Source organism: Pantoea sp. RIT-PI-b, from assembly GCF_001187905.1.
Classification (GTDB): domain Bacteria; phylum Pseudomonadota; class Gammaproteobacteria; order Enterobacterales; family Enterobacteriaceae; genus Pantoea; species Pantoea nemavictus.
The window spans coordinates 519045-576715 of record NZ_LGIS01000012.1 but is presented as its reverse complement, the minus strand read 5'-3'; the positions used below and the strand labels follow the sequence as shown (position 1 = coordinate 576715).

The following is a 57671-nucleotide window of genomic DNA, read 5'->3' as shown; positions in this document are numbered from 1 at the left end:
GCCCAGTGCCGACATCAGCTTATAACGACGCTCCATTTCACCCACACTCCAGCGCAGCGCATTCGCCGCATCTTTCATGTCGGTAACCACTTCGGTCAGCAGGTGCGGAATGCCTTCGTACACTGACAGCTCGAGCATTTTCGGGTCAATCATAATAAAGCGCACTTCTTCCGGTGTGGCTTTATACAGCATGCTGATGATCATGGTGTTAACGCCGACCGACTTACCGGAACCGGTGGTACCGGCAACCAGCAAGTGAGGCATCTTCGCTAAATCAGCGACAACCGGTTGGCCTGCGATGTCTTTACCCAACACTACGGCAAGCGGAGAAGGATTCTCGCGGAATTTAGGACAATCCAGCACTTCGCGTAGATAAACGGTTTGACGGCGTTTATTTGGCAGCTCAAGGCCTACATATGGCTTGCCTGGAATGACTTCCACCACACGTACCGCAACAGCTGACAAGGAACGCGCCAGGTCACGTGACAAGTTAGAGATACGTGAAGCTTTCACGCCTGGAGCCAGATCAAGTTCAAAACGGGTAATCACCGGGCCAGGTGAAATCCCAACAACTTCCGCCTTCACACGGTAATCCGCCAGTCGCGCTTCAACCAGTCGCGCTGTTTGCTCAAGAGCAAACATATCGACGGGTTCTTCTTCTGCCGGTGGTGACGTCAGAAGATCCAGCGTTGGCAGTGGCGTAGAAGGTTTTTCCAGCGGCTGTTCATGACGAACCAGGAACGGGTGGAACAGGCTGTCCTGGACTGGCGCAGCGGGCTTCACTGGTGCCGGCGGCACCGAATAGGCCTCCTGCTCCGGTGACGACCACGGACTGGACTCTGCACTCAACGACGGCAGCGGCGAAGGCTGTGGAACAGCCGGCTCCTGCCACTGTTCAGGCTCTTCGGGCTCTGGCGTTGCTGAAAGCGTAAACAGCGGTTCGCTTGGGCTATCATCGACCAAATCTTTCATTGGTGAGAAGTCAAAAGCAGAGGTCGTATCCAGATTGAATACCGGCGCCTCCTTAACTACAGGTTCGTTATAGCGCTGTTGCTGCTGATCGGCGAACTGACGCGCAAGTTGCGCCTGCTGCAGTGCGTCCTCATCTTCGGGCTCGCGAACATCTTGCCAGCTTTCACCGTAGCGATTCTGCTGCTGTGACGCGAAAGCATCACGCAACTGCGCTTCCTGCAGCTCTACATCATCCTCATGCGAAGGAGCACTAAAGGATGCCGTCATTTCCGGCTGCTGTTGCTCCGCATCTTTAGCTTGCTCTTCGGCCATACGCTGCGAAGGCAGCTTAATGCCGTATGAGGCCAACTCGCGTCGCGTTGGTAATTTGACTTTATTTGGCCGCGGTAACTCTGGGCCAATGCCCTGTTTTACCTGCGGGTTGTAATCACGTTCAGGCACAATATCGAAAGCAGGCGAGTAAGCAGCAGGTGAAGCAGCGGCTTTTACTGCCCCGGTTGCCAGAGATGCAGCGGCTACGCTATTGAATGATGCCGAAGAGGAATCGGCATCTTGCCAATTCCCCATACTCGGACCTTCATCATCATCGACAGGCGAAAACGGTGAAGGCGCGGGTTGATTCGGCACTTCAAAGCGATAAAGCGGAGTCGCGGATTGTGGAATCGATTCTGGCGCCGCAGCGACAGGCTGAGGAGCGGGAATCGATTCCGGCGCTGGTTCCACAGAACGAGGCATAGCGACAGGTTCTGCGGGTGCGTTGGCGACGGGTGCCGCTACAGCTGGTGCTTGTTGTGCAGCTTGAGTAGTAACAGCAATCGCAGCGGCGGTTGCTGCACTGGCTTTTGCCAACAGCGGGTCATCACCCAACTCTTCAGTAACCGATTCACTTACCTTGCGTGGTTTCGCCAACAGTACGTCATCGTCTTCATTTACAGACTGCGCAGCATGAATCGGAGGCGGAACATCATCAGTGTGTTCCTCATCGTCATATTCTTCATCTTCCTGCCACGGCTCATCATGACGTGAACGATTACTGGCGAAAGTTAGAACGCCCATCACCACGCCACCAATTTTCTCGGCAATGGTTAACCAGGACCAACCGGTATACAACGTGATTCCTGCCGCCCAGACGCAAAGCAGCGTCAGCGTACCGCCAGCAGAACTAAACCATGGTGCCATCGCATTGCTTACCAGGCTGCCAATGACGCCGCCGGAAGCAAAATACCAGATATCATCAACATTAAGCGCCGCAAGGCCGCAGGTGGTCACGACTAATGCTAATACGCCAATCAGGCGCAAGCCCACGGCAAAGTAGTCAATGTAGTCCTGACGATCGCGCTGGCGGAAGGTGATCCAACACAGACCAATGATCACGGGAGGAATGGCGTAGGCCATCACGCCAAAAATGAACAATAGCGTATCTGCCAGCCATGCACCTACGCTACCACCCAGATTATGGATAGGCTCGTGCCAGGCGGTTTGCGACCAGCTTGGGTCTGAAGGGTTAAAACTAACCAGCGACACCATCAAATAGACGGCGAACAAGGCCACAAGGATCAGCAACGCTTCCAATAGACGACGTCCACTGCTCAGCGGTTGTAACGAAACTTCTTTATCTTCTGTATATTCCTGGCTCAAGAGAACTCTCCAGGTGCCTGTAAATTAAGAAGGCAACAACGTCGGGCATGCCCGACGCTGGTCCTGTATGAATTCACAGGAGTGTACCGAAATCCTGCAAGCTTTGCACCTGCCCTGCACTACCGGGTTTTGATCACCAGACGATTGCTCTGTTTGACCTCTTCCATCACCACGTAAGTACGGGTGTCGTTTACGCCCGGCAGGCGCAGCAAGGTTTCACCCAGCAGCTTACGATAGGCGGACATATCCGGTACGCGGGTTTTCAACAGGTAGTCAAAGTCACCGGAAACGAGGTGACATTCTTGAGTTTCCTCAAGTTTTTGCACAGCGGCGTTAAATTGCTCAAACACATCTGGTGCACCACGATTCAGAGTAATCTCAACGAATACCAGCAGCGAAGCATCCAGATAATGCGGGTTGAGTTGCGCGGTGTAACCCAGAATGAAACCTTGACGCTCAAGGCGACGTACGCGCTCAAGACAAGGTGTTGGCGATAATCCAACACGTTTGGAAAGCTCGACATTGGAAATTCGACCGTCTTTCTGCAGTTCATTCAGAATATTTCTGTCGATACGATCTAAATCTTTTCCGGGGCGTTTCTTATTGTCTACCATTATTATTGTCTCTCTTAATTCCTTCCCTTTACCTGCCACACCCTGAAAACGCTCATTGTTCAGGGCCTTACTGAAGTGAAGACGATAAGCCTGTGCAGAAATGCGACCATCCGTATGACGCATGTTGTCTGTCCACATCATGCGTCATTACCAATGTCAGGCTGAGTTTATTCGGCTAAAAAGCCCAAAACGGAAATGAAATTCTGTTTTGAATCGCTAAATATTCTCTGCTTCTCCCAATGTTTTCGCAAAAGCGCAGGCGATTGTCAAAGTAAAACATCCAAATTCAGTACAAGATGCCAGATAGAGATCTGGGTTGCTGTTTTTAAATGAGAATTTTTATGCTGCTGCACCACTATTTGCCGAGCATTGCCCCCTTTTGGCGCAGCGCACGTGCAGAATCTGTACTCATCGTCTACGCCGCTTACAGCGATTGTTAACAAAATTGCTGAAGCCTTTTTTTGCGGCGTTAATTTCCCTACAATCAAAAACTATGTTGTCAGAAAAAATTGAGGAACGCATGAGTACTGCCAAACACAGTAAGCTGCTCATTCTGGGCTCCGGTCCAGCCGGTTATACTGCTGCGGTGTATGCAGCGCGCGCTAACCTGAATCCGGTCTTAATTACCGGGCTGGAAAAAGGCGGTCAGCTCACCACCACGACTGAAGTGGAAAACTGGCCAGGCGATCCAAACGATCTGACCGGTCCAGCGCTGATGGAGCGCATGCAAGAGCACGCCGAGAAGTTCAATACCGAGATCATTTTTGACCACATTCATACGGTTGATTTGCAGAACCGCCCGTTCCGTTTGGTTGGTGACAGCGGCGAATACACTGCGGATGCGTTGATCATCGCAACTGGCGCCTCCGCGCGTTATCTTGGCTTGCCATCGGAAGAGGCCTTCAAGGGCAAAGGCGTGTCCGCCTGCGCGACCTGCGATGGTTTCTTCTATCGCAATCAGAAGGTTGCGGTGATTGGCGGCGGTAACACCGCGGTTGAAGAAGCCCTTTATCTGGCAAACATTGCCGCTGAAGTGCATCTGATTCACCGCCGAGACAGTTTCCGTGCCGAAAAAATCCTCATCGATCGTCTGATGGAGAAAGTGCGCAGTGGCAACATCGTGCTTCATACTCATCGCACGCTGGATGAAGTGGTTGGCGATCAAATGGGTGTAACTGGCCTAAAACTGCTTTCTACCAATGGCGAAGCACCAGAATCACTGGACATTGCAGGTTTATTCGTTGCGATCGGTCACAGCCCGAATACCGCGATCTTTGATGGTCAGCTTGAATTAGAAAACGGCTACATCAAAGTGCAGTCTGGCTTGCACGGCAATGCCACGCAGACCAGCATTCCGGGCGTATTCGCTGCCGGTGACGTCATGGACCATATCTATCGCCAGGCAATCACCTCTGCCGGTACCGGTTGTATGGCCGCGTTGGATGCTGAACGCTTCCTCGACGGACTGGTTAAAAACGATAAGTAAGTTGTTAATAACCTGATCATAATCGCCTCAAGGCGGCCAGTTTTGGTCGCCTTTTTTATTACCTGCGTGCTACAGTTCAGGCGCCCTACACTGCTGGGTTTTCATCCGGGATTGACATCTCTTTTGAGTTACCAAACGGCATCGCATGAACAAATCACGGCAACAAGAACTTCTTCGCTGGCTCCGTCAGCAACGTCATCATGGCGCAAGCAGCTTGCGTGCAGCTTCACTGTTGGGTTTTGCTGGTGCTTTGGTGATCATAGCCCAGGCATGGTTGCTGGCTTCGCTGCTGCAAAATTTGATTGTGGCTCAACAACCGCGCTCGGCGCTTCTTAACGATTTCCTCTTACTACTGCTGTGCTTCGTGCTGCGCGCCGGGCTGCATTATGCCCGTGAAATGGCAGGCCATCGCGCTGGCGTGGCTATTCGGCGGGCGTTGCGTCAACAGGTATTGGACCGGCTCAATGAATTAGGCCCGGCCTGGATTCAGGGAAAGCCCGCTGGTAGTTGGGCGACGCTACTGCTCGAACAAATCGAAGAGATGCAGGAATACTACGCGCGCTATCTGCCCCAGATGACGTTGGCGGCATTTATTCCCCTGGCTATTTTGCTGGCGATTTTCCCGGTTAACTGGGCGGCGGGGTTGATTTTGTTGGTGACCGCACCGCTGATTCCATTATTCATGGCGATGGTTGGTATGGGTGCTGCGGATGCTAACCGGCGCAATTTTCTTGCTCTTGCCCGGCTTAGCGGCGATTTCTATGATCGTCTGCGTGGCCGCGAGACGTTGCGCCTGTTCCACCGCGCCGCTGCAGAGCAACAAGCGATCGCCGCTAGCACCACTGATTTTCGTCAGCGCACCATGGAAGTTTTACGCCTGGCGTTTCTCTCATCCGCCGTACTGGAGTTTTTTGCTTCACTGGCGATCGCCGTTGTCGCGGTCTATTTTGGTTTCTCTTATCTGGGCGAACTGAACTTTGGACATTACGGCACCGGCGTAACGCTCTTTGCCGGATTCCTGGCATTAATTCTGGCGCCGGAATTTTTCCAGCCATTACGCGACTTAGGCACCTTCTATCATGCTAAAGCGCAGGCGATTGGCGGAGCTGATGCACTGGATCAATTTCTTCGTGAAAGCCCCAATCTGGCAGCCGACCGATCTTCGGCTGCACTTACCGTAACCCCAACACTGACCATTCAGGCGAAAGATCTGGTGGTGACAACCGCCAGCGGTGAGACGCTATCGCAGCCGCTGAATTTCACCCTCGAAGCGGGTAAACGTGTGGCATTGGTTGGGCAAAGTGGCGCAGGAAAAACTGCGCTGATGAATGTGCTGCTCGGCTTCCTGCCTTATCAAGGTTCGTTACTGATAAACGCGACTGAATTACGGGATATCCATCGCGATAGCTGGCAACAACATCTCGCCTGGGTTGGACAAAATCCGCATCTGCCTGCAACGACGCTGCGTGAAAACTTATTGATGAACAACCATGTTGATGACGCTACGCTCGCGATAGTGTTGCAAAGCGCGGGCGTTGATGAATTTTTAGACCGCTTGCCGCAAGGATTAGATACCGTTTTAGGCGATGGCGGCGTTGGCCTTTCTGTCGGACAGGCGCAGCGTGTTGCCGTCGCACGCGCACTGCTTAAACCGGCACAATTACTGTTGCTGGATGAACCGGGATCCGGTCTTGATAGCCAAAGCGAGCAAAACGTCATTAGCGCCCTGCAGCAAGCGGCTAACCAACAAACCACGCTGATGATCACCCATCAACTCCACGATCTCGCGAACTGGGATGAAGTGTGGGTTATGCAAGCTGGGCAGTTGGTGCAGCAAGGCCATTGGCAGCAACTGATTCTGCAAGATGGACCGCTGCGTGATATGGCACAGCATCGTCAGAAGGAGATCGCATGATGAAAGATTTATTGCCTTTCCTGCAGCTGTTTCGTCGTCATCCGTGGCGCCTTGGCCTTGGCATTGTGCTGGCGATTGTCACCTTGCTTGCCAGTATTGGCCTGCTAACGTTATCCGGCTGGTTTCTCGCGGCCTCTTCGCTGGCGGGTGTCGCAGGGCTCTTTACCTTTAACTACATGTTGCCCGCTGCAGGTGTACGAGGCGCAGCGATAACCCGCACCGCCGCGCGCTATTTTGAACGTTTAGTCAGTCACGATGCCACTTTCCGCGTGCTGCAACATTTGCGTGTATTCACTTTCAGCAAACTTATCGCGTTGGCTCCTGAGCAACTGGCCCGTTTTCGTCAGGGCGAATTACTTAACCGCTTCGTCAGTGATGTCGATACGCTCGATCATCTTTACCTGCGTGTCATTTCACCTTTGATCGGCGCTGCGGTAGTGATTGTGGTGGTTACCTGCGGTTTAGCCTTGCTGGATGTGCCGCTAGCGCTGCTGCTCGGCGGCATCATGCTGCTTACGCTGATGCTGATGCCGCCGCTGTTCTGGCGACTGGGTGCTTCAGCCGGACAGCAGATCGCACAGCATCAAGCCCATTGGCGTCTGCAATTAACACTTTGGCTCACCGGTTTATCTGAGCTGAAAATTTATGGCGCAGCGCCTTCGTGGCGCAGTCAGTTGGATACGGAAGAGTTCAACTGGCAGCAGGCACAACGCAAACAACACCGTTTACAGGCGCTGGCACAAAGCCTGCTGCTGCTGATCAGCGGAGTGACCGTGACGCTCCTATTATGGATTTCTGCTCAGGGTGTGGGTGAAAACAGCGCCCCAGGCGCTTTCATCGCGTTGTTTGTGTTCTGCGGACTGGCTGCATTCGAATCGCTGGCCCCCGTGGCTGGCGCGTTTTTACCTCTTGCTCAAGTCACTAGCGCGGCTCAGCGCGTGCAAGAGATCATCGACCAACCCGCCGCAATTCATTTTCCCGGCATGAAAATCGAGAGCGTTGCAGGTCTTAGTCTAAAACTGGAAAACATTAGTTTTAGCTACCCACAACGTCCGGAACCCGTGCTGCAGCATTTTTCGTTATCATTGCGCGCAGGCGAACATCTGGCGCTGCTCGGCCCAACCGGCTGCGGTAAATCCAGTCTGTTAACGCTGATTACCCGTGGCTGGGAAGCGCAGCAAGGTTCGATTGCCCTGAATGAAATCGACCTCGCCAGTTGGGATGAAGCTTCGCTGCGCAGCCGCATTAGCGTCGTGACGCAGCGTGTACATTTGTTTAGCCAAACGCTGCGTGACAACCTGTTGCTCGCCCAACCCAGCGCCAGCGACGAGCAGTTGATCGCCGCGTTAGACCAGGTGGGCCTGGCGCATCTTACCGAAAATGATGAGGGCCTCAATGCGTGGATGGGCGACGGCGGTCGACCCCTGTCTGGCGGCGAACTGCGTCGTCTGGCGATAGCGCGCGCGCTGCTGCACGATGGCGATTTATGGCTGCTGGACGAACCCACCGAAGGCCTGGACGCCAGCACCGAACAGCAGATTCTTTCGCTATTGCAGCAAGTGAGCCGTGGCAAGACGTTGATTATGGTGACGCATCGCTTAAGCGGCTTAGAAGCCATGGACCGCATTTGTGTTATGGATGGCGGGCAAATTATTGAATCCGGCACGCACGCCGAATTAATCTCAAAAGCAGGCCGCTACTGGCGTTTCCATCAGCGCTTTACGCTATAGTCTTAGCCAACAGCCCTGAGTGTGATTAACGCAATGAGACTGATACAGCTTTCACGGGATTCATTAAATTTTCCACCACCGGAGATGGCGCTGCGCGAGCCCAATGGATTATTGGCGATGGGCGGCGATCTCTCCCCTGCCCGCCTGATGAATGCTTACCAGCGCGGGATTTTCCCGTGGTTCTCACCCGGTGACCCCATTCTTTGGTGGTCGCCGGATCCTCGCGCGGTGATGCTGCCGGAATCCTTCCATCTTAGCCGCAGCATGGCGCGCTTCCATAAGCGTTCACCTTTTCGTGTCACAATGAATCATGCCTTTCCACAAGTGCTGGAAGGATGTGCCAGCGGCCGCCAGGAAGGTACATGGATTACCTTTGAAGTTAAACGCGCTTGGTTGCGCCTTTATGAATTGGGCCATGCGCATTCGATAGAAGTGTGGTGCGGTCAGCAACTGGTGGGCGGCATGTATGGATTGGCGCTGGGACAAATCTTTTGCGGCGAATCGATGTTTAGCCGGCAGGAAAACGCCTCCAAAACCGCGCTCTGGGTCTTTTCACAACACTTTCTTGCCCATCAAGGCCGACTGATTGATTGCCAGGTACTAAACCCGCATACCGCCTCGCTCGGGGCGGTTGAAATTCCTCGCGTCGACTATTTACAGTATGTGCAAACACTGGCCTGGCAGCCGGTTTCAGAGAGTTGTTGGCAAACGCAGACCCTTTTTTGACATTGCTCTCAGATGTTTTGCACACAATTCCCGACAAAAGTGATACAATAAGCGAGTTTGGTATGTCGTCCGCGCTTCGCTGTGGCGAGCCGGAATTGCCAGGTTGGGAATCTCACACATTTCCCGAAGCTGTTTTGATTGTGCACCTGATGCCGATTGCTACAGATTCTTAGCCCGCTAATCCCCCGCAGACGTCAAAAAACACCCTAATTTATCCGTACTGCACGCGCAACGGCGCGACGCACGGCGAAGCGTTGGCAAAATCATCAACGGTTCTTTACATAAATCATGGAATTCGGCATTATCTTGCCGGTTCAACAGTTTGGTAGTACACCCAGAGGATTCGATGGCCAAAGAAGACAATATTGAAATGCAAGGTACCGTATTGGATACGTTACCGAACACCATGTTCCGCGTAGAGCTTGAAAACGGGCACGTGGTTACCGCTCATATCTCCGGTAAAATGCGCAAAAACTACATCCGCATCCTGACGGGCGACAAAGTGACTGTCGAGTTGACCCCGTACGACCTGAGCAAAGGCCGCATTGTCTTCCGTAGTCGCTAAGTAACTGTTCATCCCTCGCGTTGGTTACACTTATTTAGCGCGAAAAAAAGGCCGGATTTGCATCCGGCCTTTTTCATATCTGCAACACGCTTAGTGCACAGTACCTTCGGTTTTACGTTTTTCCGCGCTCAGGAAGTGGTAAGTAAGCTGGTTTTTATCTTTATCCAGCGCTACTGATACCGATCCACCATCAACCAGCGAACCAAACAGCAGTTCATTCGCCAACGGTTTCTTCAGGTTTTCCTGTACCGCACGTGCCATCGGACGCGCACCCATCGCTTTGTCATAACCTTTATCAGCCAGCCAATCGCGCGCATCATCGCTCACTTCCAGCGACACGCCCTTAGCATCTAACTGTGCCTGCAACTCCACGATAAATTTATCCACCACCTGATGAATCACCTCCTGAGACAGGTGACGGAACCAGATAATGTTGTCCAGACGGTTACGGAACTCTGGAGTAAAGATCTTTTTGATCTCTTCCATCGCATCAGTGCTGTTGTCCTGATGAATCAGGCCAATCGACTTACGTTCAGTTTCACGTACGCCGGCATTGGTGGTCATTACCAGCACCACGTTGCGGAAGTCGGCTTTACGGCCGTTGTTATCGGTCAGCATACCGTTATCCATCACCTGCAGCAGCAGGTTGAAGACATCCGGGTGCGCTTTCTCGATCTCATCCAGCAACACCACAGCATGTGGATGCTTGATCACCGCATCTGTCAGCAAACCGCCCTGATCAAAGCCGACGTAACCCGGAGGCGCACCAATCAAACGGCTGACCGTGTGACGCTCCATATATTCGGACATATCAAAACGCAGTAACTCGATGCCCAGCGCTTTAGCTAACTGAACCGTTACTTCCGTTTTACCCACACCCGTTGGGCCGGCAAACAGGAAGGAACCGACCGGTTTGCGATCCTGACCCAAACCAGCGCGGCTCATTTTAATCGCTTCAGTCAGAGCTTCAATCGCATTGTCCTGACCAAACACCAGCATCTTCAGACGATCGCCGAGATTTTTCAGCGTATCGCGATCGGTTTGTGACACGCTCTGCTCTGGAATACGCGCAATACGTGCAACCACCGTTTCGATATCGGACACATTAACCGTTTTCTTACGCTTGCTGACGGGGACAAGACGCGCGCGCGCGCCAGCTTCATCAATCACGTCAATTGCCTTGTCAGGCAGGTGGCGATCGTTGATGTATTTCACCGCCAGCTCCACCGCCGCACGCACCGCTTTCGCGGTATAACGCACGTCATGGTGCGCTTCGTACTTCGGCTTCAGACCATTGAGAATTTGCACGGTTTCTTCCACAGAAGGTTCGGTAATATCGATCTTCTGGAAACGACGCGCCAGCGCACGATCCTTCTCAAAGATGTTGCTGAACTCCTGATAGGTGGTTGAACCCATCACGCGGATTTTCCCGCTGGAGAGCAACGGCTTAATCAGGTTTGCCGCATCCACCTGGCCGCCCGATGCCGCACCGGCACCAATGATGGTGTGGATTTCATCAATAAACAGGATGCTGTTGCTGTCCTGTTCCAGCTGTTTCAGCAGCGCTTTGAAACGTTTCTCAAAATCACCGCGGTACTTGGTACCCGCGAGCAGCGAACCGATGTCGAGAGAGTAAATGGTGCACTCTTTCATCACCTCAGGTACGTCGCCCTGCACAATGCGCCAGGCAAGTCCTTCAGCAATCGCAGTTTTACCGACGCCTGATTCCCCCACCAACAGCGGGTTGTTTTTGCGACGACGGCACAACACCTGAACGGCACGTTCCAGCTCTTTATCGCGGCCGATCAGCGGATCAATTCCGCCGACGCGAGCAAGCTGATTAAGATTGGTGGTGAAGTTTTCCATACGATCCTCCCCGCCTGCTTGCTCTTCGTTAACCGGATTCTCCGCATTGTTCTGCGGCTGGCCGGGTTCGTCTTTACGCGTACCATGGGAGATGAAGTTCACCACATCGAGACGGCTCACTTCGTGCTTGCGTAACAGGTAAGCCGCTTGCGACTCCTGCTCGCTGAAGATAGCGACCAGCACGTTCGCACCTGCAACTTCGCTGCGACCGGATGACTGGACGTGGAACACCGCACGTTGCAACACGCGCTGGAAGCTGAGCGTAGGTTGGGTATCGCGCTCCTCTTCACTGGCCGGCAACACCGGTGTGGTTTGTTCGATGAAGGCTTCGAGTTCCTGACGCAGAGCCACGATATCTACCGAGCAGGCTTCCAGCGCCTCTCTGGCCGACGGGTTACTGAGCAATGCCAGCAACAGATGCTCGACGGTCATAAACTCATGACGGTGCTCGCGCGCTCTGGCGAAAGCCATGTTTAAACTGAGTTCCAGTTCTTGATTGAGCATTTGGCACCTCCCCCAATTATCGCTCTGACAACCTATCTCCTATATGGAGATGGCTTCAGGCTTTTTCTAGCGTACACAGCAACGGATGTTCATTATCGCGTGCATAATTGTTCACCTGGGCTACCTTGGTTTCCGCGACTTCTGCAGTGAATACACCACAGATTGCTTTGCCATGGTAGTGGACTTTCAACATCAGCTGCGTTGCACGTTCAATATCATAAGAAAAGAACTTTTGCAGAACGTCAATAACAAATTCCATAGGTGTATAATCGTCATTGTTCAGAATGACTTTATACATTGAAGGCGGCTTTAACCCTTCGCGTACTTTATCTTCGGCTAGATGTTCAAAATTAAGCCAGTCGTTTGTGTTTGCCATAATGTTCCATCGAAATTCTGCGTTACGGTTGTGCACATTTCTGCGCCCATTCTTAAAGTTTAACATGCCTGTCAAGCCGGTTTTCACTTGATAAAAACTGGCCCTAAAAGCACATGCGCGACCTGTATCACAAAATTTGCAATAGCGTTAACTGCCTCAAATTTTGATGAATTTATCCCCGTCCGCCAGGGCCGTTTGCTTGACGATAAGGTCCGTTTCTCTACATTCTACTAACACAAGCTGATTGAGTTTTAAACAAGCTCGACTCACAGCTTCAATGACCTCACCTACTTATCAAAATGTCTTGCGAGGGAAGTAAAAGCATGGAGACGGGTACAGTAAAATGGTTCAACAACGCCAAAGGCTTCGGGTTTATCTGTCCGATTAGCGGCGGCGACGATATCTTCGCACACTACTCCACGATCCAGATGGAGGGATACAGAACGCTGAAAGCTGGCCAGCAGGTTCAGTTTGATGTCCATGAGGGACCAAAAGGCAATCATGCCAGCCTGATCGTGCCCTGTGAAGCCACGCAAGCTGCGGTCGCGTGACGCGCAGACTACTTCACTCATTCTGACCACTCCCGAAAAAAATGCCAGCCGCAGACGCTGGCATTTTTATTTGGCGACGTTCCTCTTTCCTCAATCCGCCCGACCGCGTGCCAGCCACATCACGCGCGCAAATAGCTGATCTAACAGCGGCGGAATCGCCTGTGGCCCGCGTTCAGCCGCAGCCATCGCGATGGCAATCGCCAGCTCAGGTTTCGAGCTATGCTGTATGGCTTTACTAATAATACGCCGCGTATTCATCGGCGCGTTTAACGGCAGGTGCGCCGTATGATGATAAACATCGCTAAAACCCTGCTTATACAGAAAATGTTCAATATCTGGCGCAGGAAATTGAGTGAGATGGTCCGCTTCCACACCGTGCGACGGCAGTTGGCTGCGTGCGGTAGCCGCATATTTACTGCCGGCCTGGTCGCCATCAGTGAGCACATGCCAGGCAATCCCCATGCGCTGGGCATACTTCAGCAGCGGCTTAAGACCGGACTGCGCAAACTCGATCACTTTTACCCCCTCCGCCGCAAAGTGATAGCCACGCTGTCGCGCCAGTTCATTGATAATCCACACTTCGGTTTCACCCTCTACCAGCAGCCAGCAGCGGGCAAACAGCGCTGAGGGGCGATTAACGCGGATGTGAAAACCGATGCGGCGACTCTCTTCGGCACTCAACCCTTCCGGGCCAATACGCCAGGCCGCCACGCGCGCCGGTTCACGCACCAGACGACAAATATTCTCCAGCGGTACCTGCGACAGCAGTTCGCCCGAATTGGTGGTGGCGATTTTTTGCAGCGGCATCAGCTCCAGTAGATTCCAGGCCACGGAGAGCATAATGGGATGCAAACGCGTTTCCGGATCCTCCACCAGCAGCAACGGATGTGCGCCTGCGGGCAACGCTTCATTGCCGTGTGCCTGAATTAACAACGAGAACATCCGCAACAGAATCACCTGACGACTGCGTGATTCGGTTCCGGCTATCAGATGGTTGAGCTTATCCAGCGAGCGCCAGCCCTGGCTGCCATCACGCAGTTCCGGCGCAACCCGCGCGGCACTGCTGCCCGACTGTTGCACCAAAAAATAGTGTTCCAGCAGTTGCTGCATGGTATGCAAACCCTGCCGCAGCAGATCATCACTCAAGGTTTGTGGACGCACCACCAAATCACGCGTCAGCTTTTCCACTTCCTGTGCTAATGCCGTCAAGGTTGTGGCGCGCCGTTCCGTATCGTTGTCTGCGTGCCGGGCGCGACGACCAAAACGGGCATCGCGTAAACGCAACACCGGATAGTAAGCGCGCAAATGTGCCAGTGCCGCGTCGGTGCCCGCCATCGGTAACACATCGCCGCGTTGATCGATAAACCGCCAGGTGGTTTTTACCCCTTGCTCGTGACGTTTTGCCCGCGTGCTGAAACGGACAAAGCGTCCCTTTTCATCGTGCTGCCAAAAAGGCGCGAACAGCGCGTTGTCATCGTCTTTCTGGCTGCGGAAACGGAATACCAGTTGCAGCTGACGCATGCGGGCATCGAGATCGCCGGGAGGAAAGTGAAAATCGTGTTCCGTGAATTGATAGGGTTCCGCTGCGGGCGCCAGCGACAGCGTCAATGCATCCAGCAGGCTCGATTTACCCCAGGCATTTTCGCCAATCAACAGATTGGTATCAGTCAGCGGCAATGACAGCCGATTAATGCCGCGAAAACCATGAATATCGATATGTTCCAGAATCATCATACAATCCATCTGCTACTTTGCCTGAGCATGGTCTGCCACGCTGCGTTGGTCAAGTCAGCCACGGGAGAAAAGGTTTACACTTCAAACGTTTTTCGCTAGCGTTGCAGCCCTTCAAACATGGATAGAAACCCAACATGTACGGATTGATCATCATCCTGTTGCCGCTGATTCTCGGCTATCTGCTGCCGCTGCGACACACCACCCTTTTGCACGCTGTAGGCCGCACGCTGAGCGCGCTGGTTTATATCATTCTGTTCTTTATGGGCACCAGCCTGGCATTTCTCGATAACCTAAGCAGTAATCTGCTCGCCATTTTCCACATTGCGTTGGTGAGCATGCTGAGCATTCTGGCCTGCTCGCTGCTGGCATTTTGGCTGCTCGAGCGGCGTTGGCCGTGGCGACATCAGCACAAACCCCAAGCGCTACCGTCACGTCTGCACATGGCGCTGGAGTCGCTCAAGCTGTGCGGATCGGTGCTGGCGGGTTTTCTGCTGGGACTGAGCCAATGGGCGCCGCTGCGCCATGCATCGACCATTAGCGAATACGCTTTAATGCTGATGCTATTGCTGGTCGGCATTCAGCTGCGCAGCAGCGGCATGACACTGCGTCAGATCACCATTAATCGGCGCGGCATGGTGGTGGCGCTGGTCTCCCTGTGTAGCGCGCTGGTCGGCGGCATGATTGCAGCGCTGCTGCTGGATCTGCCGATCAAAACCGGTCTGGCGTTAGCCAGCGGTTTCGGCTGGTATTCACTTTCCGGCATCCTGATGAGTGAATCGTTCGGCCCGGTGATTGGCAGCGCCGCCTTCTTCAACGATCTGCTGCGCGAACTGATCACCATCATGTTGATCCCGCTGTTAATTACCCGTCAGCGCAGTATGACGCTGGGCTTAAGCGGCGCTACCTCAATGGATTTCACCCTGCCCATCCTGCAACGCACCGGCGGCATGGAAATAGTGCCTGCCGCTATTGTGCACGGTTTTATTATGAGCTTGCTGGCGCCGATCCTTATTGCGCTGTTCTCGGCCTGACTTTATCAAATGCGCGGATTAGCCGCGCAATGTAAGCCTTCCACTATGACAAACTAAAAAAACCTGCATCTTAAATAAGATTTTTTAACCAAAAATGTCATTCTTAAAGTTTTAAATTTCACAGAAAATTTACAGTAAAAACAGACCAGGCTGATATCAACAGCAAAAAAACCATTACTAACCCAACCTGGATCTCATATTTTCCTTTTTTATAAATAACTCTCAGAAACATTCAGAATTTTCACTTGCAATGCTTTCAGTAACCGTTTTAAAAAAGCAGTGAGCACCAGTGAAACCTCATTGATTTCATTATTAAATAAATCTATTTTTCGCAAAAAGGAAACTCAATGCTGTAGCACGTAATGGAAAAAATCATATGGAAAAGGTAATCAATTACTTATCACCTTCTCATCTTTTCGAAACCGACTATGAAATTATAAGCCACTTCTACGGCCGCGATTTAGGCGGAAAAGATTTTTTCATCTGGAAACACCTCATTGATATTGACCGCTTCAAAAAACCAACAAAACGCACCTTTCGTCATCAGGACAATCTTGTTACACAAGGTATTATTGTTTCCACGCTTTATTCATTCTCTTATAACAACCAGTATCGCACAGCCAATATAATTGGTGATTTAGGCATTGATGACACAGTCAAATCCCCAAAGCTTTTGAAAGATTTACTCCTGGCTGGGCATCAGCAAAATACGGATATGGTTATCTGTTATTCGGATGACCGTAAAATAGCCATCTATAAAAAAATATTTGATAAATACACTCTCACCAGTAATTACATCATTCCCTTTATTGATACTCTTTTGCAGCCTAATAATTTATCAACTCATTTCGATGAAATTAACCCCGAGGAATTAGGGAAAGTATTTTTTTCAAATAACCTTGGCCGCCTAAAAGATCAGGATTATTTTGCGTATCTGCAGAAAAACCCACTGTATAGACGTTTTTACTTCCTCCAACATGACGACTTTTACTGTGTGTTGGGATTAACGGATGACTATGTAGAGATACTGGAACTCTCGCACACCAGTAATGAAATCTTTCAATGGGCGATACAAGCCAGTCGTGCTTTCCATTGCTATTGTAAAGTGTTACTCCCTAAGTCCCGCTTTACACAATTAACGGTACATATTCCACACCTCATCAATCTTAAGCCGCTCAATTTATTACTCTCATTCCATCATGGAAAAGAGCTGGATATTAACCCTGACCATATATGGATAAGTCGTTTAGAGCGCCGGTAAATTATCACACCAATTTCGTAAGGAAAAAACCATGCATTCAATCCCTTTAAGCCCTTACTCTTTGCTTTTTTGGCATGACCACCAGTTAAATCCTGACAGCAGCGAATACAATATTTCATTCACTCAACACATTCAGGGTGACTTCAATTTAAATCAGTTTCAGTCAGGCATGCGCCGTTTTTTTAGCGAGCATAATATCTTTAATAGCCAAATTCAGATCAATGATGGGGAGCCTTGTTGGGAAACATTATCTCCTGAAATTAACATCATTCACTATACTGACAGTGAGCAATTAAACAGTTTAATTCAAACGCCTTTCACCTTAACTTCCGGCCCGCTTTATCGTATTCTTTTGCAAGAAACAGACACCAGCAACACCTCATTGACATTGGTGTTTCACCATATTCTTTTGGATGGTAATCAGTTTAAAAACATCATTAACAAAATCAGTCAATACTACAATGATCCTGATTATCGCTGCGAAGAAAAATATCAAAGCATCGCTAAAACAAATAGCTATCTTCACGATCATGTAAAAAACTTAGACGACCTGTCAACCCAACAATTTTGGCAGCAAATGGCCTCGGGCGAAGCTGAAAACTACACTTTGCCATTTGTTAATGAGCAGCAAAATCAATCCTCCGATCGCCAGGCCATTTCCGAATTACGCTTCAATCTCGAAAAACAAAACTGGTCTGAAATTACACAATACTCTTATCGCCCTTTTATTCTATTTTCTCAGGTTTGGGGAACTCTGCTGGCACGCTGTGCCGGACAGAGTGATTTGACGTTATTTTATCCCGTATCAATCCGTCAGGCCGCCGACTTGCAACTGGGTGCTCAAATCAATACCAGCCTGATGCCAGTCAGCCTGCAAGCGACTACAACACTAAATGATCTCTGCCAGCGTGCCAAAACACTTTTGCGAAAACAACATCCGACAAACGGCAGCTACCTTAATGAACTACCCACTCATAAAATTTTGCAATATAGCGGCTGCCGTAATCTGCAAGTTGCCTTTGCACAAACGGACTTACGCACCACTTCCTTCACTTTTAACTCATGCGTGAGTACACCTCTCCATGACTATTATTGTGATTTAGGCGGCATTAATTTATCGCTAGAGTATGAAGAGACGGCCGATGCTTGGCAATTCCGCCTACGTTTCCGCAGTGCGTTTTTTGTCGCTTCGCAAATTAGTCGCTGTACAGATTATTTCCAACAGCTACTGAGAAATGCGCTCGCCGCTCCTGATGTTCCATTACTGTCATTGCCACTGCTGACGCATCAGGAGATTGCCCAATTATTACCTGCCGCCGCAAATCAAACCGAGCAAAGTCCTTTAAGTCTGGCGACCCATTTTGAACAAATCGCCCATCAGCATCCGGAAAACATTGCCTTAAGCTATTCCGGCTCCACCATGACTTATCGTCAACTGGATCGCTATGCCTGCCAACTCGCACAAAATATCAGCATCGCAATGCATACAATGCCTCACCTGGTTGAACCTCAACCTATTGCAGTTTATTGCGACAAAAGTGCGGAGTTTATTATTGCGCTGCTGGCGATTCTGAAGGCTGGGCATATTTATATGCCCATCTCTGTCGAAGCGGCAAACGAAAGGACGCATTATCAGCTCGAGCATAGCGCAAGCCCATTAATGCTGGTTGCGCCAGGCCTGCAGAAACACGCCACTGCGCTCGTGACGTCAATGCAATCAGCACCCACCATTATCAGCATCGATCTTTCAGCACTGCAAAATCAGCCGCAAGGCTCCCCGCTGGCAACGTCATGTCACTCCGAAGCCGCGGTTATTTTTACCTCAGGCACCACCGGCAATCCCAAAGGGGTATTGATTGAGCAATCCGCCATAATCGAACTGGTTACCCAAACCAATTATCTGCAACTGACATCTCAGGATGTCTGCCTGTTTCTCGCTAGCCCCATATTCGATGTCGCCACGCTGGAAATTTGGGGTGCACTACTTAATGGCGGGAAACTGGTAATTCCACAAAGCACTCAAGCCTTAGCCAGCGATAGTATTGCCTTTCGCCAGCTTATTCATGATGAAGGTATCACCTTCGTCTGCATTACCCGCACGCTATTCGATACCCTGTTTTTACTGGATAAACACCTGTTCGATTCCATCAAATATTTGATGGTTGGGGGGGAAGGTTTAACGGTAGCCGTTATGCGCGAGTTAAGTGCTGCTCCTCAGCGCCCTGAAAAAATCATCAACGGCTACGGCCCAACTGAATGCACCACAATGAGTTCGTGGTATGAAATCCCGCCAAACCTTAGCCTTAATAGCGTGCCGATTGGCAAGGCGACGACCGGACGAGAACTCTATGTGCTCAATGAGCAGTTGCAGGTGCAACCGGAAGGCGCAACGGGAGAGCTATATATTGGTGGCCGGGGCCTGGCGAAGGGCTATATCAATAATCCGCTGCAAACGGCTAATAGCTTCTTAACCAATCCGTTCAGACACGGCCGCCTCTACAAAACAGGCGATCAGGTGAAACAGCTGCCGGACGGTAATTTACTGTTTTGTGGTCGCAAAGATGGCCAGGTAAAAATTCGTGGGCACCGCATTGAGCTCAGCGAAATTGAGAGCGTCCTCAATGGCTGTTCGGCAATCCAGCAATCTGCGGTCGTCGCCTTACCCCAGTCTGAGGGTGGGCAGCTCGCCGCCTGGTATGTGGTTAAAGTCGGAGAAAACACCACGTCGCAGCAGATTAAGCGTGAATTATCCGCCAAACTTCCTGGCTATATGATCCCACGTTTCTTCACGCCCATTGCGGCAATTCCCCTCACCTTAAACGGTAAACTGGACTCACGCGCACTGGGTCAACCAGAACGGGAACTGAGCAATGAGCAATCAGTCGCCCATTCCCCCAGCGCAGTTGACGTGCTGCATCTTGCCAGCACCTTACTTCATGATCCCACCTTGTCGTTGCAGGATCATTTTTATGCTGCGGGTGGTGACTCTATCCAGGCAATCCAGTTTATTGCGGGCCTGCGTAAAATGGGATACAACGCGACCTTAAGCGATTTAGACCATTATGCCTCGCTGGATGAGTTTGCCCAGCATCTTACGCAAACGATTCATTGTCTTGATGCCAAAACGCTTCCTCTCGAAAATTACCCTTATCCTGTTACGCCCTTACAAGCCGGTTTGCTCACCTGGAGTCTGATGCATCCCGATGATGATGCCTATTTCATTCAGCAAGTAATGACTTACCAATGCGAAGTGCACTTGCCACACTATTACGCGGCCTGGGATTTAGTGCGTAAACGTTATCCCTCACTGCGTACAGAATTTGACTGGCAGCATGGCATCTTTCGTCAGCAGATTCTTCCCTGGCAGCCACTGGGGGCTCAGGGAGTCCAACTCATCGATATTACGCATTGCAACGAAGATGATAAGCAACAGCAATTAGACCATTTCTTGCAGCAACAGCGCTCACAACCGATTGATCTCAAAATCCCGGGCACCCTGAGCCTGACTCTTTTTAAGCTGGCCGACGATCGTTATCAACTGATTAAAAGCGAACATCATGCAATTTCTGATGGCTGGAGCTGCAACAATATTTGGCAGCAGCTGCATGCCTATTATGACGACCTGATGATGGGCAATCAGCCTGAAGTCGAACCTGAAACCGCCTGGCTGGCATCATTGGTCTGGCAGCAAGAGAACAGAACACAGGCCAACGCCTTCTGGCAACAACAAGCGCAAACCTTTAACTCACCGAATAACATTGGCTGGCTGCTGGATAAGCCTCATCAGTCAGCTGATTTGCGGCAGGTCAAAGAGGCTCAGGCGTTCGAGCTAACGCTGGAGAGCGAGGTGGTAGAGGCACTAAAACAGGGCTGTCAGCGCGCGGGCACCACACTGAATGTGTTACTGCAATTTGCCTGGCACAAGCTGATGCAGATCTACACTAACGATCCGCAAACGCTGGTTGGCACCGTGCTGTCTGGAAGAAATCTGCCGATTGACGATATTACTGAAAGTGCCGGTCTGTTTATCAATACCTTGCCGCTGGCGGTCAACTGGCAGTCAGACGATAGCGTACTACAACAGTTGAAGCAGATTCACCACAGCATCGTCGCGATGAACCAGCATCACGCTTATGCTTTATCCGATTTGCAATCCGGTCAACAGCGACTGTTCCAAAGTTTGGTGGTGTTTGAAAACTTCCCTGAGCAGCGCAGTAGCGATGGAATCGATGCCCATACCCATTTACACATCATGGGTGAAATACTCGAATATCCGCTGGTAATGGTCGCATTTCTGCGCAATGACCAATTAACACTTTCATTGAAGTACGATGGCGCTCTGATGAGCGCAGCACGCGCCGCGAGATTAGTTCAGCAGGTAGCGACCCTGATGTCGATGGCAAATGCAAACTTCGATCAGCCGCACGAGATGCTGTCGCTAGGTTCCGTGTTGACAGCGATTGACGCCCCTTCAATTGACCATTCAGAGACTTTACTGTCACGTTTTGCGGCGATAGTTGAACGTTATCCGGAAAAACCGGCGCTTATCTGGCAACAACATTCCATCACCTATCAGCAACTTAACATGGCGGCCAACGCGCTGGCGCGCCAGTTGTCACCCCGACTTGAAGCAGAAGAGCCGGTCATTATTCTGATGGAAAAACAGCCTCAGTGGCTGGTTGCTATGTTGGCGATCCTTAAAGCTGGTGGTTGCTATTTACCGATGGCTATTGATACACCTGCAGCACGTGTGCGCCTGATTGCACAGGATGCTAACGTGCGACAAGTGATCACTAGCGAACATCATGCAGCTCATGTCGCTGCCTTATTTGAATCTGAAGCAGGCATCACTATCACCTGCTTAGCCGAGTCATTCGGAGTTGATGCATCGAACGAGATAGCAACGTTAACAAAAGCCACTCTGGCGGGTGCCATTCTTTATACCTCCGGCACCAGTGGTAAACCTAAAGGCGTAATCATTGAGCAAGCAGCACTCCTGGCGCTGGTGGTCGACACTAACTACATCCATATCCAGGCGGATGACTGCGTTGCTTTTCTCGCCAATCCCGCATTTGATGCCGCCAGCTTTGAAATTTGGGGGGCATTACTTAACGGAGCGAGTCTGGTTATTCCTGATGATACTTTGGCGCTGGTCAGTGATGCGGCGCGGATGCAAGCATGGTTACAGCAGCATCCCATCACCATTATGTGGCTGACCCGTTCCTTATTTGATGCGCTGTATCTGGCGGATAATAATTTATTTAACGCATTAAGTTATCTATTGGTAGGTGGTGAAGCCCTCACGCCAGCCATCATGAAACAATTGGCAGCGCAACCTTCACGTCCTTCATACATCCTGAATGGCTACGGGCCAACAGAGTGCACAACGTTCACCACTACCTATGCCATTCCTGCCAACGAACAGCACACGACGATTCCACTCGGTAAAGCCATCAGCGGCCGCAGCTTGTGGATTCTGGATAGTCGCGGTCAACCCGTGCCTGAAGGAGCACCGGGTGAACTCTATGTCGGGGGTATCGGCCTTGCCCGAAGTTATCTCAATCAACCTGAGCAAAGTGAACGTAGCTTTATCCACCACCCCCAGCTGAATTGCCGCTTGTATCGCACCGGCGATCGCGTGCGGCAGCTGGCTGATGGCAATCTTGAATATCTGGGGCGCATGGATAAGCAAGTCAAGATTCGCGGATTCCGCATTGAACCTGACGAAGTCGCAATGGCTCTGCTTAAACTGCCCAACGTGCAACAGTCGGCCGTTACGGTTTGGCAAGCAGGGACAAACAAACAGCTCGCGGCCTGGCTGGTGCCGGTAAAAAATAGCGAGATTGATACTGCCTTGCTGCGCCGAATGCTGGAAGAGTGTTTACCGGAATATATGATTCCATCCAGTTTTACTGTACTGAAGCAGTTACCGCTGACAACTAATGGCAAACTGGATGAGAAATCGTTACCCACTCCCACGATGACGCTCAGCGATGATTTTTGCGCGCCACGCAACGAGCTCGAAGAGCGCTTGTGCAACGCCTGGCAAAAGGTGCTCAATCTTGATGGCATCGGCATACATGATAACTTTTTCCGTATGGGTGGCGATTCCATTCAAAGCATTTTGCTCGTTACTGAACTGCGTAAAGCCGGTTACAGCCTTGATGCTGGCGAGATAAACCGTTCGCCTACCGTGGCGAAAATGGCGCAGGTTCTGCAACATCAAGCGGAACAGATCGTGCAGGAACAAGAAGCCATTAGCGGCGAGTGTCCGCTCCTACCGATCCAGCAATGGTTCTTCGAACAAAACTTTGCCCAACCGCATCACTGGAATCAGGCATTCATGCTGCGTTTACCCGATGGGCTCAGGGTGGAACAGCTGCAGTCAGCACTCCATCAGCTTTCCCGCCAGCATGATATGTTGCGTGCTTACTATCGCGTTTCCTCAAATGCTGTGGAGCAATGGATCGCGGAAACTGAGCATTTTGTCACGCCGATATTGATTGAGATTGACGCTGCGGCGTTATCACCAGAAGCGCTAGAGCAGCAGCTCTCTGCTCTGCAGGCGAACTTTGACTACACGCAAGCACCATTGTGGCAGGCAGCAGTTATTCGCCATCATCCTGATGGAAACGATCGTCTGTGGTTCGCTTTCCATCACTTAATCATTGATGCCGTTTCATGGCGCATCATCGGCCTGGATCTCCAACAGCAGATCGAACAAGGTCAGCTGCACAGTAAATCAACCAGCTACCGTCGTTGGGCGTTAACACAACAGGAGTATTTGCAGCAGCACCCGGATGATCTTCTGTGGTGGCAACAGGTGGCGATAACATCGGATTCCAGCCCAATTTTTACCCCCCAAGCTGCGCCGCATAATCTGACTATCCGATTTACAGCGGAACAAACCCAGCAGTTATTACGCGAAGCGGGTCAGGCATGGAATACCACTATCAACGATTTACTGCTGGCCGCATTGGCGCTGGCGCTACCGCAGGTGAGCCGTCGCACTCAGCACCGCATTATCCTGGAAGGGCATGGCCGCGAGCCCTGGGATGAACAAATCGACCTGGCACAAACCGTTGGCTGGTTCACTACGCTGTTCCCGGTAAATTTACAGGCGCAGGATGATATTGCCGCGACCATTGTGGCAACCAAAGAGATGTTGCGTCAGATCCCGGCGAAGGGAATTGGCTATGGCATTGCGCGCCAGCAGGGAATGCTGAGTGAAACCGTACATCCTGCTATCGCATTTAACTATCTTGGGGTGCTCTCCAGTACTCAGGATGCCTGGTCATTAGTCACCGAACACTGTGGCAATACCATCAGTCATGCGAATAAGAGCGTTTATGCACTAACGCTGGATGGCGCGGTACTTGATCAGCAACTGATATTCTTTATTAATAGCCAACTGCCTGACCGACAAACTCAGCATTTTGCCGCCGCGTTTCAGCATGCGCTCATTGATATTATTGCGCTGTGTTGTGATAAGGCGCGGCAACAACCACAGCTGACTGCCAGCGACTACGGACCGATTATCCTTTCTGAGGGCAGACTGGCCCGCCTGCAGCAACAGTATCCAACCCTGTCCGCCATTCTTCCGGCAACACCGCTGCAACAAGGGATGATTTCCCATACGCTCGCGCATCCAGAGGATGATGCTTATCGCGTGCAGCAGCTTATGCATTACGACTGCACACTCAACACTGCACATTATCAGCAAGCCTGGCAGTTGGCCGTACAGCGTTTCCCAATCATGCGCACCGCATTTGATTGGGAAGATGGCACTATGCTGCAGATAGTGATTGCGGATGCCGCCATTTCGAGCACCAATCTGCGGGTGATCGATCTTAGTGCATTACCCACACACCAACAGCAACAACGGTTAGTGCAATTACAGCAGCAAGATCGTCAGCAGGTATTCTCTCTACAACACCCTGCAGAGATTCGCTTGCTGTTGGTTAAACATCATGAAAACGCCTGGAGTGTACTGAAAAGTCAGCATCACGCCATTTGCGATGGCTGGAGCGAACCTTGTGTGTTCAATACCGTTCATCTTTATTACGAAGCTCTGCAGCGTGGCGAGCATCCGCTCGTGGAAGAGCAAACCAGCTGGCTGGAGGCTCAGCGCTACCTGCAACGTAATAAGCTGAAATATGCCCGCTACTGGCAGCTGGAAAAAGCTCGCCTATCCAGTACCAATGATTTGCGTTGCCTTGCGCCGGAATGCAGTTCGGATACTGCATCAGAAGAGTTTAGTGCAGCCTCACGACGCCTGATTCTAAGCAAAACCGAAACCCATTTAATGCGCAGCTGTGCGGCGCAGTTAGGCATCACGCTCAATGCTCTGGTGCAATTTGCCTGGCATAAGTTGATACAGATCTATAGTCAGGATGAGACGACACAAGTCGGCACCGTCGTAGCCGGACGCGATCTGCCGGTAGCCGGCATCAATGAGAGTGTCGGTCCTTATATCAATACGCTGCCTTTAGCGATTGCATGGCATCAGGATCAGAGTTGCGCCGAGGTGCTGTTGGCGATTCAGCAAAAAATTGCCGAACTAAACAGCCACAGCAACATCGGTTTGGTCGAGCTTCAAACCGATGGCGAGGCGCTATTTAACAGCCTGGTAGTGTTTGAAAACTATCCGATTGCGGCGCACAGCAGCGGTATTGCCAATGCCTGGCGAATGGATGCGGCTTACGAGAAACTTGATTATCCGCTGGCGTTACTGGCGTGGGAATCACAAGAAACGCTTACCCTGCAGCTCAACTTCTTCACTCATTGGTTGAGTGACATGCAGGCCGATGAACGTCTGCGCCAGCTGAATATGATTATGCAGCAGTGTGCACAAGATCCCCATCGTCTGCATGAGACCATTGAACTGCCCTGCGCTATGCTGCCGTTGACACCACCAAAACTCAGTGGCTGCGGTCAATCGCTGCTGAAGCGTTTCCAACATATGGCAAAGGGTTATCCAGAAAGCATCGCACTCTCCAGCCACCAGGGAGATCTCAGCTACAGAGAATTGGATAGCCGCAGTAATCAACTGGCTCGCCATATTTTGACCCGTTATCAGTTAATGAGCGGCGGAGCACTGCCGCGTGAAACGCCCATTGCCCTGCTAATGGATAAAAGCACCGATTTTATTATCGGTATGCTAGCGATACTGAAAGCGGGTGGTTGCTATGTGCCAATCTCTATCGACTATCCCACAGAGCGCATCAACTATATGCTGGCAGAAACTGCTGCGCCGCTGCTGCTGACGCATCAGCAGCATCGCCATCATCTCGCGGATAATCCTCTTCCCTGTTTACTGCTCGACGAGGCTATCCCTACCTTAAGCCCCGCCGCACTGCCAATTCATTCCGAATTAGCAGCAATCGGCGCGATCATTTTTACCTCGGGGACTACAGGCCAACCCAAAGGCGTGCCGATTACTCAGCAGGCAATGGTCGATTTGGTGGTGGACAATTCGTATGTTGCATTGCGTGACGACGATGCACTGCTGTTCCTTTCCAGTCCAGTGTTTGATGCCGCCACGTTTGAGATCTGGGGAGCACTGTTGAACGGGGCGAAATTAGTGATACCGCCCTCAACACAGGATCTGGCAAGTGATACCGTGCGATTCAAAACGTTAATACTAACGGAAGGGATTAGCGTGATGTGGGTAACACGGTCGCTGTTTGACATGCTTTATTTGCGCCAGCGCGATCTGTTTAACTCACTGCGCTACTTACTGGTGGGCGGTGAAGCATTATCTGCCGATATTATGCGCCAGCTGGCTGCTCAGCCTGAGCGACCACGCCATATTCTTAACGGTTACGGCCCAACCGAATGCACTACCTTTGCCACCACCTATGAAATCACCACAGCTGAAAACGGCACTTCTATTCCGATTGGCAAAGCCATTGCTGGTCGTCAGCTCTACGTGCTCAACCGACTGATGAAACCTGTGCCGCAGGGGGCGCCGGGGGAGCTGTATATCGGTGGCAGTGCGGTGTCACGCGGCTATCTTAATCGCCCTGATCTGACGGCCCGCCATTTTATCGGCAATCCATTTGGTGAAGGCACCCTGTACAAAACCGGTGACTGGGTACGTTATCGCGCCGATGGTCAGCTGGAGTATCTCGGACGCAGAGATCAACAGGTAAAAATTCGCGGTTTCCGTGTGGAATTGGAAGAGATCGCTACCGCGCTCAAACAGCAGCCAGGCGTCGAGCATGCCGTGGTGCAGTTGCGCGAGCTGGACGGTCAGAAAAAACTCTGCGCATGGTGCGTCATGCGAGCTGAACAGCCGTTCTCCGCTGACGATCTGTTAAGTAGGCTGGAACGCACCTTGCCTGATTACATGCTGCCAGCTGCAATAACGCGCATAGATAATCTGCCGGTTACGGTAAACGGCAAACTGGACAGCGCCCGTTTACCGACTCCCACACTACAACGCAGCGAACAACAATACTGTGCTCCTCGCTCCGGGCTGGAAGTAACTATTGCGGCAGTGTGGCAACAGGTGTTGAACAGCGATTCCGTGAGCATTAATGCCAACTTCTTCCGTATCGGCGGTGATTCTATCCAGAGTATTCTGGTAACTACCGAACTGCGCAAACGCGGCATTGCATGCTCTACGCGCGACATCTTTGCTGCAAAGACTATCGAAAGGCTGGCGCAGTTGATTGAGCAACGTCCGCAGCAGCAGGATGTGATAAATGAACAAGGCGGCCTGAGTGGTGAGTTTGCGTTGCTGCCGGTGCAGCACTGGTTTAATAGCCTCAAATTGGCTAATCCGCACTGGTTTAACCAAGCCTTCATATTGACTTTACCCGCTGATTTGCAAGTGGACGATCTACGTCATCATTTGCAGCAGTTAGTGGCGCATCACGACATGCTGCGCGCGCGCTTTACCTTTGAAGATGCGCAGATCAGTTGTCAGCGCTATCTTGCCGAGCAAGAACCTCTGGCATTTACCCGATTTGATCGCGCAACGCTGACGCATCCACAGCAACTTGAGGAGAAGTGCAGCGAGTGGCAGCGCTATTTCAATCTGAATCAGGGAGCGCTCTATCACTTTGTTTATTTATACGACAGTTGCGGTAGTGAGCCGCCAGCGCTGTTCTGCGCGTTCCATCATCTGATCATTGATGCCGTTTCATGGCGAATCGTTGCCAGTGATTTGCAGACCCTGTATCAGGGTAATGCCCTGCAGAAAAAAGCCACCAGCTATCGCCAGTGGCAGCAATGCATTGGCGATTATGCCACGCGCAACCTGCCGCAGATGGATTACTGGCAGGAACAAATAGCCGGACAATATGACTATTGGCAGCTTATCGAGCGCCGAACTGAGCGACAGTTTATTACGCAGCGCCTGTCAGCCACATTAACCGATCAGCTGCTGCATCATGTGCATCACGTCTACCACACGGAGGTAAGCGACTTCTTGCTTACTGCACTCAGTCATGCGCTTCAAAGTTGGCACGGACAGCCGGCGTCTTACATTACGCTGGAGGGACATGGCCGTGAGGATATTGCAGAATTGGCCGATGTTAGCCGCACTCTGGGCTGGTTTACCACCCTGTTCCCGCTACGCCTGGCGATCCACGAGAATGAAGCACAAAATCTACGCGTTATCAAAGATCAGTTACGCGCCATTCCTGACAAAGGCTTTGGTTATAGCGCGCTGAAGTTCGCCAGTACCGGCACAGCACCTATGCTGCAAAGTCACCTGTTGCCGGTGATCAGCTTCAACTATCTTGGTCAGATTAGTACAGCGCAGCAGCATCAGCCGTGGGTTATCTTGCCGTATGGTTGCGGAGAACAAAGCGCCCCCGAAAACAACGCCCATAACGTGCTGGATTTCACTGTTAGCGTGGTAAATGACGAACTGATTCTTAATGTTGCTTCGGCACTGCCATCGACCGTCACCGCGCAGCTGATTGCGCAATTTACCGGGACGCTGGAAAGATTGGTCACACATTGCCTTGAACATCATCGGGCCGGGAAAAGTTGGTTTAGCCCGTCAGATTTTCCGATGTGTAATATCACCATAGAGGCGCTTGATGGTCTGCAGCAACAGATTGAGTTAGAGAATCTTTACCCTGCAACCGGCACGCAGCGCGAGTTACTTTATTTCAATCGCATCAATCCGGATTTCCAGATCGATCAAAATATCCTACGCATCGACGGTGAATTTAATGCACAGGTGATGGCCGAAGCCTGGCAATATGCGGCACAACGCTACGATGTGTTACGCACGGGTTATATCGACAAGCACTGTCCCGGCAATCCGTTAGCCTATGTCTGTAAGCAGGTTAATTTTCCTGTAACAGTTGAAGATTGGTCTGGGATGGAGGCCGAGCAGTTGCATGCGGCATTACAGGCGCGCATGTTGGCCGAACGTAACCGTCCGATGGACATCGAGCAGCCAGGTTTGATGAAAGTGATGGTGGTGCGTGCCAGTGCAACGTGTCACTACATGATGCAAACCTTTAACCATGTGCTGTTTGATGGATGGTCGCTGAATAACATTCTGACCAGTCTGCTGGATGATTATCAACATCGACTGCGCGGTGAGCCAATTAACTTTACGCCACTCAGCTTTGCGGCCTTCCCACAGTGGCTGCAAAAGTGTGACATTGCCGCAGCCGAGCACTTTTGGTCAGACTATTTGTGTGATGCGCCGATGAACCAGCGTTTGGCCTTAGACAAGGTGTCGCCCATCGATCTGGCGTGCGAAAAACGCATGCGTAAGTTCGCACACAAGCTAAGTTGCGCGCAAAGCACAGCCTTGCACAGCTATGCGACCCGCACTGGCTTCACCCCCAACCAGATCACGCAACTGGCGTGGATGCAGGCGTTAGCGCAGTTGCTGGACACTGATGATGTGGTCATCGGCACCACCATGAGTGAGCGCCCGGCGGATATTGATAACGTTGCGCAACTTGTGGGGCTGTTTGTCGCCAGCCCGGTATTGCGTCTGCAGGAGATACGACAGCAGTCGGCGAATGTGCTGTTAGCGCAGATCGCCACTAGCCAGCCCGATCGGCAACAGTATGCTTTCCACGAGCTCAATCATTACGACAGTGAGTGGCAACCTACATCGCCGTTTGGCAGCCTGTTTGTCTTTGAAAGCATGCCCCAGGCACAGCTTAACGAGCTGCCGTTTACGTTAACGCCGTTGGATAACGTCAGCGGCAGTAATCATCAGACGGTATTGTGTTTAATCCCGGAAGACGATCAGCTGTTCCTGTCGCTGTTCTACGATGCCAGTGAGCTGAGTGAACAGACGATACGCACCCTGTGTGAAACCTTCATTCAAGCCATCGACGCTATCGTGCAGTAATCCTTCTCAAGCCCCGCAAGGGGCTTGTTTCTTTTTCAGTTTGCTACAGCGCATTTTTTCACGGCTACGCGCCAGCTTCATCGTCTACGCTTTCTGACTGACACGTTTTCGCCATCGGCATGGATGGCTCAACACCAGAAAGGAGCAAACGATGAAGCAAACTGTGGCGGCACTGCTGGCAAAAACCCTCGAAAACGCCGGTGTGAAGCGCATTTGGGGCGTCACCGGCGACTCACTCAACGGGCTGAGCGATAGCCTAAATCGTATGGGCACTATCGAATGGATGCCCACGCGCCATGAAGAAGTCGCGGCCTTCGCGGCTGGAGCCGAAGCACAAATCAGCGGCGAACTGGCAGTCTGCGCAGGATCCTGTGGTCCAGGAAACTTGCACTTAATCAATGGCTTGTTTGATTGTCACCGGAACCATGTTCCGGTATTAGCCATCGCGGCCCACATTCCTTCCAGCGAAATCGGCAGTGGCTACTTCCAGGAAACCCATCCGCAGGAGCTGTTCCGTGAGTGCAGCCATTACTGTGAGCTGGTTTCCAATCCCGAACAGTTGCCGCAAGTGCTGGGCATCGCGATGCGCAAAGCGATTCTTAATCGCGGCGTCTCGGTGATTGTGATTCCCGGCGATGTGGCACTGCAGCCCGCCCCGGAAAGCGCGCGTAGCGAATGGTATCCACCGCAGCTGCCGCATGTGGTGCCATCCGCCAGCGAAGTGGCTCGGTTAGCCGAGACGTTGAACGGCGCGAAAAATATCACGCTGCTGTGCGGCAGCGGTTGCGCTGGCGCGCATGCAGAAGTGGTCAAACTGGCGGAAACGCTGAAAGCGCCGGTGGTACACGCCATGCGCGGGAAGGAGCACATCGAATACGATAATCCTTACGACGTCGGTATGACCGGGTTAATTGGTTTCTCATCGGGTTTCCACGCGATGATGAACGCCGACACCCTGGTGCTGCTCGGCACGCAATTCCCCTATCGCGCTTTCTATCCGGCAGATGCCAAAATCATTCAGATCGATATCAATCCCGGCAGTCTCGGCTCACATAGCCATGTCGATATGGCGCTGGTCGGTGATATCAAAACCACCTTGCATGCGCTGCAGCCGCAGCTCACCAGTAAAACCGATCGCCAGCATCTGGACAAGGCGTTGGAACATTATGTCGATGCGCGGAAAGGCCTTGATGAACTGGCAACGGCCAATGACAAGCTGCCGATTCATCCGCAATATCTCGCCCAGCAAATCAGTGAATACGCCGATGACGACGCCATCTTTACCTGCGACGTGGGCACACCAACGGTATGGGCGGCACGCTACCTGAAGATGAACGGCAAACGTCGACTCATCGGCTCGTTTAATCACGGGTCGATGGCCAACGCCATGCCACAGGCGCTGGGCGCACAGTCGCTGAATAAACAGCGTCAGGTGGTGGCGCTGTGCGGTGATGGCGGCTTTAGCATGTTGATGGGCGATTTCATTTCGGTGGCGCAGCTGAAGTTGCCGGTGAAACTGGTGATCTTCAACAACAGCGTGCTGGGCTTCGTCGCGATGGAGATGAAAGCCGGCGGTTATCTGACCGATGGTACCGATCTCGAGAACCCGGATTTCGCCGCGATTGCCGCCGCCTGCGGCATCAAAGGTATGCGCGTGGAGAAAGCCTCCGAGCTGAACGGCGTGCTGCAGGAAGCCTTCGCGCACGATGGTCCGGTACTGATTGATGCGATTACCGCCAAAGAAGAGTTGTCGATGCCGCCGCAGATCAAAGCGGAGCAGGCCAAAGGTTTCAGCCTGTATATGATGCGCGCCATTCTGAATGGACGCGGTGATGAGATCGTGGAACTGGCGAAAACCAACTGGCTGAGGTAAAACAATTCAGGCCAGACATGATGATAACGCGGGCACTTTGCCCGCTTTTTTATTTCAGGAGAGCGACGTGATCGATTTACGCAGTGATACCGTAACCCGCCCCAGTGCTGCCATGCTCAATGCCATGATGGCGGCGGAAACTGGCGATGATGTCTACCGCGATGACCCCACCGTACAGGCACTGGAAGTTGAAGCGGCCCGCTTGAGTGGCAAGGCCGCTGCGCTGTTTTTCCCCACCGGCACCCAGGCAAATCTGGTGGCGCTGCTGTGTCACTGCCAGCGCGGTGATGAATATATCGTTGGTCAACAGGCGCACAACTACAAATACGAAGCCGGTGGCGCAGCGGTGCTGGGCAGTATTCAGCCACAGCCGATTCTGCACGCCGAAGATGGTTCTCTGCCGCTGGCCGACGTTGCTGCCGCTATCAAACCCGATGATTTCCACTTCGCTCGCACGCGTTTGCTAAGCCTGGAAAACACCCATCACGGTAAGGTGCTGCCGTTGAGCTACCTCGAACAAGCGTGGAAATTTACCCGTGAACGTAAGCTGGCGCTGCATATTGATGGCGCGCGTATATTTAATGCCGTGGTGGCACAGAATGTCGAATTGGAAGCCATTGCGCGTTATTGCGATACGCTGACGATCTGCTTATCCAAAGGCCTCGGTACGCCGGTCGGTTCGCTGCTGTGTGGCGATGAGGCGTATATTGAGCAGGCACGTCGCTGGCGCAAAATGACCGGCGGCGGCATGCGTCAGGCGGGCATTCTGGCAGCGGCTGGCTTGTATGCATTGCAACACAATGTGGCACGCCTTAAAGAGGATCACGACAACGCGGCGTGGTTAGGCGAGCAGCTGAGCGCCATCGGCGTTGAGGTGCTGAATCAGCACACCAATATGTTGTTTGTAAAAGTAGCGCCAGAGAAAGTTGAAGCGCTGAAAAGCTGGATGCAATCGGGCGACGTGCTAGTCAGCGTCGGGCCGGTAACGCGTATCGTGACGCATCTGGATGTCAGCCGTCAGGATTTGCAACGGCTGGTGGCGCACTGGCAGGCATTCCTGCAGCAGTAAATCCTGGTACGCGCAATGCTTCGTCGGGTCGCCAATAATGGCGACTCATACGCTACATCACTGCGCCGCACCGTATTTCGCCAGCAGCGCGCGGGCAATTGCCAGGGTTTCCGCATCGGCGATCCCGCGATAATCTGCTGGACGGAAGTGCATCTGAAACGCCGCAATCAGCTTGCGCTGCATCTGTGGTGTGGTTGCTGCGGCGACGTCATAACCGTAGCGCTGCAACGCCTCCAGCAACACCTCTTGATCCACCGCTTCATCCGCAGCGCGTCCGTTGAGATAGCGCTGCACCGTAGCCTGCTCAGGCCATGCACCTACACCTTGCGCAGCCAGTTGCTGCCAGGGGAACAGCGGACCCGGATCTTGCTTGCGCTGCGGCGCGATATCGCTGTGCCCCACCACATTTTCCGGCGAAATGCCGTAGCGCTGCGTAATGTCTTCTACCAGCGCCTTCAGCGCATCGATCTGTGCTGGAGTAAAGGGCTGCCACTGTACGCCCGTCAATGTTCGACGGTAACCACTATTAACCATCTCAATGCCAATCGAGGTGTCATTGATGCGCGTTGCACCGCGCCAGAAGCTGGGGCCAGCATGCCACGCTAGCTGGCTTTCCGGCACCAGCTGCCAAATGATGCTCTGCGCGTTTTTCTGCGGCGGATGACGGGGAATTAAATAATGCGCGCTCACTTCACGATCGGTCAGCGTTGCCAGGGAACTGGAAAAATCCTCGGCGGTATAGTGAATCACCACCACTTTGATGCGTGGCCGCGCGCCCTGCGCCGGATGCGCGGTATCCACCCAATAGCCGTGACGCGCTTCAATCGATGACTGACAGGCGCTCAGCAGCAACGCCATCGCCAGCAGGAAAACCACGCGCATTAGCGAATAATCACCGCGGTGCCGGTGACGCTCACCATCAACATGCTGCCCTCTTTGCCCACGGTTTCGTAATCGATATCGATCCCCACCACCGCATTGGCACCCAGTGCTTTGGCCTGCTCTTCCAGCTCTTTAAAGGCGATCTGCCGCGCTTTGCGTAACTCTTTTTCGTACGCACCAGAACGGCCACCAACGATATCGCGGATACCGGCGAAGAAGTCGCGGAAGATGTTAGCGCCCAGAATCGCTTCGCCCGCAACCACACCGCAATATTCACTGATGCTGTGTCCTTCCAGCGTAGGCGTAGTGGAAAATTTCATACTTTCTCCTTTTCTGAATCAGCGAGTTATAGCTCTTACGGCGTAAAAGCAAGGCTATACTCTATGCTAAAAATGGCGCTTTGCCAGTGAACAATAAGGAAATCGAGATGAGAAACCATGCCTTTGCGCTGCTTATTCCCGCTGCGTTACTGCTGAGTGCTTGTACCACCGTTGAGCCAGTGATTAAGGATAATGGCCCGCGCACCGCTGCCTGCGTTGAGGGTGGTCCGGACAGCGTGGCGCAACAGTTCTATGATTTACGCGTCAGCCAGCCCACTCAGGGCTTGCCGGATAGCACCCAGCTGGCGAAATATCGCCCTTACCTGAGCGATCGTTTGTATCAGAAACTGCTGAGCGCCAGCAGCCAGAATCCGAAACCGGCGGCGTGGACCCGCGGCGATCTGTTCTCAAGCCTGGCGCAAGGACCGACTTCGGCGGATGTCGCCAGTGCTTCGACCATCCCTAACCGTGATGCGCGCAACATCCCGCTGCGCGTGGATTTGAGCCGCGATGATAAAACGTGGCACGACGAAGTGCTCATGATCCACGAAGGCACCTGCTGGGTCGTGGATGATGTGCGTTATGTCAGCGATGTGCCGCACGTTAACGGTGGTTCATTGACGCAGCTGCTGGAAGCGAAAAAGTAGTCGTTCACTTTTCCAGCACTCCGTTCTATTGATTAGCGCGCCGCATCCTTGCGGCGCTTTTTGTTTATAATTTGTGAACTAAATTCGCCTCGTCAGCCCTTACCCGCCGTGAGTGGCGCGATATTGTGCTACGCTTTGGATGTTTCACTGCTCTTTAATAAATATTAACCCACCACAATTGCATAACTATTCTGGTGACGTTAAAATCCGCGACACTAATTACTATTCATTTTTAGCGCATGAGTATTCAACTAAACGCCATAAACTGTTTTTACGGTGCCCATCAGGCACTGTTCGATATCAACCTGGCTTGTCCGCAGGGAGAAACGCTGGTGTTGCTCGGCCCGAGTGGCGCGGGTAAAAGTTCGCTCCTGCGCGTGCTCAATTTGCTGGAGCAACCGCGCTCCGGCAGCCTGCAGATTGCCGGCAACCAGTTTGATTTCACCAAAGCCCCCTCTGACAGCGCGATTCGCGAGCTGCGTCAGAACGTCGGCATGGTGTTTCAGCAATACAATCTGTGGCCGCACCTCACCGTGGTGCAAAACCTGATTGAAGCCCCGTGCCGGGTGCTCGGTCTCAGCAAAGACGCTGCGCGTGCACGCGCCGAAAAGCTGCTGGATCGCCTGCGCCTGACGCCGTATGCCGATCGTTTCCCGCTGCACCTTTCCGGCGGTCAGCAGCAGCGCGTTGCCATTGCACGTGCGCTGATGATGGAACCGCAGGTGTTGCTGTTTGACGAACCGACCGCCGCACTCGATCCCGAAATTACCGCCCAGATCGTTAGCATTATTCGTGAGCTGGCACAGACCAACATCACGCAAGTGATCGTGACACATGAAGTGGAAGTGGCGCGTAAAACCGCCAGCCGCGTGGTGTACATGGAAAACGGTCACATTGTGGAGCAAGGTGATGCCAGCCACTTTACACAGCCGCAAACCGACGCGTTTGCTAATTATCTTTCGCATTAAGTCAGGAAGCTTCTAATGAAAAAAGTTGTAATTGCTGCCCTCCTTGCCGGCCTGAGCCTGAGCGCTTCTGCGGCACAGACATTGCGTTTCGCCACCGAGGCTTCCTATCCTCCGTTTGAATTCGTCGACTCTGACAATAAAATTCAGGGCTTTGATGTCGATCTGGCTAACGCACTGTGTAAAGAGATGGATGCGACCTGCACCTTCACTAATCAGGCGTTCGATAGTCTGATTCCAAGCCTGAAGTTCCGCCGTTTCGATGCGGTAATGGCCGGCATGGACATCACCCCGGATCGTGAGAAACAAGTGCTGTTCTCCAAGCCGTATTACGACAACTCCGCCATCTTCATCGCGCAGAAAGATAAAGTCGCTGACGTCGCTGCATTGAAAGGTAAACGTGTCGGCGTGCAGAACGGCACCACGCACCAGAAATACCTGTCTGACAAGCATAGCGATATCACCGTTGTGCCTTACGACAGCTATCAAAATGCGGTGCTTGATCTGAAAAATGGCCGTATCGATGCGGTGTTCGGTGACACTGCGGTGGTGAATGAGTGGCTGAAGCAGAACGCCAACCTCGCACCGCTGGGCGAGAAAGTGACCGACAAAGATTACTTCGGTACCGGCTTAGGTATTGCGGTGCGCCAGGGCAACACTGAGCTGCAGGGCAAATTCAATGCCGCCCTGGAGAAGATCAAAGCCGACGGCACCTACAAAACCATCTACAGCAAATGGTTCCAGCAGTAATTTCTGATGAATGAAATGATTCCACTCGCAAGCGCCGCCGGGATGACCGTCGGCCTTGCCGTTTGTGCACTGATCGCCGGCCTTGTGCTGGCGATGATTTTTGCTGGCTGGGAATCGGTGCGCTGGAAACCGCTGGCATGGATCGGCACCGGTCTGGTGACGCTGATTCGTGGCCTGCCGGAAATTCTGGTGGTGCTGTTTATCTACTTCGGCGCCTCACAGCTGCTGTTGACGCTCTCCGATGGCTTCCACATCAATCTAGGTCTGTTCAACATTCCGGTGCAGGTGCAGATTGAGAACTTTGACGTCAGCCCCTTCCTGTGCGGCGTGATTGCGCTGGCGATGCTCTATTCCGCCTATGCGTCACAGACCCTACGTGGTGCGCTCAAAGCGGTGCCGGTCGGTCAATGGGAATCGGGTCAGGCGCTCGGCATGAAAAAGTCGGCGATTTTCCTGCGCCTGATTATGCCGCAGATGTGGCGTCATGCGCTGCCAGGCCTCGGAAACCAGTGGCTGGTGCTGCTGAAGGATACCGCGCTGGTATCGTTAATCAGCGTGAATGATCTGATGCTACAGACCAAAAGCATTGCTACGCGCACGCAAGAACCCTTTACCTGGTATCTGGTGGCGGCGGCGATCTATCTGATCATCACGCTGTTCAGTCAGGCCGTGCTGCGCCGCATTGAATTGCGCACCACGCGTTTCGAGCGAGGGGCTTAAGCATGCTGGATTACATACCTGAGCTGCTCAAAGGGCTGCATACCAGCCTGACGCTAACCGTGGCATCGTTGATTGCCGCGCTGGTGCTGTCGCTGCTGTGCACCATTGTACTGGCGCTCAAAGTGCCGGTACTAAACTGGATAGTCAAAGGCTATATCACGCTGTTTACCGGCACCCCGCTGCTGGTGCAGATCTTCCTGATTTATTACGGTCCCGGCCAGTTCCCCAGCATCCAGAACATTCCGTGGCTGTGGCATCTGCTGTCGCAGCCCTGGCTGTGTGCGCTGCTGGCGCTGTCACTGAACAGCGCCGCTTACACTACGCAGCTGTTTTACGGTGCGGTGCGCGCCATTCCTTCCGGTCAGTGGCAATCCTGCGCCGCACTGGGTATGAATCGCAAAGACACGCTGCGCATTCTGCTGCCGTACGCCTTCAAGCGCGCCCTTTCGTCTTATTCCAACGAAGTGGTGCTGGTATTTAAAAGTACCTCGCTGGCTTACACCATTACGTTGATGGAAGTGATGGGCCACGGACAGCTGCTGTATGGCCGCACTTACGACATTTCGGTCTACGCCGCCGCTGGCCTGATCTATTTGGTGGTTAACGGTTTGCTGACGCTCATGATGCGCCTGGTGGAAAAACGTGCGCTGGCGTTTGAGCGCCGCAACTGATGTCAACAGAGCGGGCGCCGATTAAGGCGCTCGCCCTTTCATATTATTAAGCAAAAATATTGCATATAAATTCATTAACTGGCATCGTGTAACCCGTTCCGTCTCTGGCAAGGTTTACAGGAGTTATATAATGAAAAAATGGATCGTTGCTGCTGCGCTGGCAACTCTGGCAATGAATGCTTATGCGGCGGAAAAAATCCGCTTCGCCTCTTCCGCAACTTATCCCCCTTTCGAATCGCTCGATCACGACAATCAAATCGTCGGCTTCGATATCGATCTGGCAAAAGCACTGTGTCAGCAAATGAAAGCGGAGTGCAGCTTCACCAATAATGCTTTCGATAGCCTGATTCCCTCGCTGAAATTCCGTCGCTACGACGCAGTGATTTCAGGTATGGATATCACCGCCGATCGTAGCAAGCAGGTGGATTTCACCCAGCCTTATTACGCCAACTCCGCCATCGTGATTGCGCACAAAGGCCAGTTCAGCGACTTCAGCCAGCTGAAAGGCAAACGTGTCGGCGTTGAGAATGGCACCACGCATCAGAAATACCTGCTGGAGAAGCATCCGGAGGTGGTGGCGGTAGCCTATGACAGCTATCAAAACGCGATTCTTGATTTGAAAAACGGTCGCCTGAACGGCGTGTTTGGTGACACGGCGGTGGTCAATCAGTGGCTGAAGGCCAATGAGGATCTCAGTGCAGTCGGCGAGCATATCACCGATACCGATTTCTTCGGCACCGGCTTAGGCATTGCGGTACGTAAAGGCAATGAGCCGCTGCTAAACGAGCTAAATAGCGCGTTAGTGGCATTGAAAGCCAACGGCACCTGGCAGCAGATTAATCAGAAGTGGTTCCCGGAATAAGCCTGATGGGATGGCGTGGCGCCGCCTGACAGATTCTGTATGGCAGGCGTTACGCTGTTCTCTTTGTCAGCAAACACAGCACTTCAAAATGCGCGGTGTGCGGGAACATGTCGAACAGCTGCACACGGCTGACGTCATAATCCGTTAGACGCGCGATATCCTGCGCCATGCTGGTGGGATTGCAGCTGGAATAGAGAATGTAATCGGGCGCCATCTCACTGAGATAAGCACACAACTCCGCACCAATGCCGCGACGCGGCGGATTGACTAGCACCAGCTGCGGCACGGCTTCCCGTGAAGTAGCGAACTGGGTGGAATCCAGCGCGGCAAAGCTCACCTTCTCCAGCCCCAACTGCTGCGCCGACTGCTGCGCACAGGCGATGGCTTCGGCGTTAATTTCAATCCCGGTCAGCTGCATGTCTGGCGTCGCGCAGTGCAAACCAAACCCGCCAACGCCACAAAACAGATCCCACATGCTGCTGACCTGCAGCTGCGCCACCCAATCGCGCGCGGTGGCGTAAAGATTGGCGGCAACCTGCGGGTTGGTCTGAAAGAAACTTTGCGGGCGAATATAGAGCGGCACCTGATTAAAACGTTCAGCCAGCGCTTGATCCGGCGTCAGCGCGATCTCTTCATCACCTTCAAGGATCGCCATGTGCACCGGCTGAATATTCGCGGAGATCACTTTCAGCTGTGGTAACTGCTGCTGCAGCCACGGCAGTGCCGCACGTAGCTGCGCCAGCTTAGTGGTGGATCGCAGCACAAAGCGCAGCATCATGCCGCCCTGGGTGCTTTCAGTCAGCAGCAAAAACTTCAGCTCACCGCGTTTGCGCGCCACGTTATACGGGGTTAACCCCGCGCGGGCGATAAAGGGCTTAAGTACCTCGAACACCGCACCGAAGCTGTCGGGATAGAGCGGGCAGGCACACAAATCAACCGGTTCACCGTCGCGCGCCACCATACCGAGGATGGGACGCTCTACACTGCCGCTGACCACCATTTTGGCTTTATTACGCAACCCTTGCTGCTCAGACTCAACCGGCGGCAACCACTCGGCGACCGGCCTTTCCGCCAGCAACTGCTCCAGCAGCGACTGTTTGTCGTTGAGCTGTTGTGGATAGGGTTTTTCCAGCCACTGGCACGAGCGACAGCGACCGGCATCATAAAGCGCGCAATACATGGAAAGGCCTGTATTCAGAATCGGGAAAAAAACGGGGGCCGATTGTATCACCGGTGCCGGAAAAAAGCGCGGCTGCTGGCGGGCACAAACAGCAGCAGCAGTACCAACACATCCGGCAGCTTTTGCTGCAGGGTATGATGAATAATCTGCGCATTGCTTTCGCCGGGAATGCTGAAAATCTCCGGGTAAATCCAGCCAACCGAAGCCATCAACATATAGAAAAGCACAATGATTTGCGTGACAACATAGCCCCAGCGTCCACGGTTATTGCCCCGCATCAGGGTGAAGGCACAGCGCAGTTCAAACAGGAAAATCAGCTGGCTGGCGATAAAAATCAGCGTGGAATCCCAGGCCTGCGCGCTACGATGCACAAAGTTGGCAAGTTCGTCGTAACCCAGTTCGTTGGCCAGCATCAACACGCTGAGGCAGCGCGTGATAATAATCGCGCTGCCCGCCACCATGACCGGCACCGGCGTCGCGTTAATCATTGAACCGTTTTTCAGGGTTTCCGACATGGTTTAGCTCCGTCACCATAATAAAACGGGCCGAAATAATCAGCCCGTTCTTATGGTGGCAAATGTTACGATGTTCAGCCACGTTTTGCTTTCTGAATATCGCGTAATCGCTGCTTTTCTTCGTGCGCCATAAAGCGCCAGGCGATAAAACCGACTAAACCGACGACAAACAGAATCAACGATGCCAAGGCGTTGATCTCCGGATTTACCCCACGCCGCACGGTGGCAAAAATCGCCATCGGCAAGGTGGTTGCGCCAGGACCCGTGACGAAGCTGGCGATCACCAAATCGTCGAGCGATAGGGTAAACGCCAGCAGCCAGCCGGTGACAATCGCGGGTGCGATCATCGGCACGGTGATCACGAAGAACACTTTCACCGGTGTGGCACCAAGATCCATCGCCGCTTCTTCTATCGAGCGATCCAGTTCACGCAGACGCGAGTTGATCACCACTGCCACGTAAGCGGTACAGAAGGTCACGTGCGCCAGCCAGATAGTCAGCATGCCGCGATCGCTCGGCCAGCCAAACGTATTGCCCATCGCCACAAACAGCAGCAGCAAAGATAAACCGGTGATGACATCAGGCATGACCAGCGGCGCCGTCAGCATAAAGGCGAAACCGTTATGCCCGCGGAAGCGGCCAAAGCGCACAATCACCACCGCCGCCATGGTGCCGAGCACCACCGCCATCGTTGCTGAGAGCGCGGCGATAGTCAGGCTAAGCCCCACCGCATCGAGCATTGCCTGATCCTGGAACAGCACTTTGTACCAGTGGAATGAGAAGCTATCCCACACCGTCACCAGCGGCGAACTGTTGAAGGAGTACACCACCAGCAGCAGCATCGGCGCGTACAGGAACATAAAGCACAGCACCAGAATCACGGTGCGCCACGGAGATCGAATGGTAGGTAACTGGCTCACTCTTTCTCTCCCACTTCACGGTTCTGATGCTTGTGGAACCAGATGATCGGTAATATCAGAATCAACAGGATGATCACCGCCAGCGCGGACGCTACCGGCCAATCGCGGTTGTTAAAGAACTCCTGCCACAAAATGCGCCCAATCATGATGCTGTCAGGGCCGCCGAGCAGTTCTGGGATCACGTACTCGCCCACCGCCGGAATAAACACCAGCATTGAGCCGGCAATAATCCCGCCTTTGGTCAGTGGCACAATCACACTAAAGAAGGTCTTTAACGGACGCGCGCCGAGATCCAGCGACGCTTCCACCAGCGAATAATCAATACGCGTCAGCGCGGTATAAATCGGTAGCACCATAAACGGCAGATAGCAGTAAACGATACCGATATACACCGCGGTATTGGTGTAGAGAATCACCAGCGGGTGATCGATCACCCCGAGCCACATCAGGAAACGGTTGAGAATGCCGTTGTTGTTGAGCAGCCCCATCCACGCGTAAACGCGCACCAGGAATGAGGTCCACGACGGCAAAATCACCAGCAGCAGCAAAATGGTGCGCATTGAGGGCTTGCTGTGTGCCACCGCCCACGCCAGCGGATAGCCGATCATCAGGCAGATGATGGTCGAAATGCCCGCCACTTTCAGCGACGTCAGATAGGCATCGGCGTAGAGCGGATCGTCGGTCAGCGTAAAGTAGTTACCGAGATTGAGCACCAGATTGAGCTGACCATCCGCCCAGGTAACCAAATCGGTATACGGCGGAATGGCGCGCGCAATATCGGCGAAGCTGATCTTCAGCACAATCAGGAATGGCAGCAGAAACAGCAGGATCAGCCACAGATAAGGCAGCGCAATCACCAGCTTGCGGCCGTGTTGCATTTTGATGCGCGTTGCCCAGCGCTGCAGCGGCGTGCCCACGACTTTAGGCACGCGGCGTTGAGAAATCTGGCTCATATCGCCCCCTTAAACCGTCAGAACCACACAGCTGTCAGCGTCCCAGCAGAGACGGACTTCATCGCCCCAAGTTGGCGCGCCTTTGCGGTAGCGATGGGCATTTTGCAACTGTGCGCTAATCATCTGGCCGCTACGCAGACGCACGTGATAAATCGACAGGTCGCCAAGATAGGCAATGTGCACCACTTCACCGACGGCAAAGTTGCAGCCATCGGCCGGCACTTCCTCGCACAGCATCACTTTTTCCGGGCGCAGCGCAACGTGCACCGGCACGTTATCGACGACGGAGACATCAGTTTGCACCTTCAGCGGATGCACTAAGCCCGGCGCATCAATGATCAGTGCGTCTTCACCGCGGTCGCGCAGCAGGCCTTCAAACACATTCACCGAACCAATGAACTCGGCGCTGTAACGGCTGGTTGGATGCTCGTAAATCTCTTCCGGCTCACCAATCTGCACGAATTTGCCGCGGTTCATGATGGCGATGCGGCCCGCCATGGTCATCGCTTCTTCCTGGTCGTGCGTCACCATCACGCAGGTGGCGCCCACACGCTCAAGAATATCGACCACCTCATGCTGCATGCGGTCACGCAGCTTTTTATCCAGCGCGCCCATCGGTTCATCAAGCAGCAGCAGTTTCGGACGCTTCGCCAGGCTACGCGCCAGCGCCACACGCTGACGCTGGCCGCCAGAGAGCTGATGCGGCTTACGTTTGGCAAACTCCTGCATATGCACCAGCGACAGCATCTCTTCGACGCGGCTGTTGATTTCGCCTTTCGGCAGTTTGTCCTGCTTCAGACCAAAGGCAATGTTCTGCTCCACCGTCATGTGCGGGAACAGCGCGTAGGACTGAAACATCATGTTGATTGGGCGTTGATACGGCGCTACGTGCGAGAGATCCTGACCATCCAGCACAATCTGGCCGCTGGTCGGCGGTTCGAATCCCGCCAGCATACGCAGCAGCGTGGATTTACCACAGCCGGAAGCACCCAACAGCGCAAAAATTTCACCTTTGTAAATGGTCAAACTGACATCATCCACGGCGTGCTGGCCGTCAAAAGATTTGGTCAGATTGCGAATTTCCAGCAGCGGCGTCAACGCCTTAGCGGTTTTATTTGGGGGGCGGGGAATCGCGTCGTTCACTAACATTTCTCCGGCGCTAAAATCGCGCGGCACAGCCAGCCGCTAAAAATGGCACAACAGAGGCCAGTACCGCGCCTCTGCTGTCGTCTTCAGGCAATACTCGTTCAGAACAAGTTACTTACCACTTTTTACTTTAGTCCATGCACGGGTACGCACACGATCCAGTTTCGGATCCTGGACCTTGAGCACAAACAGTTTGGCCATGGCATCCGGCGTTGGGAAAATGCCCGGATTGTTGCGCACGTCCGCATTAATCAGCGGCAGCGAGGCTTTGTTACCGTTGGCATAGTTCATGTTGTTGGAAACATCAGCAATGACTTTTGGATCCATCATGTAGTTGAGGAATTTGTATGCCCCTTCTACATTTTTCGCGTCTTTTGGAATCGCGAACATGTCGAAGAACGCCAGGGCGCCCTGCTTCGGCACGATATAGCCCAGATGCACGCCGTTATTGGCTTTATCCGCACGATCTTTCGCCTGCAGGATATCGCCCGACCAGCCAATCGCTACGCAGATGTTGCCGTTCGCCAGGTCATTGATGTACTGCGACGAGTGGAAGTAACGGATGTTCGGACGCAGTTTCAGCAGCAAATCGGTCGCCGCGCCAGAGTAATCTTTCGCATCAGAGCTGTTGGGATCTTTGCCAAGGTAGTTCAGCACGGTAGCGAAAATCTCTTCCGGTGCATCAAGGAAGGAGACGCCGCAACCTTTCAGTTTTTCCAGGTTTTCCGGTTTCAACACCAGATCCCAGCTATCCAGCGGTACATCTTTGCCCAGTGCGGCTTTCACTTTATCGACGTTATAGCCGATGCCGGTAGTGCCCCACAGATAAGGGATCGCGTATTTGTTACCAGGATCGTGCTGGGCCACTTTCGCCATCAGATCGGGATCGAGGTTTTTATAGTTTGGCAGCTTGCTCTTATCCAGCTCCTGGAACACGCCCGATTGCAGCTGACGCGCAAGGAAACTCGACGATGGCACTACCACGTCATAACCGGTACTACCGGCCATCAGTTTGCCTTCCAGCACTTCGTTGGAATCGAAAACGTCGTAAACCACTTTATCGCCGGTCAACTTCTCAAAGTTCGGCACCGTGTCAGCCGCGATATAATCTGACCAGTTATACACATGCAGCGTTTTATCTTCTGCCTGAGCACCGGCGGCCGCAGCCATCAGCACACCAGCAACCACACCTGGCAACCATTTTTGACGTTGGTTGAACATGTTTTCCTTCCTCCTGAGCGGGTCATTACAACGCTGTATACACGCGATCCGAACGTTGCGTTTTCTGTAAAAATTACAGGCACACAATGAATCAATATTCAGCGGGAGTTTAATAGCAAAAACCTATAGTTGTGCTGAGGTTGCTTGTCCCAGTCAGCCCCGCAAGAATAGCCCCCCCTTACCTACTGCACCAGATCCCAGCTTAAAAAACGCCTTTTCGCGATAAGTTATGCATGTTTCTGCTATGGGGTTTGGCACTAGTGGCATAAAGCACAACTAATATCTGGCAATAAAGGGCAAAGTGCAGAATAAAAAGTGGTGGGGCAGAAATGAAAACTGCCGCAAAAAGCGGCAGTTAGCGAGGCGGGGAACTCAGTGCAGCATCGCGTGGCTGCTGGTGCTGGGCTGTCGCTCCTCTTCTTCTCCTTCCATGATGAGCAAGTTATTAGCGAAGGCTTCCATAATCACCATGGAAACGCCCTCTTCACTCTGCTTCATAAAGTGGGAGAACTGACCGAAGGTTAATCCGGCGGTGGTGCTGATCGACTGGCAGACAATCAGCTTCGGCAGATTGTCGTCCTGAATATCCACGAAGGCTTTAATCGTGAGCGAGCTGGCGTTGATCTGCGATAAATCGCCCACCAGCGGAATCAGCGCCGTGGGTTTCACTTCTGCCAGCGCTGAGAAGAGGATGACGTTATCCACCAGGTCAATTTTTGCATCAAACACCCCGTCAAAATTCTGCATGTGCGGCAGGTGCAGTGCCTGACAGGCATCGCATTCGAACCAGGTGATATTTTGTTGATCCAGCCAGCGACGCAGCACGTCAATGTCCGGAACGACCAGTGAATCCATCGTAATATCCTGTGGGGTGAAGAAATGAGCGCCTTAGCTTACGGAAAAACCGATCTGGATGCCACGAAAACCGCCGAAAAACGCGGGTTAGCCGCCGGTTTTAGGACGATAGCCGGGGCAAGCATGTTGCTCTATCCATGCGATCATCATGGTCGCGATATCCAAACCGGTAATGCCCTCAATGCCTTCCAGCCCCGGCGAAGCGTTCACTTCCATCACCAGCGGCCCGCGATGTGCGCGCAGAATATCCACACCAGCCACTTCGAGACCGAGCGTGCTGGCCGCTTTCACCGCAATTTCCCGCTCCTGTGCGGTGATCTCCACTGCTCGGGCTTTCCCGCCGCGATGCAGGTTGGAGCGAAAATCGCCCTCTTTTGCTTCGCGCTCAATCGCCGCCACCACTTCATTGCCAATCACTAAGCAGCGAATATCGCGCCCTTGTGCTTCCTTAATAAACTCCTGCACCAAAATATGTGCGTTGAGGCCACGAAAGGCATCGATCACGCTTTCCGCCGCCTGACGCGTTTCCGCCAGCACCACGCCGATGCCCTGGGTGCCCTCCACCAGCTTCACCACCAGCGGCGCACCGCCGACCATGGCAATCAAATCATCGGTATCATCCGGCGAGGAGGCAAAGCCGGTGATCGGCATATCAATCCCCTCACGCGCCAGCAGCTGCAGTGAACGCAGTTTGTCGCGCGCGCGGGTAATCGCCACCGATTCATTAAGCGGATAGCTGCCGCGCACCTCAAACTGGCGCAACACTGCCGTACCGTAAAAGGTGGTGGCGGTGCCGATACGCGGAATCACCGCATCAAAATGCCCCAGCGCCTCGCCGCGGTAGTGCACCGCCGGCGAATCGGAGTTGATATTCATGTAGCAGGAGAGCGGATCGATGATCTGTACCTGATGGCCACGCTCTTCCGCGGCGTCGCGCAGACGTTTACACGAATAGATCGATCCATCGCGGGTGAGAATGGCCATCTTCATTGCAGAGTTCCTTGTGCTTAGCGTGTCGCCCAACCTTGCTGATGCAGATAATCCAGAATAAATGGACGCGTTTCTTTAATGATCAGACGCTGAATCAGCTGGCTCCAGTTTTCAGAACGCTGATTGCTGTCGCGCTGCTGATAATAGGCGGTAATTTGCTCATCGTACTGTGCCAGCACGGTTTTATCGACGGGTTGATAACGATTTTCGTGTACCAGCATCGCCTGCGGCATGCGCGGTTTAACGTCCGGCGCATCCGCTGGATGACCGACGCAGAAACCGAACAGCGGCAGCACAAACTTCGGCAGCTCAAGCAGTTCGGTGACTTGAGCAATACTGTTACGAATACCGCCAATAAATACGCCACCAAGGCCGAGCGATTCTGCCGCGACCATGGCATTTTGCGCCATCAGCGCGGTATCAACGCAGCCGAGCAGCAGCTGTTCAGCGCGTCCCAGCTGCGCATCCGGGCAAATCTGCTGATGACGATTGAAGTCAGCGCAGAACACCCAAAATTCCGCCGCCGCGCTAACCCATGGCTGGCCGCCGGTAAGCTGCACCAGCTGCTCACGTTTTTCCCGATCGGTGATGCGAATAATGGAGGAACACTGCAAAAAGCTGGAGGTTGAGGCCGCTTGTGCCGCTGCAATAATGGCGCTGCGCTGCGCCTCATCAATGCCTTGTTCGGTAAAGGCGCGAATAGAACGGTGGCTGCACAGTAAATCGATAGTCGGCGTCATAATCCTCTCCGGTGGTTACTTCTTTTTGTTGGAATGATTGAACAATTGCGGAGCCATCGCCTTCGCCGTCCGCCACATCATCATCCATGCCGCAGGCAGCATCAGCGCGATGCCCAGAAAAAACAGCAGCGTCGCCAGCGGCTTTTTGGCCATAAAATCCGGCGCGCTCACCCAGTCATTGGTCAGTAGCAGCGCACCCACTACGGCAAGCACGCCGAGCACTTCAAGCAGCAACACGGGTTTGGGTAATGTGGCGAGATTACGCATGCGAGGGTTCCTTTGGCGTACAATCAGTTTTAGCGTCTGCATAGGCAGCAGATATCAGAATAACAGGTAACTTCTTCTTCCTTTAAGCAGGATGGGCGGGCATGATGTGACGCATTATTCACGCTGTGATGTGATTCTAGTCACAAAACAGCAGCGGAAGGAGAGAAGCAATGATTGCAGTGATTTTTGGCCGTTCTAGCTGCCCTTACTGCGTACGTGCAAAAGAGTTGGCGGCTAAGCTGACCAGCGAGCGCGACGATTTTAACTATCAGTACGTGGACATTCAGGCCACCGGCATCACCAAAGCCGATCTGGAAGCGCGTGCCGGCAAGCCGGTGACCACCGTACCGCAGATTTTCCTCGACGATCAGCACATTGGTGGTTACACCGAATTTGCTGCCTGGACGAAAGAAAACCTGGGTATCGAAGCGTAAGATAACGGGCCTGCGGGCCCGTTTTTGATCGTGCTATTCAGCCCGCATCGCCAGCATAATCCGCAGCAAGCGCACCAGCAGTGCCCCACATCCCGCCCAGAACAGCGCACTTAAACTCCAGGCCACAATCAGCAAGGCGCTATGCGTCATCGGTATGACCAACATCAGCCACATCATTCCCAGCAGCGTGCCACCCAGCGCAATCCACAACGTGCTGACCAGCGGGCTCTCTGGCTGCAAAAGCGCCATTAACATCCCCGGTAATAAAAACAGCAGTAATTCTGGTTGTCCGCGCACGGCTTGTTCACTGGCGGCGGCCCAGAAATGGTGTGCATAAATAAACACCAGCGTATAAAGCATCACGCCCAGAACCGATGCTGGCCAGCGATTATTGCGCTCCAACATAATTAGCCTCAACTTTTACGTTAACAATTATGAAACTTTTTTGCCCTGATGCGCACGACTGGAAATAAAAAGAAACAGCTGGAGGCGAAAGGAATGAAAACTGCCGATAGCTGAGGATGTTAATTATGATTAGAATGACGCCGCTTTAGTATGAGGTCTTAGCTTTTTTGTTGCAGAAACCTTAGCGGTCGGCACAAGATAGCGAAAAAAGTCCTGCTCATCAACTTGTTACAGGTAAAGAAGAAGTTAAACCGTGAACATTAACGTCGCAGAATTGTTAAGCGGAAATGACGTTCTGTTATTATTTGTCGTTTTAGCACTCGGACTTTGCTTGGGTAAATTACGCCTCGGCTCGGTCCAACTCGGTAATTCCATTGGTGTACTGGTTGTTTCGCTAATTTTAGGCCAGCAGCATTTCGCTATTAATACTGACGCCTTAAGTCTTGGCTTTATGTTGTTTATTTTTTGTGTCGGCGTGGAAGCCGGGCCAAACTTTTTCTCAATCTTTTTCCGTGACGGTAAAAATTACTTCTTTTTAGCGATTGTTATGGTGGTTAGCGCGCTGTTAATCGCGTTGACGCTCGGCAAATTGTTCGGCTGGGATATTGGTTTAACCGCGGGCATGCTGGCAGGTTCAATGACCTCGACGCCGGTGTTAGTGGGCGCGGGTGATACGCTGCGGCAAAGCATCAGCGACAGTCATCAACTCACGCTGATGCAGGATAACCTTAGCCTCGGTTACGCCCTCACCTATCTGGTGGGATTAGTGAGCCTGATTTTTGGTGCGCGCTATCTGCCGCGCCTGCAGCATCAGGATCTGCCAACCTGCGCGCAGCAAATTGCTCGCGAGCGCGGCCTTGATGCCGATAGCCAGCGCAAAGTGTTTCTGCCGGTCATCCGCGCCTATCGCGTGGGCCCGGAACTGGTGGAGTGGAGCGGCGGCAAAAACCTGCGTGAGCTGGGCATTCATCGCCAGACCGGCTGCTATATTGAGCGGCTGCGCCGCAACGGTATTCTCGCCAGCCCGGATGGAGACGCCATGCTGCAGCTCGGCGACGATATCTCGCTGGTAGGCTATCCCGATGCGCATGCGCGCCTGGATCCCAGCTTCCGCAACGGCAAAGAGGTGTTCGATCGCGATTTGCTGGATATGCGCATCGTTACCGAAGAGATCGTGGTGAAAAACCACAACGCGGTTAACAAACGCCTGAGTCACCTCAAATTGACCGACCACGGTTGTTTTCTTAACCGCGTGATCCGCAGCCAGATTGAGATGCCGATTGATGACAGCATCATGCTAAACAAGGGTGATGTGCTGCAGGTGAGCGGCGAAGCGCGTCGCGTGAAGAGTTTGGCCGACCGCATTGGTTTTATCGCCATCCACAGCCAAATCACCGATCTCCTCGCCTTCTGCGCCTTCTTTATCGTCGGCCTGATGGTGGGCATGATCACCTTCCAGTTCAGCAACTTCAGCTTCGGCATCGGCAACGCCGCCGGATTGCTATTCGCCGGCATTATGCTTGGCTTTATGCGGGCCAACCATCCCACGTTTGGCTACATCCCGCAGGGCGCGCTGACGATGGTGAAAGAGTTTGGCCTGATGGTGTTTATGGCCGGCGTCGGCTTGAGTGCGGGCAGCGGCTTACAGCACGGTTTTGGCAGCGCAGGCGCATTGATGCTTCTGAGTGGCCTGCTGGTGAGTTTGCTGCCGGTGGTGATTTGCTATCTGTTTGGCGCCTATGTGCTGCGTATGAACCGCGCCCTGCTGTTTGGTGCCATCATGGGGGCACGCACCTGTGCGCCGGCAATGGAGATCATCAGCGATACCGCGCGCAGCAGCATTCCCGCGCTGGGTTATGCCGGCACCTACGCGATTGCCAACGTATTGCTCACGCTGGCGGGCACCTTGATAGTGATAATCTGGCCGCTATTGCCATTCTAAAAATATATTTGACGCAATAACGAACTTTCTTTTGGGGTCGCAGTCTGAATAAGTGCCACTGCTTTTCTTTGAAATCCCCAAATTGTGGAGCCCGCCTGTCAATGACTTGCGGGTTTTTTTATGGCTATCGATCCTGTGGTTTAAGGTTCGCTGCTGCGTAAATTGTCAGCCTGTCCACCGCCTGCGCTATTTTCCAATATTCATGCAACTTTCATCAAAGTTAAACACTCCAACAACCCGCAATAAGATTAAGAGCGCGACTATTTATTCCTGATGCGCGCGCTTTTAGGCTATCAGCTTTATTTTGCTGGCAATTTTTACGCTGGTGTTGTTTGGGTAAACAAGTCGAGGATACGCAATCGTGATGGAAGCACTTAACCACACGCTTTTTTTATGGATCAACGCCACGCAGGATTCACCGCAATGGCTGATCGGTCTGGCGACGTTTATCGCCAAAGATGTGATTGCCATTGTGCCGCTGCTGATTGTCGCGCTCTGGTTGTGGGGACCGCGCGATCAGGTGCAATCACAGCGCGAACTGGTGCTAAAAACCGGCATGGCGCTGCTGTATGCATTGAGCATTTCATGGTGCGTGGGTCAGTTGCTGCCGCATCCACGCCCTTTCGCCATCGGTTTCGGCCATCAGTTCCTGTCGCATGCGCCAGACGACTCTTATCCGAGCGATCACGGCACCACCATTTTCACCTTTGCGCTGGCGTTTATCTTCTGGCACCGCATGTGGTCTGGCGTACTGTTGCTCGTCGTCGGTAGCGCCATTGCCTGGTCACGCGTCTACCTTGGCGTGCACTGGCCGTTGGATATGCTGGGCGGATTTTTGGTCGGCATGCTGGGTTGCCTGGCATCACACATGGCATGGCAGCTTTATGGTCAGCGGATGCTGGCGTTCACCCATCAGGTGTATCGCGCGCTGTTCGCTATGCCGATTAAGAAGGGTTGGATTCGCGAGTGAGCGATGAGGTCGCCATGAGTGGCGACCCAACAAATTCATCAGGTGCGCAGGGCTGCGCACCGTCTAATTAACTAAACCACTTCCCGAACCAGCCGTGGAATTTCATCATCACGAAATCCCAGATCCGGCCAACAAAGCCGCCTTCCGGCACGGCTTCCATCGCCACCAGCGGACGTTGTTCAATGGTTTTGCCATCCAGCTGGAAGTCGATGGTGCCGACCACCTGATTTTTCTCCAGCGGCGCTTCCAGCTGCGGTGAGTTCAGGGTAAAGCTGGCCTTGAGATTTTTCATCTGCCCTTTCGGCACGGTAATCGCCGCGTCTTTGGCCACGCCAAGATTGACCTGGCTGCGATCGCCAAACCACACGCGCTGCTGGGCAAACGGCTTGTCAGCTTTAATCGGCGTGACCGTTTCATAGAAGCGGAAACCCCACGTCAGCAACTTCTCGCTCTCGCGGAAGCGCGTTGCATCGGTCGCCGCACCGAGCACTACCGAAATCAGACGCATATCGCCTTCGGTGGCCGATGCCACCAGATTGTTACCCGCGCCAGAGGTATGGCCTGTTTTAATGCCATCCACCTTCAGATTGCTGCTCCAAAGTAGGCGGTTGCGGTTCATCTGCTTGATCTTGTTGAAGGTGAACTCTTTTTCACTGTTAAGCGCGTACTCTTCCGGCACATCGCTAATCAGACGTTGACCGATAATCGCCATGTCGCGCGCGGTGCTGTACTGCCCTTCGGCATCCAGACCGTGCACCGTCATAAAGTGAGTATTTTGCAGACCAAAGGCTTTGACGTAGTTATTCATCAAGCCGATAAACGAATCCTGACTGCCCGCCACATAATCGGCCAGCGCAATGCACGCATCGTTGCCGGACTGAATCACCACGCCTTTATTCAGTTCTGATACCGGAATGCGGTCGCCGGGTTTAAGGAACATTAGCGATGAACCGCGCAGTTTTGGATTGCCGGTAGCCCAGGCATCCTGACCGATGGTCACCATATCGTCATTGGTAATTTTGCCCGATTTCAACGCCTGGCCGACCACATAGCTGGTCATCATTTTGGTCAGGCTTGCCGGATCGAGACGCTGATCGGCATTGGATTCCGCCAGCACTTTTCCGCTGTTGTAATCCATTAAGATCCAGGCTTTGGCATCAATTTGCGGTGCTGCAGGTGCCTGCTCAGCCTGCGTGGTGACGGGAATAAAAAGCAGTAATAGTGAAGAAGCAGCCAGCGGCCGCCAGACAGAAGCGAAGGTGTTTTTTCTCATGAGCGTGACCAGATTGTCCTTGTTAAATCTTGGTTTTCTTGCAGGCAAGACGTGTCTCGCCCAACGCTAACGGTTCATGCCAGCGAAAAAAACCGTTCAATCGTAAAGTTTTATAGAGTTTATTAGAGTAACCCTGGCACCAACCGCCCTGCGCTGCCACTTTTGCGCGGCTGACCGCAAAGAAAAATTGCGTGTAATTCCGATTTTTCGCAGAACGGTTAAGCCAGTCACAAATTTCCGCTAACCTGAATCTCAGTCAGCCTGAGGAGAGCCGCGATGGACTTAGCCATTTTCGATCTGGATGAAACCCTGATTTGTGAAGACAGCACCAGCCTGTGGCTACGCTGGCTGGTTTCACAGGGATTTGCCCCCGAAGAGATCATTCAGCAGGAGAAAATCCTGATGGATCAGTATCACACCGGTACGTTATCAATTGAAGAGTATATGAACACCACGCTGGCACCGTTAGCTGGCATGGCAACCATGACCGTCGAAGGCTGGGTACGCCGCTTTATCCATCGCGACATCATGCCGCGCGTCTTTCCTGCTGCGCGCGCGCGCATCGAGTGGCATCAGCAACGCGGCGATACGGTGATGATCATTACCGCCAGCGGCGACCATTTAGCCGTGCCGATTGCCGAACGTCTTGGCGTACACGGTGCGTTGGCGATTGGCGTGGAAGTGGTGGATGAACGCTACAGCGGCCAAACCTACGGCACCATGACCTATCGCGAAGGCAAAGTGACGCGCCTCAGTGACTGGAAAGCCTTACAGCAGGAGCAGCGCTTTGAACGCACCTGGGCTTACAGTGATTCCATGAACGATTTGCCGCTGCTGACGCATGCCGATCATGCCTGGGTAGTGAACCCCAACCCGCTGCTGCTACAAGAGGCGCAGCAGCGCGGTTGGGAAGTGTGTAACTGGGTACGTTGAGTTAACCGCGCGGGGTGCTGGCGTCAGCTGCCAGCCCCACTTTCAGCAGCTTGCCATTGGCCTCATCGGTCAATACATACAGATAACCATCCGGTCCCTGGCGCACATCGCGAATGCGCTCGCCACGATCGTCCAGTAACCGCTGCTCTTCCACCACTTTTTCGCCGTTAACCTGTAAACGAATGAGGTTCTTCTCCTTCAGCGCGCCGATAAACAGCGAGTTTTTCCACTGCGGGAAACGTGCGCTGTTGTAAAACGCCATGCCGCTAATGGCAGGAGAGACTTTCCAGTAATGCAGCGGCTGTTCCGTGCCGTCCACGGCGCTGCCCTTGGCTTCCGGCACCTTTTCACCGCTGTAATCAATGCCGTGAGTGGCCAGCGGCCAGCCATAGTTTTTGCCCTTTTGCGGGATATTCACCTCATCGCCGCCGCGTGGACCGTGTTCGCTTTCCCACATTTGCTGCGTCCACGGATTGAGCGCCAGACCTTGCGGATTGCGCATGCCATAGGACCAGATTTCAGCACGAGCCCCTTTACGGTCAACGAACGGATTATCCGCGGGAATTGCGCCGTCCTGGGTCAGGCGCACGATTTTACCGGAAAGTTTATCCAGCTGCTGTGCACTGCTGCTGACGAAGTTATCGCCGAAGGCGATATAGAGAAAACCCTGACGATCAAACGCCAGTCGCGTGCCGATATTCGCGCCACCCGAGAGCTTCGGCATTTGCTCCAGCACCACCTTAAAATCGCTCAATTGACGATTATCGTCACTGAGTCGCCCATAACCCACCACGCCGCCAGCGCGTCCACTGGCATCGGCGGTGGTATAACTCAGCCACACGCGACGGCTTTGGGCGAAATCAGGCGCCAACACTACGTCCAGCAAGCCACCCTGGCGATTGGCCCACACTTTCGGCACGCCGCCAATCGGCTGTGACAAGCCTTTGCCCGGCTGCCAACTGCGCAGCTGACCGGATCGTTCAGTAATTAACAGCGTTTGATTGTCGGGCAGAAATGCGACCGACCACGGATGATCGAGCTTGTCTTGCAAAACCTGCACCTGCACATCGGCAGCGAGCAGCGGGGAGGAACAGCTTAAGGCGCCAAACAGAAGCGCGGCGGGCAGTAATCGCATGGCATTCTCCTTTATCACGGTCTGCCGTTAAGGGTAGTCAGCGCGTAACAAAGGATGGGACGGATTTACAAAACATTAAGCCCGGCGCAAGGCCGGGCTCGACGTTACGGTGTGGAAAACGCCACTACATCGCGCACCATCTCATCAATCGCCGGACGGAGATCGTTAAGCGTGATTGGCGTGCTGCTATTTGGCAACGGCTTGCCAAAGGCTTTACGCACCACTTTGATCAGCGGCTTACCGGTCTGTCCATCAACCGCTTCCACTTCGAGGAACAAGGCACTTTCTTGCGTGCGATGTCCGGTGGCCGCCATGGTGCTGGCGACTACCGCAGCGACCGGTACAACTTCATAGAATTGCATGCCTTTGTTTTCGGCCGACACCGCAGTAATGGCTGTTTTCACCACCAACGTTTGTGGACCTTTTTGTGTTACTAGCGGTTTGCGCTCAGAGATTGCGCGTTTCAGCTGGCTATCGGTATAGCTCCGCACCTCGTCCAGTGTTTGCTGACTGACACGTGCATTAGGATGTGGCACCGGATAATAGACCACTGGCGTATAGACCACGCCGCGATAATCCGCATCGCGATAATCGGGAGATACCCAGCGTAGCGTCGGTTTGCCGCTCGGTGATTTCTCCGGTTGTAACTGACTATAATCGCCAAGAAAGCCCGAATATTGTTGTTTGTCGGCAACATGAGAAGTACAGCCCGCCGCCAGCAGCGCCAGCGTTAAGACGGGAACAGAAAGGGAAAATCGCATGAGAGAGCCCTTATCAGAGGTAATTGCTTCTCAAGTGTAGAGGCTGGTAATGCGCGTGGGGGGAAATTTTCGCGAAATGCGAGGAAAAACCACCGGCATTGCAGGTGGTTAGGCGGAATTACTCGAAGCAGGTTTCCGGATTTTCCGACAGTGAAATGAATGATTCACCGCCTTTCGTCAGAGCGATTATTCCGCCGCTCTCAATATCATAAACCCACCCGTGCAGGCGAACTTTGCCTTTACGCAGCGCCACCGCCACGGAAGGGTGTGTTTTGATATTGTGCAGCTGCGCAATCACGTTCTCTTTCACCATCTCATTGAGACGTTTCTCCACGCTATCGTAGTTGCGCTCTTCCACCACCGCTTTAGCGGCGTTGGCATAGTGCAACCAGTGATCGACCGCCGGCATGGTTTCAAGATCGGCATTCGATGCAATGGCGTTCATGGCACCGCAGTTGGAGTGGCCGCAAATAATAATTTCGGTCACACCCAGCGCGACGACCGCGTACTCAATGGTCGCTGACACACCACCTGGCTCGGGTCCAAACGGCGGCACAATGTTACCGGCGTTACGGATCACGAACAGCTGGCCAGGCTCTGACTGCGTCACCAGCTCTGGCACCAGACGGCTGTCTGAGCAGGAGATAAACAGGGCTTTGGGATTTTGGTTGGATGCCAAACTTTTGAAAAGATCCTTCCTTTCCGGGAACACATTCTGTTGAAAATTCAGAAAACCTTTGACGATCTCTTGCATTTGTTTGCTCTCACATTATCCACTTCTGCCCTGGCAGTGAGGATTCACCATCAGTGCGATTTGAAATTTTCAGTGCAGATAATAACTTACCTTCACCGACCCAACATTTAAGCAAAACACGCCCGCTTACACAACTCGGATGACCCTATGCAGCCGGGCGCGTAGAGGGTGCGCCACAACGAATTAAACGCACCGCCAAATGAGTTAAGCATAATCACAACAGATTGGCGGCCCTAAAAGGAGATTCTTACACAGCCTATACATTTTCCTCTGCAACCTCTGTACAATCGCCCCCCTATCCACACTAATTATGATGAATTTTTATCCTTATGAGCCATGTCAAAAATCCACCACGCGTGGGGTTCGTCTCCCTCGGCTGTCCGAAAAACCTCGTCGACTCTGAACGCATCCTGACGGAGCTGCGTACTGAAGGCTATGACGTGGTGCCACGCTACGATGATGCGGAGATCGTCATCGTTAACACCTGTGGATTTATTGATAGCGCCGTACAGGAATCCCTGGAAGCGATTGGTGAAGCGCTGAACGAGAACGGCAAAGTGATCGTCACCGGCTGCCTCGGTGCCAAAGTGGATCAGATCCGCGAAGTGCATCCGAAGGTACTGGAGATCACTGGCCCGCACAGCTACGAGCAGGTGTTGTCACACGTGCACACCTACGTGCCAAAGCCGGAACACAACCCGTTCCTCAGCCTGGTGCCAGAGCAGGGTGTCAAACTGACGCCGCGCCATTACGCCTACCTGAAAATTTCCGAAGGCTGCAACCATCGCTGTACCTTCTGCATCATTCCTTCGATGCGTGGCGATCTTGATAGCCGCCCAATTGGTTCGGTGCTCGACGAAGCCAAACGTCTGGTCGAAGCCGGCGTCAAAGAGCTGCTGGTGATCTCGCAGGACACTTCCGCCTATGGCGTGGATGTAAAACACCGCACCGGTTTCTGGAACGGATCGCCGGTGAAAACCAGCATGGTTAGCCTGTGCGAGCAGCTGGCTAAACTCGGCGTCTGGGTGCGCCTGCACTATGTTTATCCGTATCCGCACGTGGATGATGTCATCCCGCTGATGGCGGAAGGTAAGATTCTGCCGTACCTCGATATTCCACTGCAGCACGCCAGCCCGCGCATCCTTAAGCTGATGAAGCGTCCTGGCGCGGTGGAGCGTACGCTGGAGCGCATTAAGCGCTGGCGTGAAAT

The 57671-nt window shown here is 53.0% G+C and carries 44 protein-coding genes (2 of these 44 cut by a window edge); 22 read left to right on the top strand and 22 right to left on the bottom strand.

Translation table 11 applies throughout. The features are described from left to right. Both AC790_RS04370 and lrp read right to left on the bottom strand, forming a co-directional pair. On the bottom strand, positions 1-2610 hold the 5' portion of the coding sequence (locus AC790_RS04370) for a DNA translocase FtsK 4TM domain-containing protein (RefSeq protein ID WP_049851010.1). It extends 780 nt beyond the left edge of the window; the window shows 2610 of its 3390 coding nt (coding positions 1-2610); it begins with the start codon at positions 2608-2610; its stop codon lies beyond the left edge, outside the window. Positions 2611-2729: 119 nt separating this feature from the next. Next, entirely contained in the window at positions 2730-3224 is a 495-nt protein-coding gene (gene lrp / locus AC790_RS04365; RefSeq protein WP_006118610.1) for a leucine-responsive transcriptional regulator Lrp, read from the bottom strand. A 520-nt stretch (positions 3225-3744) separates the two neighbouring features. Between lrp and trxB the strand changes: the two genes are divergently transcribed. From trxB to infA, 5 genes are all read left to right on the top strand, one after another. Then, the gene (gene trxB, locus AC790_RS04360) at positions 3745-4710 is read left to right on the top strand and encodes a thioredoxin-disulfide reductase (RefSeq protein WP_049851009.1); all 966 of its coding nucleotides are present in this window, start codon (positions 3745-3747) and stop codon (positions 4708-4710) included. A gap of 145 nt (positions 4711-4855) precedes the next feature. Further along, positions 4856-6625, top strand: coding sequence for a cysteine/glutathione ABC transporter permease/ATP-binding protein CydD (cydD, locus tag AC790_RS04355; RefSeq protein WP_049851008.1), 1770 nt, complete (start codon positions 4856-4858; stop codon positions 6623-6625). Further along, complete coding sequence (gene cydC, locus AC790_RS04350; RefSeq protein WP_049851215.1) at positions 6625-8355, top strand: cysteine/glutathione ABC transporter ATP-binding protein/permease CydC; 1731 nt, start codon at positions 6625-6627, stop codon at positions 8353-8355. The genes cydD and cydC overlap by 1 nt, the downstream gene beginning before the upstream one ends. A gap of 33 nt (positions 8356-8388) precedes the next feature. Continuing rightward, a complete protein-coding gene (gene aat, locus AC790_RS04345) occupies positions 8389-9081 on the top strand; it encodes a leucyl/phenylalanyl-tRNA--protein transferase (protein ID WP_036620486.1) in 693 nt (230 codons plus the stop codon). Positions 9082-9427: 346 nt separating this feature from the next. Beyond that, complete coding sequence (infA, locus tag AC790_RS04340) at positions 9428-9646, top strand: translation initiation factor IF-1 (protein ID WP_002211347.1); 219 nt, start codon at positions 9428-9430, stop codon at positions 9644-9646. A gap of 90 nt (positions 9647-9736) precedes the next feature. Here the strand turns inward: infA and clpA are convergent, their stop codons facing one another. Further along, positions 9737-12016 carry an ATP-dependent Clp protease ATP-binding subunit ClpA gene (gene clpA / locus AC790_RS04335; RefSeq protein WP_007887619.1) on the bottom strand — a complete coding sequence of 760 codons (2280 nt, stop codon included), beginning with the start codon at positions 12014-12016 and terminating at the stop codon, positions 9737-9739. Between the two features lie 55 nt (positions 12017-12071). Then, positions 12072-12392, bottom strand: coding sequence for an ATP-dependent Clp protease adapter ClpS (gene clpS / locus AC790_RS04330; RefSeq protein WP_007887621.1), 321 nt, complete (start codon positions 12390-12392; stop codon positions 12072-12074). A 323-nt stretch (positions 12393-12715) separates the two neighbouring features. Here clpS and cspD point away from each other — a divergent pair, with 323 nt between their 5' ends. After that, complete coding sequence (cspD, locus tag AC790_RS04325; protein WP_007887624.1) at positions 12716-12943, top strand: cold shock-like protein CspD; 228 nt, start codon at positions 12716-12718, stop codon at positions 12941-12943. A 90-nt stretch (positions 12944-13033) separates the two neighbouring features. On the opposite strand, the gene AC790_RS04320 is transcribed toward cspD, so the two are convergent. Next, entirely contained in the window at positions 13034-14674 is a 1641-nt protein-coding gene (locus AC790_RS04320; protein ID WP_049851007.1) for an ATP-dependent endonuclease, read from the bottom strand. A gap of 137 nt (positions 14675-14811) precedes the next feature. Between AC790_RS04320 and AC790_RS04315 the strand changes: the two genes are divergently transcribed. From AC790_RS04315 to ltaE, 5 genes are all read left to right on the top strand, one after another. Then, positions 14812-15708, top strand: a complete 897-nt coding sequence (locus AC790_RS04315) for a lysine exporter LysO family protein (RefSeq protein ID WP_049851006.1) — start codon at positions 14812-14814, stop codon at positions 15706-15708. A 376-nt stretch (positions 15709-16084) separates the two neighbouring features. Then, positions 16085-16969: a hypothetical protein gene (locus AC790_RS04310; protein WP_049851005.1), complete on the top strand. Its 885-nt coding sequence runs from the start codon at positions 16085-16087 to the stop codon at positions 16967-16969. A gap of 31 nt (positions 16970-17000) precedes the next feature. After that, entirely contained in the window at positions 17001-30308 is a 13308-nt protein-coding gene (locus AC790_RS04305; protein WP_049851004.1) for a non-ribosomal peptide synthetase, read from the top strand. 151 nt (positions 30309-30459) lie between these two features. Then, the gene (gene poxB / locus AC790_RS04300) at positions 30460-32181 is read left to right on the top strand and encodes a ubiquinone-dependent pyruvate dehydrogenase (protein WP_049851003.1); all 1722 of its coding nucleotides are present in this window, start codon (positions 30460-30462) and stop codon (positions 32179-32181) included. 67 nt (positions 32182-32248) lie between these two features. Continuing rightward, on the top strand, positions 32249-33250 hold the full coding sequence (ltaE, locus tag AC790_RS04295; RefSeq protein ID WP_049851002.1) for a low-specificity L-threonine aldolase: 1002 nt from the start codon (positions 32249-32251) through the stop codon (positions 33248-33250). Between the two features lie 57 nt (positions 33251-33307). On the opposite strand, the gene AC790_RS04290 is transcribed toward ltaE, so the two are convergent. Further along, a complete protein-coding gene (locus AC790_RS04290) occupies positions 33308-34132 on the bottom strand; it encodes an N-acetylmuramoyl-L-alanine amidase (RefSeq protein ID WP_049851001.1) in 825 nt (274 codons plus the stop codon). Continuing rightward, positions 34132-34452: a heavy metal-binding domain-containing protein gene (locus AC790_RS04285; protein ID WP_007887640.1), complete on the bottom strand. Its 321-nt coding sequence runs from the start codon at positions 34450-34452 to the stop codon at positions 34132-34134. The genes AC790_RS04290 and AC790_RS04285 overlap by 1 nt, the downstream gene beginning before the upstream one ends. Positions 34453-34559: 107 nt before the next feature. Here AC790_RS04285 and AC790_RS04280 point away from each other — a divergent pair, with 107 nt between their 5' ends. The 6 genes from AC790_RS04280 (at position 34560) to artJ (AC790_RS04255) (ending at position 39067) form a co-directional block, all read left to right on the top strand. Further along, entirely contained in the window at positions 34560-35099 is a 540-nt protein-coding gene (locus AC790_RS04280; RefSeq protein WP_049851000.1) for a lipoprotein, read from the top strand. A gap of 239 nt (positions 35100-35338) precedes the next feature. Beyond that, on the top strand, positions 35339-36067 hold the full coding sequence (gene artP, locus AC790_RS04275; RefSeq protein WP_049850999.1) for an arginine ABC transporter ATP-binding protein ArtP: 729 nt from the start codon (positions 35339-35341) through the stop codon (positions 36065-36067). Positions 36068-36082: 15 nt separating this feature from the next. Continuing rightward, positions 36083-36814, top strand: a complete 732-nt coding sequence (gene artJ / locus AC790_RS04270) for an arginine ABC transporter substrate-binding protein (protein WP_007887647.1) — start codon at positions 36083-36085, stop codon at positions 36812-36814. A 6-nt stretch (positions 36815-36820) separates the two neighbouring features. After that, positions 36821-37534 carry an arginine ABC transporter permease ArtQ gene (gene artQ / locus AC790_RS04265; RefSeq protein ID WP_007887649.1) on the top strand — a complete coding sequence of 238 codons (714 nt, stop codon included), beginning with the start codon at positions 36821-36823 and terminating at the stop codon, positions 37532-37534. Positions 37535-37536: 2 nt separating this feature from the next. Beyond that, the gene (gene artM, locus AC790_RS04260; protein WP_049850998.1) at positions 37537-38205 is read left to right on the top strand and encodes an arginine ABC transporter permease ArtM; all 669 of its coding nucleotides are present in this window, start codon (positions 37537-37539) and stop codon (positions 38203-38205) included. A gap of 130 nt (positions 38206-38335) precedes the next feature. Further along, the gene (gene artJ / locus AC790_RS04255; protein WP_049850997.1) at positions 38336-39067 is read left to right on the top strand and encodes an arginine ABC transporter substrate-binding protein; all 732 of its coding nucleotides are present in this window, start codon (positions 38336-38338) and stop codon (positions 39065-39067) included. Between the two features lie 49 nt (positions 39068-39116). On the opposite strand, the gene rlmC is transcribed toward artJ (AC790_RS04255), so the two are convergent. The 10 genes from rlmC to AC790_RS04205 form a co-directional block, all read right to left on the bottom strand. Further along, positions 39117-40247, bottom strand: coding sequence for a 23S rRNA (uracil(747)-C(5))-methyltransferase RlmC (gene rlmC / locus AC790_RS04250; RefSeq protein WP_049850996.1), 1131 nt, complete (start codon positions 40245-40247; stop codon positions 39117-39119). A gap of 47 nt (positions 40248-40294) precedes the next feature. Then, the gene (locus AC790_RS04245; protein ID WP_007887656.1) at positions 40295-40762 is read right to left on the bottom strand and encodes a YbjO family protein; all 468 of its coding nucleotides are present in this window, start codon (positions 40760-40762) and stop codon (positions 40295-40297) included. 74 nt (positions 40763-40836) lie between these two features. Continuing rightward, positions 40837-41682, bottom strand: a complete 846-nt coding sequence (potI, locus tag AC790_RS04240; protein ID WP_007887657.1) for a putrescine ABC transporter permease PotI — start codon at positions 41680-41682, stop codon at positions 40837-40839. Continuing rightward, positions 41679-42635: a putrescine ABC transporter permease PotH gene (potH, locus tag AC790_RS04235; protein WP_007887658.1), complete on the bottom strand. Its 957-nt coding sequence runs from the start codon at positions 42633-42635 to the stop codon at positions 41679-41681. The genes potI and potH overlap by 4 nt, the downstream gene beginning before the upstream one ends. Before the next feature lie 9 nt (positions 42636-42644). Next, the gene (potG, locus tag AC790_RS04230) at positions 42645-43778 is read right to left on the bottom strand and encodes a putrescine ABC transporter ATP-binding subunit PotG (protein ID WP_007887659.1); all 1134 of its coding nucleotides are present in this window, start codon (positions 43776-43778) and stop codon (positions 42645-42647) included. Positions 43779-43892: 114 nt separating this feature from the next. Next, positions 43893-45002, bottom strand: a complete 1110-nt coding sequence (gene potF / locus AC790_RS04225; RefSeq protein ID WP_007887660.1) for a spermidine/putrescine ABC transporter substrate-binding protein PotF — start codon at positions 45000-45002, stop codon at positions 43893-43895. A 372-nt stretch (positions 45003-45374) separates the two neighbouring features. Beyond that, positions 45375-45857 (bottom strand): YbjN domain-containing protein, encoded by a 483-nt coding sequence (locus tag AC790_RS04220; RefSeq protein WP_007887662.1) that lies wholly within the window; start codon positions 45855-45857, stop codon positions 45375-45377. An 87-nt stretch (positions 45858-45944) separates the two neighbouring features. Next, positions 45945-46847: a 30S ribosomal protein S6--L-glutamate ligase gene (rimK, locus tag AC790_RS04215; RefSeq protein WP_007887665.1), complete on the bottom strand. Its 903-nt coding sequence runs from the start codon at positions 46845-46847 to the stop codon at positions 45945-45947. A 17-nt stretch (positions 46848-46864) separates the two neighbouring features. Further along, complete coding sequence (gene nfsA, locus AC790_RS04210; RefSeq protein ID WP_049850995.1) at positions 46865-47587, bottom strand: oxygen-insensitive NADPH nitroreductase; 723 nt, start codon at positions 47585-47587, stop codon at positions 46865-46867. A gap of 15 nt (positions 47588-47602) precedes the next feature. Further along, entirely contained in the window at positions 47603-47854 is a 252-nt protein-coding gene (locus tag AC790_RS04205; RefSeq protein ID WP_007887671.1) for a DUF1418 family protein, read from the bottom strand. Positions 47855-48024: 170 nt separating this feature from the next. Between AC790_RS04205 and AC790_RS04200 the strand changes: the two genes are divergently transcribed. Then, positions 48025-48288 carry a GrxA family glutaredoxin gene (locus tag AC790_RS04200; protein WP_007887673.1) on the top strand — a complete coding sequence of 88 codons (264 nt, stop codon included), beginning with the start codon at positions 48025-48027 and terminating at the stop codon, positions 48286-48288. A 33-nt stretch (positions 48289-48321) separates the two neighbouring features. Here AC790_RS04200 and ybjM read toward each other — a convergent pair whose 3' ends face one another. Further along, complete coding sequence (ybjM, locus tag AC790_RS04195) at positions 48322-48693, bottom strand: inner membrane protein YbjM (RefSeq protein ID WP_049850994.1); 372 nt, start codon at positions 48691-48693, stop codon at positions 48322-48324. A 253-nt stretch (positions 48694-48946) separates the two neighbouring features. Here ybjM and AC790_RS04190 point away from each other — a divergent pair, with 253 nt between their 5' ends. Beyond that, entirely contained in the window at positions 48947-50635 is a 1689-nt protein-coding gene (locus tag AC790_RS04190) for an aspartate:alanine antiporter (RefSeq protein ID WP_007887678.1), read from the top strand. A 364-nt stretch (positions 50636-50999) separates the two neighbouring features. After that, positions 51000-51605 carry an undecaprenyl-diphosphate phosphatase gene (ybjG, locus tag AC790_RS04185; protein WP_049850993.1) on the top strand — a complete coding sequence of 202 codons (606 nt, stop codon included), beginning with the start codon at positions 51000-51002 and terminating at the stop codon, positions 51603-51605. Positions 51606-51672: 67 nt separating this feature from the next. On the opposite strand, the gene AC790_RS04180 is transcribed toward ybjG, so the two are convergent. Next, positions 51673-52878, bottom strand: a complete 1206-nt coding sequence (locus AC790_RS04180; RefSeq protein WP_049850992.1) for a serine hydrolase — start codon at positions 52876-52878, stop codon at positions 51673-51675. 276 nt (positions 52879-53154) lie between these two features. On the opposite strand from AC790_RS04180, the gene AC790_RS04175 reads away from it, so the two are divergent. After that, positions 53155-53811, top strand: a complete 657-nt coding sequence (locus AC790_RS04175) for an HAD family phosphatase (RefSeq protein ID WP_049850991.1) — start codon at positions 53155-53157, stop codon at positions 53809-53811. A gap of 1 nt (position 53812) precedes the next feature. On the opposite strand, the gene AC790_RS04170 is transcribed toward AC790_RS04175, so the two are convergent. The 3 genes from AC790_RS04170 to AC790_RS04160 all read right to left on the bottom strand — a co-directional run bounded on the left by AC790_RS04170 (position 53813) and on the right by AC790_RS04160 (position 56461). Next, the gene (locus tag AC790_RS04170) at positions 53813-54946 is read right to left on the bottom strand and encodes a PQQ-dependent sugar dehydrogenase (protein WP_049850990.1); all 1134 of its coding nucleotides are present in this window, start codon (positions 54944-54946) and stop codon (positions 53813-53815) included. 104 nt (positions 54947-55050) lie between these two features. Then, positions 55051-55707: a DUF3313 domain-containing protein gene (locus AC790_RS04165; RefSeq protein ID WP_049850989.1), complete on the bottom strand. Its 657-nt coding sequence runs from the start codon at positions 55705-55707 to the stop codon at positions 55051-55053. A 118-nt stretch (positions 55708-55825) separates the two neighbouring features. After that, positions 55826-56461, bottom strand: coding sequence for a carbonic anhydrase (locus tag AC790_RS04160; RefSeq protein ID WP_007887698.1), 636 nt, complete (start codon positions 56459-56461; stop codon positions 55826-55828). A 329-nt stretch (positions 56462-56790) separates the two neighbouring features. Here AC790_RS04160 and rimO point away from each other — a divergent pair, with 329 nt between their 5' ends. Then, on the top strand, positions 56791-57671 hold the 5' portion of the coding sequence (gene rimO, locus AC790_RS04155) for a 30S ribosomal protein S12 methylthiotransferase RimO (protein ID WP_049850988.1). Its footprint extends 445 nt past the window's final position; only the first 881 of its 1326 coding nucleotides appear in the window; it begins with the start codon at positions 56791-56793; its stop codon lies beyond the right edge, outside the window.

Excerpts from the sequence above, each read along its gene's own strand:
- lrp (WP_006118610.1), bottom strand. The coding sequence starts at position 3,224 with ATGGTAGACAATAAGAAACGCCCCGGAAAAGATTTAGATCGTATCGAC.
- trxB (WP_049851009.1), top strand. The coding sequence starts at position 3,745 with ATGAGTACTGCCAAACACAGTAAGCTGCTCATTCTGGGCTCCGGTCCA.
- cydD (WP_049851008.1), top strand. The coding sequence starts at position 4,856 with ATGAACAAATCACGGCAACAAGAACTTCTTCGCTGGCTCCGTCAGCAA.
- cydC (WP_049851215.1), top strand. The coding sequence starts at position 6,625 with ATGAAAGATTTATTGCCTTTCCTGCAGCTGTTTCGTCGTCATCCGTGG.
- aat (WP_036620486.1), top strand. The coding sequence starts at position 8,389 with ATGAGACTGATACAGCTTTCACGGGATTCATTAAATTTTCCACCACCG.
- infA (WP_002211347.1), top strand. The coding sequence starts at position 9,428 with ATGGCCAAAGAAGACAATATTGAAATGCAAGGTACCGTATTGGATACG.
- clpA (WP_007887619.1), bottom strand. The coding sequence starts at position 12,016 with ATGCTCAATCAAGAACTGGAACTCAGTTTAAACATGGCTTTCGCCAGA.
- clpS (WP_007887621.1), bottom strand. The coding sequence starts at position 12,392 with ATGGCAAACACAAACGACTGGCTTAATTTTGAACATCTAGCCGAAGAT.
- cspD (WP_007887624.1), top strand. The coding sequence starts at position 12,716 with ATGGAGACGGGTACAGTAAAATGGTTCAACAACGCCAAAGGCTTCGGG.
- AC790_RS04320 (WP_049851007.1), bottom strand. The coding sequence starts at position 14,674 with ATGATTCTGGAACATATCGATATTCATGGTTTTCGCGGCATTAATCGG.
- AC790_RS04315 (WP_049851006.1), top strand. The coding sequence starts at position 14,812 with ATGTACGGATTGATCATCATCCTGTTGCCGCTGATTCTCGGCTATCTG.
- AC790_RS04310 (WP_049851005.1), top strand. The coding sequence starts at position 16,085 with ATGGAAAAGGTAATCAATTACTTATCACCTTCTCATCTTTTCGAAACC.
- AC790_RS04305 (WP_049851004.1), top strand. The coding sequence starts at position 17,001 with ATGCATTCAATCCCTTTAAGCCCTTACTCTTTGCTTTTTTGGCATGAC.
- poxB (WP_049851003.1), top strand. The coding sequence starts at position 30,460 with ATGAAGCAAACTGTGGCGGCACTGCTGGCAAAAACCCTCGAAAACGCC.
- AC790_RS04290 (WP_049851001.1), bottom strand. The coding sequence starts at position 34,132 with ATGCGCGTGGTTTTCCTGCTGGCGATGGCGTTGCTGCTGAGCGCCTGT.
- AC790_RS04285 (WP_007887640.1), bottom strand. The coding sequence starts at position 34,452 with ATGAAATTTTCCACTACGCCTACGCTGGAAGGACACAGCATCAGTGAA.
- AC790_RS04280 (WP_049851000.1), top strand. The coding sequence starts at position 34,560 with ATGAGAAACCATGCCTTTGCGCTGCTTATTCCCGCTGCGTTACTGCTG.
- artP (WP_049850999.1), top strand. The coding sequence starts at position 35,339 with ATGAGTATTCAACTAAACGCCATAAACTGTTTTTACGGTGCCCATCAG.
- artJ (WP_007887647.1), top strand. The coding sequence starts at position 36,083 with ATGAAAAAAGTTGTAATTGCTGCCCTCCTTGCCGGCCTGAGCCTGAGC.
- artQ (WP_007887649.1), top strand. The coding sequence starts at position 36,821 with ATGAATGAAATGATTCCACTCGCAAGCGCCGCCGGGATGACCGTCGGC.
- artM (WP_049850998.1), top strand. The coding sequence starts at position 37,537 with ATGCTGGATTACATACCTGAGCTGCTCAAAGGGCTGCATACCAGCCTG.
- artJ (WP_049850997.1), top strand. The coding sequence starts at position 38,336 with ATGAAAAAATGGATCGTTGCTGCTGCGCTGGCAACTCTGGCAATGAAT.
- rlmC (WP_049850996.1), bottom strand. The coding sequence starts at position 40,247 with ATGTATTGCGCGCTTTATGATGCCGGTCGCTGTCGCTCGTGCCAGTGG.
- AC790_RS04245 (WP_007887656.1), bottom strand. The coding sequence starts at position 40,762 with ATGTCGGAAACCCTGAAAAACGGTTCAATGATTAACGCGACGCCGGTG.
- potH (WP_007887658.1), bottom strand. The coding sequence starts at position 42,635 with ATGAGCCAGATTTCTCAACGCCGCGTGCCTAAAGTCGTGGGCACGCCG.
- potF (WP_007887660.1), bottom strand. The coding sequence starts at position 45,002 with ATGTTCAACCAACGTCAAAAATGGTTGCCAGGTGTGGTTGCTGGTGTG.
- AC790_RS04220 (WP_007887662.1), bottom strand. The coding sequence starts at position 45,857 with ATGGATTCACTGGTCGTTCCGGACATTGACGTGCTGCGTCGCTGGCTG.
- rimK (WP_007887665.1), bottom strand. The coding sequence starts at position 46,847 with ATGAAGATGGCCATTCTCACCCGCGATGGATCGATCTATTCGTGTAAA.
- nfsA (WP_049850995.1), bottom strand. The coding sequence starts at position 47,587 with ATGACGCCGACTATCGATTTACTGTGCAGCCACCGTTCTATTCGCGCC.
- AC790_RS04205 (WP_007887671.1), bottom strand. The coding sequence starts at position 47,854 with ATGCGTAATCTCGCCACATTACCCAAACCCGTGTTGCTGCTTGAAGTG.
- AC790_RS04200 (WP_007887673.1), top strand. The coding sequence starts at position 48,025 with ATGATTGCAGTGATTTTTGGCCGTTCTAGCTGCCCTTACTGCGTACGT.
- ybjM (WP_049850994.1), bottom strand. The coding sequence starts at position 48,693 with ATGTTGGAGCGCAATAATCGCTGGCCAGCATCGGTTCTGGGCGTGATG.
- ybjG (WP_049850993.1), top strand. The coding sequence starts at position 51,000 with ATGGAAGCACTTAACCACACGCTTTTTTTATGGATCAACGCCACGCAG.
- AC790_RS04180 (WP_049850992.1), bottom strand. The coding sequence starts at position 52,878 with ATGAGAAAAAACACCTTCGCTTCTGTCTGGCGGCCGCTGGCTGCTTCT.
- AC790_RS04175 (WP_049850991.1), top strand. The coding sequence starts at position 53,155 with ATGGACTTAGCCATTTTCGATCTGGATGAAACCCTGATTTGTGAAGAC.
- AC790_RS04170 (WP_049850990.1), bottom strand. The coding sequence starts at position 54,946 with ATGCGATTACTGCCCGCCGCGCTTCTGTTTGGCGCCTTAAGCTGTTCC.
- AC790_RS04165 (WP_049850989.1), bottom strand. The coding sequence starts at position 55,707 with ATGCGATTTTCCCTTTCTGTTCCCGTCTTAACGCTGGCGCTGCTGGCG.
- AC790_RS04160 (WP_007887698.1), bottom strand. The coding sequence starts at position 56,461 with ATGCAAGAGATCGTCAAAGGTTTTCTGAATTTTCAACAGAATGTGTTC.